50 protein-coding genes, 2 rRNA genes, 4 pseudogenes and 1 riboswitch (2 of these 57 only partly in view) are annotated in these 56,656 nt (G+C 69.2%); of the genes and pseudogenes, 19 read left to right on the top strand and 37 right to left on the bottom strand.

Annotated elements, in window-relative coordinates:
• Positions 1-494, bottom strand: the 5' portion of a protein-coding gene (locus tag OG607_RS41030) for a class I SAM-dependent methyltransferase (RefSeq protein ID WP_405734747.1). The gene continues 175 nt to the left of window position 1, outside the view; 494 of the gene's 669 nt are visible here — the first part of the coding sequence; it begins with the start codon at positions 492-494; its stop codon lies beyond the left edge, outside the window.
• A 293-nt stretch (positions 495-787) separates the two neighbouring features.
• On the opposite strand from OG607_RS41030, the gene OG607_RS41025 reads away from it, so the two are divergent.
• Positions 788-4,312: an eIF2A-related protein gene (locus OG607_RS41025; protein WP_405734745.1), complete on the top strand. Its 3,525-nt coding sequence runs from the start codon at positions 788-790 to the stop codon at positions 4,310-4,312.
• A 209-nt stretch (positions 4,313-4,521) separates the two neighbouring features.
• On the top strand, positions 4,522-4,899 hold the full coding sequence (locus OG607_RS41020; RefSeq protein ID WP_405734743.1) for a hypothetical protein: 378 nt from the start codon (positions 4,522-4,524) through the stop codon (positions 4,897-4,899).
• Between the two features lie 585 nt (positions 4,900-5,484).
• Here OG607_RS41020 and OG607_RS41015 read toward each other — a convergent pair.
• A complete protein-coding gene (locus OG607_RS41015; protein WP_405734741.1) occupies positions 5,485-5,880 on the bottom strand; it encodes a hypothetical protein in 396 nt (131 codons plus the stop codon).
• Entirely contained in the window at positions 5,877-6,662 is a 786-nt protein-coding gene (locus tag OG607_RS41010; protein WP_405734739.1) for a hypothetical protein, read from the bottom strand. Before OG607_RS41010 ends, OG607_RS41015 begins: the two co-directional genes overlap by 4 nt.
• 511 nt (positions 6,663-7,173) lie before the next feature.
• Between OG607_RS41010 and OG607_RS41005 the strand changes: the two genes are divergently transcribed.
• The gene (locus tag OG607_RS41005; protein WP_405734737.1) at positions 7,174-8,043 is read left to right on the top strand and encodes a nuclease; all 870 of its coding nucleotides are present in this window, start codon (positions 7,174-7,176) and stop codon (positions 8,041-8,043) included.
• Between the two features lie 11 nt (positions 8,044-8,054).
• Here OG607_RS41005 and OG607_RS41000 read toward each other — a convergent pair whose 3' ends face one another.
• The 5 genes and pseudogenes from OG607_RS41000 to OG607_RS40980 all read right to left on the bottom strand — a co-directional run bounded on the left by OG607_RS41000 (position 8,055) and on the right by OG607_RS40980 (position 11,906).
• Complete coding sequence (locus OG607_RS41000) at positions 8,055-8,246, bottom strand: hypothetical protein (RefSeq protein ID WP_405734735.1); 192 nt, start codon at positions 8,244-8,246, stop codon at positions 8,055-8,057.
• Between the two features lie 723 nt (positions 8,247-8,969).
• Positions 8,970-9,254 (bottom strand): annotated as a pseudogene (locus tag OG607_RS40995) (transposase); the annotation flags it as partial.
• A gap of 208 nt (positions 9,255-9,462) precedes the next feature.
• A pseudogene (locus OG607_RS40990) lies at positions 9,463-9,958 on the bottom strand (IS5 family transposase); the annotation flags it as partial.
• A gap of 116 nt (positions 9,959-10,074) precedes the next feature.
• On the bottom strand, positions 10,075-10,530 hold the full coding sequence (locus OG607_RS40985; RefSeq protein ID WP_405734733.1) for a hypothetical protein: 456 nt from the start codon (positions 10,528-10,530) through the stop codon (positions 10,075-10,077).
• A gap of 539 nt (positions 10,531-11,069) precedes the next feature.
• The gene (locus tag OG607_RS40980) at positions 11,070-11,906 is read right to left on the bottom strand and encodes a DUF2182 domain-containing protein (RefSeq protein WP_405734731.1); all 837 of its coding nucleotides are present in this window, start codon (positions 11,904-11,906) and stop codon (positions 11,070-11,072) included.
• A gap of 311 nt (positions 11,907-12,217) precedes the next feature.
• Here OG607_RS40980 and OG607_RS40975 point away from each other — a divergent pair, with 311 nt between their 5' ends.
• A complete protein-coding gene (locus OG607_RS40975; RefSeq protein ID WP_405734729.1) occupies positions 12,218-12,880 on the top strand; it encodes a DUF1326 domain-containing protein in 663 nt (220 codons plus the stop codon).
• Positions 12,881-13,014: 134 nt separating this feature from the next.
• Positions 13,015-13,299, top strand: a complete 285-nt coding sequence (locus OG607_RS40970; RefSeq protein WP_405737404.1) for a DUF3040 domain-containing protein — start codon at positions 13,015-13,017, stop codon at positions 13,297-13,299.
• A gap of 32 nt (positions 13,300-13,331) precedes the next feature.
• Here OG607_RS40970 and OG607_RS40965 read toward each other — a convergent pair whose 3' ends face one another.
• Together OG607_RS40965 and OG607_RS40960 are read right to left on the bottom strand one after the other, a co-directional pair.
• On the bottom strand, positions 13,332-13,688 hold the full coding sequence (locus OG607_RS40965; RefSeq protein WP_405734727.1) for a hypothetical protein: 357 nt from the start codon (positions 13,686-13,688) through the stop codon (positions 13,332-13,334).
• A gap of 118 nt (positions 13,689-13,806) precedes the next feature.
• Positions 13,807-14,040, bottom strand: a complete 234-nt coding sequence (locus OG607_RS40960) for an Lrp/AsnC ligand binding domain-containing protein (RefSeq protein ID WP_405737403.1) — start codon at positions 14,038-14,040, stop codon at positions 13,807-13,809.
• Positions 14,041-14,313: 273 nt separating this feature from the next.
• Between OG607_RS40960 and OG607_RS40955 the strand changes: the two genes are divergently transcribed.
• The gene (locus tag OG607_RS40955; protein ID WP_405734725.1) at positions 14,314-14,979 is read left to right on the top strand and encodes a class I SAM-dependent methyltransferase; all 666 of its coding nucleotides are present in this window, start codon (positions 14,314-14,316) and stop codon (positions 14,977-14,979) included.
• A 4-nt stretch (positions 14,980-14,983) separates the two neighbouring features.
• On the opposite strand, the gene OG607_RS40950 is transcribed toward OG607_RS40955, so the two are convergent.
• A complete protein-coding gene (locus OG607_RS40950) occupies positions 14,984-15,526 on the bottom strand; it encodes a hypothetical protein (RefSeq protein WP_405734723.1) in 543 nt (180 codons plus the stop codon).
• 570 nt (positions 15,527-16,096) lie between these two features.
• A complete protein-coding gene (locus OG607_RS40945; protein ID WP_405734721.1) occupies positions 16,097-16,378 on the bottom strand; it encodes a hypothetical protein in 282 nt (93 codons plus the stop codon).
• Positions 16,379-17,672: 1,294 nt separating this feature from the next.
• Between OG607_RS40945 and OG607_RS40940 the strand changes: the two genes are divergently transcribed.
• Both OG607_RS40940 and OG607_RS40935 read left to right on the top strand, forming a co-directional pair.
• Positions 17,673-19,787 (top strand): prolyl oligopeptidase family serine peptidase, encoded by a 2,115-nt coding sequence (locus OG607_RS40940; RefSeq protein WP_405734719.1) that lies wholly within the window; start codon positions 17,673-17,675, stop codon positions 19,785-19,787.
• A 110-nt stretch (positions 19,788-19,897) separates the two neighbouring features.
• Entirely contained in the window at positions 19,898-20,368 is a 471-nt protein-coding gene (locus OG607_RS40935; RefSeq protein WP_405734717.1) for a Rieske (2Fe-2S) protein, read from the top strand.
• Here the strand turns inward: OG607_RS40935 and OG607_RS40930 are convergent.
• Entirely contained in the window at positions 20,340-20,963 is a 624-nt protein-coding gene (locus tag OG607_RS40930; protein ID WP_405734715.1) for an isochorismatase family cysteine hydrolase, read from the bottom strand. The genes OG607_RS40935 and OG607_RS40930 overlap by 29 nt on opposite strands.
• Before the next feature lie 94 nt (positions 20,964-21,057).
• Between OG607_RS40930 and OG607_RS40925 the strand changes: the two genes are divergently transcribed.
• The gene (locus tag OG607_RS40925) at positions 21,058-21,525 is read left to right on the top strand and encodes a pyridoxamine 5'-phosphate oxidase family protein (protein ID WP_405734713.1); all 468 of its coding nucleotides are present in this window, start codon (positions 21,058-21,060) and stop codon (positions 21,523-21,525) included.
• Here the strand turns inward: OG607_RS40925 and OG607_RS40920 are convergent.
• Complete coding sequence (locus OG607_RS40920; protein ID WP_405734711.1) at positions 21,488-22,450, bottom strand: LysR family transcriptional regulator; 963 nt, start codon at positions 22,448-22,450, stop codon at positions 21,488-21,490. The two genes, OG607_RS40925 and OG607_RS40920, sit on opposite strands and share 38 nt — an antisense overlap.
• Positions 22,451-22,524: 74 nt before the next feature.
• Between OG607_RS40920 and OG607_RS40915 the strand changes: the two genes are divergently transcribed.
• The gene (locus OG607_RS40915; RefSeq protein WP_405734709.1) at positions 22,525-23,511 is read left to right on the top strand and encodes a DMT family transporter; all 987 of its coding nucleotides are present in this window, start codon (positions 22,525-22,527) and stop codon (positions 23,509-23,511) included.
• On the opposite strand, the gene OG607_RS40910 is transcribed toward OG607_RS40915, so the two are convergent.
• A complete protein-coding gene (locus OG607_RS40910; protein WP_405734707.1) occupies positions 23,469-24,818 on the bottom strand; it encodes an aminotransferase class I/II-fold pyridoxal phosphate-dependent enzyme in 1,350 nt (449 codons plus the stop codon). The two genes, OG607_RS40915 and OG607_RS40910, sit on opposite strands and share 43 nt — an antisense overlap.
• A 35-nt stretch (positions 24,819-24,853) precedes the next feature.
• Here OG607_RS40910 and OG607_RS40905 point away from each other — a divergent pair, with 35 nt between their 5' ends.
• The gene (locus tag OG607_RS40905) at positions 24,854-25,501 is read left to right on the top strand and encodes a pyridoxamine 5'-phosphate oxidase family protein (protein ID WP_405734705.1); all 648 of its coding nucleotides are present in this window, start codon (positions 24,854-24,856) and stop codon (positions 25,499-25,501) included.
• 14 nt (positions 25,502-25,515) lie between these two features.
• Positions 25,516-25,923 (top strand): annotated as a pseudogene (locus tag OG607_RS40900) (FMN-binding negative transcriptional regulator); the annotation flags it as partial.
• 225 nt (positions 25,924-26,148) lie between these two features.
• Here OG607_RS40900 and OG607_RS40895 read toward each other — a convergent pair.
• The 4 genes from OG607_RS40895 to OG607_RS40880 all read right to left on the bottom strand — a co-directional run bounded on the left by OG607_RS40895 (position 26,149) and on the right by OG607_RS40880 (position 29,643).
• Positions 26,149-27,090: a DMT family transporter gene (locus OG607_RS40895; RefSeq protein ID WP_405734703.1), complete on the bottom strand. Its 942-nt coding sequence runs from the start codon at positions 27,088-27,090 to the stop codon at positions 26,149-26,151.
• A gap of 162 nt (positions 27,091-27,252) precedes the next feature.
• Complete coding sequence (locus OG607_RS40890) at positions 27,253-28,248, bottom strand: EamA family transporter (RefSeq protein ID WP_405734701.1); 996 nt, start codon at positions 28,246-28,248, stop codon at positions 27,253-27,255.
• A 12-nt stretch (positions 28,249-28,260) separates the two neighbouring features.
• Positions 28,261-28,800, bottom strand: a complete 540-nt coding sequence (locus OG607_RS40885) for a Clp protease N-terminal domain-containing protein (protein ID WP_405737401.1) — start codon at positions 28,798-28,800, stop codon at positions 28,261-28,263.
• Positions 28,801-28,941: 141 nt separating this feature from the next.
• On the bottom strand, positions 28,942-29,643 hold the full coding sequence (locus OG607_RS40880) for a pyridoxal 5'-phosphate synthase (protein ID WP_405734699.1): 702 nt from the start codon (positions 29,641-29,643) through the stop codon (positions 28,942-28,944).
• 142 nt (positions 29,644-29,785) lie between these two features.
• On the opposite strand from OG607_RS40880, the gene OG607_RS40875 reads away from it, so the two are divergent.
• A complete protein-coding gene (locus OG607_RS40875) occupies positions 29,786-30,214 on the top strand; it encodes an SRPBCC family protein (protein WP_405734697.1) in 429 nt (142 codons plus the stop codon).
• 85 nt (positions 30,215-30,299) lie between these two features.
• Here the strand turns inward: OG607_RS40875 and OG607_RS40870 are convergent, their stop codons facing one another.
• The 3 genes from OG607_RS40870 to OG607_RS40860 all read right to left on the bottom strand — a co-directional run bounded on the left by OG607_RS40870 (position 30,300) and on the right by OG607_RS40860 (position 33,938).
• Positions 30,300-32,561 (bottom strand): glycoside hydrolase family 3 N-terminal domain-containing protein, encoded by a 2,262-nt coding sequence (locus OG607_RS40870; protein ID WP_405734695.1) that lies wholly within the window; start codon positions 32,559-32,561, stop codon positions 30,300-30,302.
• Between the two features lie 171 nt (positions 32,562-32,732).
• Positions 32,733-33,236, bottom strand: coding sequence for a GNAT family N-acetyltransferase (locus tag OG607_RS40865; protein WP_405734694.1), 504 nt, complete (start codon positions 33,234-33,236; stop codon positions 32,733-32,735).
• Positions 33,237-33,308: 72 nt separating this feature from the next.
• Positions 33,309-33,938, bottom strand: coding sequence for a PadR family transcriptional regulator (locus OG607_RS40860; RefSeq protein WP_405734692.1), 630 nt, complete (start codon positions 33,936-33,938; stop codon positions 33,309-33,311).
• 132 nt (positions 33,939-34,070) lie between these two features.
• Here OG607_RS40860 and OG607_RS40855 point away from each other — a divergent pair.
• A pseudogene (locus tag OG607_RS40855) lies at positions 34,071-34,740 on the top strand (class I SAM-dependent DNA methyltransferase).
• Positions 34,741-34,819: 79 nt separating this feature from the next.
• Positions 34,820-35,623: a PhzF family phenazine biosynthesis protein gene (locus tag OG607_RS40850; protein WP_405734690.1), complete on the top strand. Its 804-nt coding sequence runs from the start codon at positions 34,820-34,822 to the stop codon at positions 35,621-35,623.
• Positions 35,624-35,661: 38 nt separating this feature from the next.
• Here the strand turns inward: OG607_RS40850 and OG607_RS40845 are convergent, their stop codons facing one another.
• Positions 35,662-36,459: a CPBP family intramembrane glutamic endopeptidase gene (locus tag OG607_RS40845; RefSeq protein ID WP_405734688.1), complete on the bottom strand. Its 798-nt coding sequence runs from the start codon at positions 36,457-36,459 to the stop codon at positions 35,662-35,664.
• Positions 36,460-36,591: 132 nt separating this feature from the next.
• Here OG607_RS40845 and OG607_RS40840 point away from each other — a divergent pair, with 132 nt between their 5' ends.
• On the top strand, positions 36,592-38,343 hold the full coding sequence (locus OG607_RS40840) for a VWA domain-containing protein (protein WP_405734686.1): 1,752 nt from the start codon (positions 36,592-36,594) through the stop codon (positions 38,341-38,343).
• A 12-nt stretch (positions 38,344-38,355) separates the two neighbouring features.
• On the opposite strand, the gene OG607_RS40835 is transcribed toward OG607_RS40840, so the two are convergent.
• The gene (locus OG607_RS40835) at positions 38,356-39,846 is read right to left on the bottom strand and encodes a glutamate--cysteine ligase (protein WP_405734684.1); all 1,491 of its coding nucleotides are present in this window, start codon (positions 39,844-39,846) and stop codon (positions 38,356-38,358) included.
• A 545-nt stretch (positions 39,847-40,391) separates the two neighbouring features.
• Between OG607_RS40835 and OG607_RS40830 the strand changes: the two genes are divergently transcribed.
• Both OG607_RS40830 and OG607_RS40825 read left to right on the top strand, forming a co-directional pair.
• Positions 40,392-40,997 (top strand): hypothetical protein, encoded by a 606-nt coding sequence (locus tag OG607_RS40830; RefSeq protein ID WP_405734682.1) that lies wholly within the window; start codon positions 40,392-40,394, stop codon positions 40,995-40,997.
• Between the two features lie 252 nt (positions 40,998-41,249).
• Positions 41,250-41,456, top strand: coding sequence for a DUF5999 family protein (locus OG607_RS40825; protein ID WP_405734681.1), 207 nt, complete (start codon positions 41,250-41,252; stop codon positions 41,454-41,456).
• A gap of 70 nt (positions 41,457-41,526) precedes the next feature.
• On the opposite strand, the gene gcvP is transcribed toward OG607_RS40825, so the two are convergent.
• Positions 41,527-44,412: an aminomethyl-transferring glycine dehydrogenase gene (gcvP, locus tag OG607_RS40820; RefSeq protein ID WP_405734679.1), complete on the bottom strand. Its 2,886-nt coding sequence runs from the start codon at positions 44,410-44,412 to the stop codon at positions 41,527-41,529.
• 175 nt (positions 44,413-44,587) lie between these two features.
• Positions 44,588-44,686: riboswitch (glycine riboswitch) on the bottom strand.
• 101 nt (positions 44,687-44,787) lie between these two features.
• Between gcvP and OG607_RS40815 the strand changes: the two genes are divergently transcribed.
• Complete coding sequence (locus OG607_RS40815) at positions 44,788-45,153, top strand: PRC-barrel domain-containing protein (RefSeq protein WP_405734677.1); 366 nt, start codon at positions 44,788-44,790, stop codon at positions 45,151-45,153.
• Positions 45,154-45,177: 24 nt separating this feature from the next.
• On the opposite strand, the gene OG607_RS40810 is transcribed toward OG607_RS40815, so the two are convergent.
• From OG607_RS40810 to OG607_RS40755, 12 genes are all read right to left on the bottom strand, one after another.
• A complete protein-coding gene (locus OG607_RS40810) occupies positions 45,178-46,500 on the bottom strand; it encodes a DNA polymerase IV (protein WP_405734675.1) in 1,323 nt (440 codons plus the stop codon).
• 77 nt (positions 46,501-46,577) lie between these two features.
• The gene (locus OG607_RS40805; protein WP_405734673.1) at positions 46,578-47,219 is read right to left on the bottom strand and encodes a MerR family transcriptional regulator; all 642 of its coding nucleotides are present in this window, start codon (positions 47,217-47,219) and stop codon (positions 46,578-46,580) included.
• A 206-nt stretch (positions 47,220-47,425) separates the two neighbouring features.
• On the bottom strand, positions 47,426-47,899 hold the full coding sequence (locus OG607_RS40800) for a bifunctional nuclease family protein (protein WP_405734671.1): 474 nt from the start codon (positions 47,897-47,899) through the stop codon (positions 47,426-47,428).
• Between the two features lie 79 nt (positions 47,900-47,978).
• Entirely contained in the window at positions 47,979-48,719 is a 741-nt protein-coding gene (locus OG607_RS40795) for a MerR family transcriptional regulator (RefSeq protein WP_405734669.1), read from the bottom strand.
• Positions 48,720-48,745: 26 nt separating this feature from the next.
• The gene (locus OG607_RS40790; protein ID WP_405737399.1) at positions 48,746-49,567 is read right to left on the bottom strand and encodes an FHA domain-containing protein; all 822 of its coding nucleotides are present in this window, start codon (positions 49,565-49,567) and stop codon (positions 48,746-48,748) included.
• 113 nt (positions 49,568-49,680) lie between these two features.
• Positions 49,681-50,538: a DUF881 domain-containing protein gene (locus OG607_RS40785; protein ID WP_405734667.1), complete on the bottom strand. Its 858-nt coding sequence runs from the start codon at positions 50,536-50,538 to the stop codon at positions 49,681-49,683.
• Positions 50,522-50,854, bottom strand: coding sequence for a small basic family protein (locus tag OG607_RS40780; RefSeq protein WP_127360349.1), 333 nt, complete (start codon positions 50,852-50,854; stop codon positions 50,522-50,524). The genes OG607_RS40785 and OG607_RS40780 overlap by 17 nt, the downstream gene beginning before the upstream one ends.
• Complete coding sequence (locus OG607_RS40775) at positions 50,851-51,789, bottom strand: DUF881 domain-containing protein (protein WP_405734665.1); 939 nt, start codon at positions 51,787-51,789, stop codon at positions 50,851-50,853. The genes OG607_RS40780 and OG607_RS40775 overlap by 4 nt, the downstream gene beginning before the upstream one ends.
• An 80-nt stretch (positions 51,790-51,869) precedes the next feature.
• Entirely contained in the window at positions 51,870-54,365 is a 2,496-nt protein-coding gene (locus OG607_RS40770) for a sugar phosphate nucleotidyltransferase (protein WP_405734663.1), read from the bottom strand.
• Positions 54,366-54,511: 146 nt separating this feature from the next.
• Entirely contained in the window at positions 54,512-55,120 is a 609-nt protein-coding gene (locus tag OG607_RS40765; protein ID WP_405734661.1) for a CDP-alcohol phosphatidyltransferase family protein, read from the bottom strand.
• A gap of 118 nt (positions 55,121-55,238) precedes the next feature.
• Positions 55,239-55,355, bottom strand: a 5S ribosomal RNA gene (gene rrf / locus OG607_RS40760).
• 72 nt (positions 55,356-55,427) lie between these two features.
• Positions 55,428-56,656, bottom strand: a 23S ribosomal RNA gene (locus tag OG607_RS40755) (it continues 1,895 nt past the right edge of the window).

Here is a 56,656-nt window from a genome sequence, read left to right as displayed (position 1 = left end):
TCGCATTGCCGGACCTGGAAGCCCATTGGAAGGGCTGCGGCGAGGTAGGCGCTGAGCGGGCGGTGGTGCTCGGCGAGGAGGGACGGGCGGCCGTCCGGGCCGGGACGGCGGGCCAGGGTCGGCCGGAGGTAGGACACCAGCAGGTGGGCATCCGAGATCACGAGGCTTCCGCCAGGGCGCAGGACACGCGCGAACTCCGCCAGCACTGGGGCCAGATCGGGGACGTGTGTCAGGGCGAGCGCGCACACGACGGTGTCGACCGCGTCGTCGGGAAGCCGGAGCCGGTGCAGGTCGGCCTCGTGGAAGTCGACATCTGGCAGGCGCTTGCGGGCCTGGGCGAGCATTTCCGTGGAGCCGTCGTCGCCGATCACATGGTGGCCGAGTTCATGCAGGTAGGTGGTGTGACGGCCGGTGCCGCAGGCCGCGTCCAGCGCCGTGCCGACGGGCAGGCTGTCCAGGATGCGTCGGACAACGGGCTGCTCAATGTCGATCATCTGGTTGCCAGGGGCGTCAAAGTGCGGCGGCCAGGCTTGGTATACGTCGGCCGCACTGATTGTGCCCGGACTCGCCGTGACCCCCTCGGTATGCGCGAGGGTGGGGGTGTCCAGCAGGTCTTTGTCGCCGATGGCCTACGGCAGAAGAGACCTGCTGGGTCACGCATGTCATGCCCTTGCCGAGATTCGATAAGGATCTAAAGTGCGTGCTCCTCCAGCGAGATTCCGTACGCCCTATGTGCGCCCCCGACGCCTACTGGTCCAGCTGGAGAGAGTTAGGACAAGATTCGACGGTGCGACGCATCAACTTCGACCTCTCCCTACGCATCCTGATATTCTTGCTCGTTACACTTATAGGAGTAATCGCTGGCGTTCTGACCGATAGTATCGATCAATCATCTTGGCTTCGCAGCTTGGCACCCGTCGTAACAATGGTGGCCCTATTCATCACGGCCGTGCTGATGGTCTGGCAGTATCGGGCCGAAATGGCAAACCAAGCGAATCGTCCTAGCTGGAACCCTGGCCGATCCCCGTTTCCAGGGCTTTCATCATTCACCGAAAGCGATGCCAGTGTGTTTTTTGGACGCGACGCGGAAGTTCGCGCCCTATTGGATAAAGTGCGCCCCACGGATGCGCGGGGCATTTTGCGTGTTGTGACGGTAATTGGCCCTTCCGGTGTAGGGAAATCATCACTGGTGCAGGCTGGTCTGATACCCAGCTTGCGAAGCGAGCGAATGAAATGGCGGGTAGCCCCTACGATAGTTCCAGGAGACCACCCGCTTGCGAGTCTGGCGTTGTCATTCGCTGCGGTAAATTCGACGCTCTCCAACACTCCCGCCTTCCCGCAGCGTCTGAGAATAACTCCTAATGCAGAAGGCGCCCGATCGAGACTACTCTTCTTCGTGGACCAAGCGGAGGAACTGTTCACTCTTTGTGATCCGTCGGAGAGGCAAAACTTTTTCGACGTAATCGTGAGGCTGCTACTCGAAAACCCTGAAATCTGGATCCTGTTTGCGGTGCGTTCGGATTTCTTCACCATGTTCCTGCAGAGTGCAGATTCTCACCTGTTCCGCTCCCCCATTGCTGTGGGTGCTCTGGGTGCTGACTCCTTGAGGGAAGTCATCGAACGCCCAGCTGTAGCTGCAGGGATAGAGTTCGATCCCATTGATTTGGTCGCGCAGATTGCTGCCGACACGTCATCCGGAGTCGCTCTGCCGTTGCTTTCATTCACGCTCCAGGAATTATACTTCGCTCGACGCGGGAATAAGGTAACGCGATCCGACTATGAAAGATTGGGGGGAGTGCGCGGTGTTATATCGAGGCAAGCGGACAAAATTTCCACGGAACTGACAGGCCGCAATCCTGAAGCACCAATAATTTCGACCCTATTGAACTTTGTGACGGTGACTGGCGATATGCCAACACGTCGACGGGTAAAGGCATCGGAACTCGGACCCGAGGAACTCGCAGTCGCGCGCGCCTTCCTCGCAGGACGTCTGCTTGTGAGCGACTCGTCGAGTGATGACGCTTACAACGAGAACGTGCTAGAAGTCGCACATGAGGCTCTGTTCGATCAATGGGGTCCATTGCATCAGCAGATCGAAAACCGGATTGAAAACCTCAGGCAGCGAGGCGACCTGGAGAGGTGGAGTCAGGAGTGGGTAAGCTCTGGCTGCAGAGACTCGTACTTGCTTACGGGTGAGCGAACGACTGCCGCTTATCAATGGTTGACCACTGGTGAGCATCCAATTCGCATTTCTCCGGAGGGCCGGAGCTTCATCGACCGGTCGATGCGTGCCGATCAGGCGACGATGCGTCGTCTTTCCGAGAATCTTTCTCGGCAAGCATTGGCAGAATTAGAACGTGATCCGGAACACGCGCTGAGGCTGGCTATTGCGGCCAATGAGGAATGCGCACCGACTTCTTTGGCTTGCCAGGCACTTACTGCGGCAATGTCAAGGGCTAGTGTGAGAAAGCTTCTGATGGGTCACGAGCAAGACGCATGCAGTGTGGCGTGGTCCCCTGATGGCCGGCGTCTTGCGAGCGGGTCATTCGACCGGACGATTCGCATTTGGGACTCAGAAACGGGCGCTGAACTGAAGGTATTGCGCGGGCATCAAGACGGCGTGTGGTCTGTGGCGTGGTCCCCTGATGGCCGGCGTCTTGCGAGCGGGTCATTCGACCGGACGGCTCGCATTTGGGACTCAGAAACGGGCGCTGAACTGAAGGTATTGCGCGGGCATCAAGACGGCGTGCGTGGGATTGCGTGGTCTCCCGACGGAAGCCGTGTGGCAACCGGTTCGTACGATAGTGAAGTCAGAGTTTGGAACGTGCCGGAAGGAGCATTGGTTGTAAGCCTCCAAGGACACTCAGACTGGGTGCGAGCGGTGGCATGGTCGCCCAACGGCCATCTAATAGCGAGCGGGGCATACGATAAAAGTGTGCAGATTTGGGATGCAAATCTTGGTCATTCTCTTGGATCCGTACAGCTACCTGACAGTGTCCATTCAGTTTCTTGGTCCCATGACTCAACTAAGATTGCGGCAGCTCTAGAAGACCACACCGTGAGAATAGTAGACATCGCGTCGGATACCGTTGTCACTACAGTGGATGGGCACGGTGATGTTGTGTATTCAGTGGAATGGTCACCTGATGACAGCCAGTTGGTAACTGGTTCCTTCGACCATACGGTGCGGATTTGGGATGCTACTACTAGCGGAGAAATCATTGCATTTCGAGGGCATCAAGATTGGGTGCGATGTGTGACGTGGTCGCCCGACGGGAAACGCGTAGCTAGCGGATCTTTCGATCGAACCGTAAGGGTTTGGGATATCAGTCCCGGTGACTTCATGGTAACGCTTTACGGCCACAATGGATGGGTCCGTTGTGTCGCATGGTCACCCGAAGGAAGCTACATAGCCAGCGGCTCATTCGATCGTAGTGTGCGGATCTGGGACCCTCTCTCGGGATTATGTATTAAAGTTCTCACTGGTCACAACAACTGGGTGCGCTGTGTCGCATGGTCTTCGGACGGGAGTCATTTGCTGAGCGCTTCAGAGGATCGCAGTGTGCGAATCTGGAATCCGTTAACTGAAGATGAACCGAGGATTCTTTCTGGGCACGAAGACGGTGTTGTGTGCTGTGCGTGGTCTCCGGATGATCGGCGTATTGCCAGTGGGTCCTACGACCGCTTCGTTAAGGTGTGGGACGCGGAGACTGGGAACGAGCTGATGACGCTGTCAGGTCATCACGATGCCATCAGGTCTGTCGCGTGGTCTCCGGATAGTCGGCGTATTGCCAGTGGGTCCTACGACTGTGTCGTCAAGGTGTGGGACGCGGAGACTGGGAACGAGCTGATGACGCTGTCAGGTCATCACGATGCCATCAGGTCTGTCGCGTGGTCTCCGGATGGTCGGCGTATTGCCAGTGGGTCCTACGACTGTGTCGTCAAGGTGTGGGACGCGGAGACTGGGAACGAGCTGATGACGCTGTCAGGTCATCACGATGCCATCAGGTGTGTCGCGTGGTCTCCGGATGGTCGGCGTATTGCCAGTGGAGGACAGGATCACTCAGTCAGGATCTGGGATACTGAGGATGGGTGCGAAGTGATGGCTTTTGGACATGATTCCACTCTGGAGAGCGTGGCCTGGGGTCCGGACTCTAATTGGATTGCTGTCGCCTGTTCGGACGATCACGTCTATCTGTGGAGAGTCGAGTCACGAGAGGTCATCCTCGCCCGTGCCCGGGGTGGCGTATTGGGAAACCTATCGGCCGACGAGCGTATAGGGCTAGGGCTTCCCTCCGTTAGCCCTGAGTGAGTTATCTGGGCCGTTTGGCTTCGGGAGTGGGTTCTGGACCCACTTTCGAGCAACTCTTGGCTCCACTTCGCGATCTCCGTGGGCCTTGATCGGGAATGAGTATTGGCCCCCCACGTGGGGCTGGCATGGTCGGCGGGCAGGGCTTCCAGGGCCGCACATGCGACGCCGGTCACGGACGGTCTGAGATCCGCCGGATCCAGGTCGGCACCGTGAACAAACTGCTGTTCCCCGGAGCCGGCCAGGCGCTCCAGATCAAGCGGCGCCGCACCGACCGCAAGACGGGCAAGACCACCGTCAAAACCGTCTACGCCGTCACCAGCCTGACCGCCGAGCAGGCCACCCCCGCCCAGCCGGCCAAGCTGGTCCGGGACCACTGGAAGGTGGAGGCCCTGCACCACGTCCGCGACACGACTTTCGCAGAGGACGCCTCCCAACTACGGACCGGCAACGCGCCCCGCGCGATGGCGACCTGGCGCAACTTGGCTATCGGTGCCCTCAAGCTGTCCGGCACCACCAACATCGCGGCCAGCCTCCGCCACAACGCCCGTGACCCACGACGCCCACTGGCCCTCCTCGGCCTCGCGTGATCACAAACCGGACGTCATGCGACTACGCCGAAGCCCTGCGATTGAACGGGGCACCCCATCCCAACTACTCCTATCGAGGGAAAAGTGTCAGAGCGCCGGCTTCGGCTTGTTCGGAACAGCGGCTCCGTTACGTCGGCTGGAGGAGAGAATCATGGCCGGGGCAGGAGCGACAGCGGGTGGGGGAAGAGTCATGGCAAGGTGGACGGCCAAGGAGAAAGAAGCCGCCGAGTGGGCGGAGCGGCTGTTCAAAAAGACGTGCGCGCTCGGGCGGGTCGTGCCCGAGCCAGCGACGCCGGAAGCGGTCCATGCAGCCATCGAGCGCTTCGCTGAGCTGCCCACCGAAACAGGTGTGATGCAGGACTTGGCGGTCGGGGCCCGACGCGCAGCGAAAGGGGTATCCACGGATCGTCTGCAGGGGCTATCGGAGGTCGTGCAGAATGCGGAGGACCTCGGAGCGACCGAGGTACGGATCCAGGTACGTGAGGCGACCCTGCTGGTGGCGCACAATGGACCTACCAAAAACGGCACACGGTCTTTTGACCGTTGCTCTTTTCGGGCCGAGCAGGGAGGGGGCTTGGGCGGCTCTCAACTGTCGAGGTCCTGCTGGGCTGCGGTGATGAAGGCGTTCCGGTATTTGGTGTAGTCGGTCGTGGTGCAGTCTGCTGCGGAAATGGCCTTCTCCATGACGTACTTCGTGAGGCCCTCGGTCGGTCCGCGCAGGCTCTGGCTCGCGATGAGCAACACGCGCGACTCCTGGGTGAGCACCTCGACTGATACGGCGTTGACCTTGTCATGATTGAAGGACGACGAGGCGAGCGTAGTGCACACCTGGCCAGCGGCGCGGATGAAGTCGGCATAGGCCGCCCGGCGCTGGTCCTGGATCTCGGCCGAGCGCTGGCGGTCGAGCGTCTCCTGGACTCCCGCATTGGACCAGTAGCCGGCCAGGGCGGCGGCTCCAATGGTGCTGGCCAGGCTGATCACAGCAAGGATGAAGAGGAAGGGGCGGTCTCTCCGTTCCGGCGCCGGCGTGCTGTCGGGCGCGATCGCCGGTGTTGGCGTGGGTGTCGGATGCGTGGGCGATTGTTCTGGAATTGACACGAACATCCCTTCGAGGTCGAGAGAAGCCGTGGCTTTTGGAGCGCGACGTTCCGTGTGTGTTCATGGGTTGCGGGGAGGCTGCGGGGTGCCAGGCGGGCAGGTCGGTGCCGCGCGTTTTCCACGGACAGGGCCCAGAAGCGGAGAGTCAGCGCGGCCAACCCGATGATGAGCGTCATCAGGACCACCTGGTAGACGAGGTCGGTCCCCGGGTAGTTTTTCGTCAGTCCACTGAAGAGCAGGCCCATGCCCGCGTATGCCATCGCCGCCAACGCCGTGTAGTAGGCCAGGCGAATCCACTTCGCGGCGCGTCGATGAAACCGGTAGAGCAGCAGGACGCGGCTCGGTAAGGCGCCGGGCGAATCCGCGTCGAGGTGACTCCTGCCGGCTTCGCTCGCCAGCGTCGCCGCCTGGTCCATACAGCCCCGGGCCGTCGCCTCGGCATCCTGGAGTGTCTGGGCTGTGGTGGGGAGCAACTGCTGGGCCTGCCACCACTCGACAGTGAAAGCGATCTGCCGACTTGCGTCCTCGAAGGCGAGTCGCCGGCTGCCGGTGAGGGAATTGCGGGCCTGTCGATTCTCCAGGAGAACGCTGACCGTTCCGGCGATCGCGGTCACGACGGGTACCAGCAGCGCGACGATGAGAGCAACGATGTTGTTCGAATTCATGATCGGAAACAGCCCCCCAGCTGTCAGACCCGGTGGGATCAGCATGACAGTCGCTGGGACAACGAGATGGTGTTTCGAGCATCTGTCTCACAGGGACTGACTCGCCGCGCAGAGGCAGCCAGCACGTTTGGAGGGCGGCTTGGTCCGATCATCGTCGCGCGCGCCCGTCCGGACTGGCGCGATGAGCCGGCCACCGGGAACGGCGTGCTCCCGCCAACGCCGCACTGGACGTACTTCGGCGAAGCGTCGCGACAGTGGCCATCACCAACCCGGACCACATGGCCGACCTGCACTGAACCTGCGGCTACCCGGCCGTCCTCGGCATCATCGCCATCGCCATCGCCTGCGCAGTGATCCGCCGCGGCTTCCGCTGCAACGGCTGGCTCTGACGTAGGGGATTTACGACCGGCCACGCACCACACCCGCCCGCCGGACAGTTCCCCCGATAGCAAGCGTGCGCATACGGTCGTACCGTCATAACGACGGGTCTCCACCTCCTCTGGGAGTCACCATGCCGATGCTGCTGATCAAGGGCTCGTACCGGGTGAAGGGATCCCAACCCGACGGCGACTCCATCCACTTCACCCCCGACGACCCGGCCCAATGGGAACTCGTCGGCGGAGCCCACCCCGTCAAACGCAACGCGGCCGGCACCGCCCAGCTGCGGCTGGACGCCATCGACGCACTGGAGACGCACTACGCGCGCACCGGCCCGAGGCAGCACCAACCACTGCCCTTCGCCCACGCCTCAGCCGAGGAACTGCTCGACTGGCTCGGCTTCTCCGGCATCCAGCGCAGCTCGAACGAAGCCGTCGCCGCCTCCATCCCGGACGCCGTGCCCGGCTTCGTCCTCACCCGCGGCGCCGACCTCCACGGCCGATGCGTCGCCCTGGCCGGCCGAGGCAGCCCGCCCGGCGCCGGCGGCACCGGCATCCACGTCGACGTGCCCCTGCTGGAGACCACCGCCAACCACCACCTGCTCGCCGCCGGACTGGCCTACCCCACGTACTACCGCAATCTCTTCGCCGACCTGCGTACGGCGCTGACCGCCGCCGTCCACGGGGCGCGGGCGGCAGAGCCTGCCAAGGGGCTGTGGCCGAGCGACGTGACCACGACCGGGGCGAAGATCTTCGGGCTGTCCTCGCTCACCGAAGACGTGGTGATCCTGCCCAAGCTGTTCCGGCGGCTGGTGGACTACCTGCACCTGGGCGATCCCTCGCTGTCCGGGTTCCCCGCCTTCCTGGCCCAGGCCCAGGACCGGTTCTTCATCCTGTCCACCGGCCACTCCACCACCGGACTCGACGCGGTGGTCGAGGTCACCAACGGCCAGACCGTGCGGATGACCCACCCGGCGGAGGACCTGGTCTTCGACGAGGAATGACCCTCACGCCCTCACAGCTTGAGCCGGTACGGCAGCATGCAGACCACGACATCGGTGCGCGCTCGCAGGACGGTGGCCAGGCTGGTGGCGGTACGCCGCCGCAGGAGCGGGATCCGGCCGAGGCCGAGTTCGGCGCCGACCATGACGAGCACGCTCACCTCGGGCCCGTACGCGACCGAGCTGAGCGCGTCCAACAACAGCACGGCAAGCCTCTCCGGGCTGGCCAGGCGGGCCCCGGACCTGCGGGCATCGCGTCGGTGGAGTGTCCACGCCCGCCTTTCGTCAGGGAGGAATTCCACGTCGCAGTACGAGCTAGCGGAGGACTCGGAGCCTTCGGAACGCATCCCAGCCGGACCCTCTTCCCTCCCCATCCGGCCGGACCCCCTGGGCTGTACCGCCCGCTTCTTCCGCACTCCGCTGAGCAGCCGTACGGCCGTCGGCTTCACCACCGAGCAGCAGTTCACCGCCACGAATGTGCCGCCGGGCACCGTCCGGCCAGCCTCGCCCACCAGGGCTTCAATCTCCCCGGTAGACATCGGCACGGCGGATGACACAGCGGCTGTGAGCTATGTCACCTTTGATATGTCCTTGTGACACATTTGCCCACTACGGCGCTGTAGGAAGCAGGACGCTCGGTTCCCCCCGTGCCGGGCGTCCGTGGACGCGGGCGGGACGGCTTCCCCCGGCCATCCCGCCCGCGTTCGGTGACCTTCTCCAACGCCGCGACGAACCGGGGACTATCGGCGGCCTGCCCAGGCGTGAGCACGAACGCCAGCGGGCGGCAGCCCGGTCTGCCGCGAGGTGGACCTTGCTGGTCAGCCCACCGCGCGAGCGACCCAGCGCCGCTGCCTTGAGCCGGGCCCGGCGGCGCCGACGCCGCCGTCGGCGCTCGGCCCGCTCGGACTCCCCGGCCGGCGAGTCGACGGTCACCGGGATGATTTGCCCGGTTTCCGTGGCCCCTTTTCCTGCGCCGCGGCCTCTTCCAGCGCCGCCAGGACCTCCGGTTCCACCACCATCCCGGCCGCGTCGTGATGGGCCCGGGCCACCGTGAAATCCACGCTGACCAGGGACATGTCGGCCTGGCCGCGCCGAGCGGCCTCGGCGATCATCCCGTCTATCAGCGTGGCGAACATGCCGACGTTGCGCCACTGGGTGAAGCGGTCGTAGACCGTCTGCCAGGCCCCGAACTCTTCGGGCATCTCTCGCCATTGGCTGCCAGTGCGGAATCACCAGATGACGCCCTCGAACTGTGCGCGCAGGTGCTGCGGGAAAGGGCCGTACCGTCCGATCGGCAGGAACGGCTCTATCAGTTCCCACTCACCATTGCTCAGTTCACGTCGCGTCACCGGAGCGTTCTACCAGCTCGGCATGACCCTCGGGTCCGAAACAGACCGCCTTGATCACAACTCCAGACAGTCCCTAGCTCTCGCACTCGCTCGGCAAAGCACGCAGTCGCCGCCAGCAGATGAGTGCGCATCCGAGGGTGAGGAATGCTTGATGGATGTCGTCGCGGATCTCCCAGCGGATCCGCAGGCGGCGAAACCAGTGCAGATGGGCGAACGCGCGCTTCACGACCCAGCGTTGGGTGCCCAGGCCGGATCCGTGCTCGGTGCCGCGGTGGGGCGATCAGCGGTTTCACACCGAGGCCCCAGACCAGACGGCGGTACTTGTCGTGGTCGTAGCCACGGTCGCCCACTACCACGTCCGGGCGACGCCGGGGCCGGCCTCGCTTGTCCCGCACAGGCGGTACTGCCTGAAGCAGTGGGATCAGCTGGGTGACGTCGTTGCGGTTGCCGCTGATCAGGGTCGCGGCGAGCGGTATGCCGGTAGAGTCGGTGATTAGGTGATGCTTGCTGCCCGTCCTGTCCCGGTCGACAGAGCGTCGCCCGGTCTTCGAGCCCCCTTTATGTGCCCTCCAATCCTGAAGCTGCCACGAAGCGACAAGTAGCTCAGCGTGACCGCCTTCGGCTCTGCTGTGGCGGCGAGGGATTCCGCGGTGACGTGCTCCAGCCTCTGCGACGCGCATAGGGTCTACACGTAGGGAGGGAGGGCCGCTGCCAGGCGGCGGGCCGCCGCATAGGGCGGCTTCTCCAAGCCGGGGAATTCTGTGTCGAGCCAGGTGAAGTACTTCTGAACCTCGGGGTTATTCAGGATCTGCGGGACGTCCATCTGGAGCATGGTCATGTGGGCAGGTCGGAGCTGACCAGACTCGACGAAGCGTTGGACCATGTCGAGGGTGTGGAGCAGCCGGTCGAGCAGGTCTTCCTCGGGGCTAAGCCTGAAGGTGTCGGGATCGAACGTCCACCTGTTGTAGTCGAGGCGGTAGTAGAAGGCACGGATGGATGGGTCAGAGAGTAACCAAACATTGGTGTCGAAGAGGAACCGCGCCTGCCGCTCACGGCGGTGTAACACCAACTGGTAGCCAGCGAACGCAACGGAGGCGGCGGTCAGGAGCGATCCGGCGATCGTGAGGATGTTGATCAGCATGAAGTGACTCCTATAAATTCCGCTCCGATACTTCCCAAAGAGCCCGCTCCCCACCCCCCCCTGAAACGAGACAGACCACACCTTGCCCCAACCTGTACCGACGGCTATCTGTCACCTGCCCGTAGCTTCGGGAGCGGACGGCCAAGACATTTCATAGGTGGTCGCTCATGAAACACCCGGGGGTCGTACGGCGAGGCCGCCGAGTACGCCTTCAGTAGTGAGGAGGCGCCGGGAGCGGCTCCGAGCCGTGTGTGAGGGACCGGTGGGACGAGGCGGTGCGCGCCAGTGGGGCGCCGCGGCTGCTGGCGACGGTGTTCTCCGCGTCGTCCCTGCTGAGGTGCGTGCCGATTGCCGTATGCGTGGGCACCGTGCTCTCCCTGGTCAATCAGGGGTCGGTCATCGCGTCGGGCGAGCCACAGTCGCGACCTGGCTGCGGGTGCTGGTGAACTACGTGGTGCCGTTCTGCGTGTCCGGCGCGGGCTTCTTCAGCTGCCGGCGGGCAGCCTGGCGAATGCGTGGACCAAGCCGTGGCCGGTGAGTCACATTCCGCCCATGGACGGCATCGAGCCGCTGAGACCAGGGAGCAGCCAGTCCTGGAACGGCGCGAGGACCGCCAGGACGAGGAAGGCGACGCCCACGGCCCGGCTGAGCAGCGGGCCGCGGGGCCACAGTTTCTCCGCGAAGATCACCACGGCCAGCCCGGCCATCGCGGCCACGTTCATCACGCCGAGCGGGATCAGGACGACCATGAGCCCGGCGCAGCAGCCGACGCAGTACGCGCCGTGATGGAGGCCCACCCGTAGGTCGCGGGCCGGTGGGCGGAAGCCCGCGTAGCGCATCAGCTGGCTCATGGGGCTGCGGCAGTGTCGCAGGCAGACGTTCTTGAGCGGACCGAGCTGGTAGAGACCCGCGAGCAGGAAGGCGGTGAAGCCGATCCAGCGTCCGGCGGTCGGATGGTCGTCCACCAGGGCGCCGGTGAAGGCGAGGGCCGCGTAGGCGAGCAGTCCGAAGGCCGTCCACGCAAGCAGATAACCGCCCGCGAATCCAGCGGTACGCGCTGTCCGAGTCCAGCCGGAGGACTGCCGGCCGATTGCGCGCGCCCAGGTGATGGCCACCGGCGCCATGGACGGCAGCATCATGGCCGCCATCATCGTCACCCACAGCAGCAGGAACAGCGGCAGCGCCAACCCCATGGTCCCGGGCTCCACGCCCATGCCGCGGGCCTGCCCGATCGTGAGCACCCATGCCAGAGCCGCGATCACCACGACGAAGGACCAGGCAACCGCCAGATCGCGCCTCGGCAACAGCGCTCCGGCCTCTCCGGTCGGCGGGGCGGACCGGGAAGGCGTAAGGCCGGAGATCCGGGTATGCCGCATCAGCCTTCTCCTGGGGACACATCCATGGGACCACTCCGACGCCCCCGACGCGACCCCGACACCCGCCGGACCGACTCAGGTTCACTCCCCGTGTGAGTCCGGTTCGCCGCGCACGGTGTGCCGTCTGTGTGCGCGCCGCAGCGCCTCGCCGGGCGGCCTGGCCCGCGGGCGGTGGCGGGTGCACGATGGAGAGGGAGAACAGTGCGACCGAGCGCTTCCCGGCGATATTCGCAGGCTTTGCCTCCGCACGAACGGCTTGCCACCCACCGCACGAGACCCGCCCGGCGCGGGGCTCGTGAGGAGGTTCGACGATGACCGGGACAACCGAGACATCAACGACCATTCCGAGGTGGCACGTCGCCGGGGACTGGTTCGACACCTGCAAGTGCAACGTCCCCTGCCCGTGCTCCTTCGCGCAGCCACCCACCTACGGAGACTGCGACGGTGTCCTGGCCTGGCACATCCGCGAGGGCGGCTACGGCGACGTTCCGCTGGACGGTCTCAATGTGCTGATGTTGGGCTCCTTCGTCGGCAATGTGTGGGCCGAGCACTCCGACGCGTACGGCGCCGTCTTCATCGACGAGCGCGCCGACGACGCGCAGCGCGAAGCCCTGCAGATGATCTTCGGCGGTCAGGCGGGCAGCTGGCCCGCCGAGATGGTCTCGATGTTCGACCCCGAGATGCGGGGCATGGATTTCGCCCCCATCGAGATCAAGGTCGACCAGGACCTCGCCTCCTGGAGTGCCAGCATCCCCGGCCGCGTGGAGGCGCGCGCCAAGGCCCTCACCGGCCCCACGACACCGGACGGCGCGCGCGTCCAGACAACCAACCTGCCCGGCTGCGAGACGGGCCCCGGCCAGCTCGCGACCTGGGGCAGGGCGACTGCCGACCGGGCCGACGCGTTCGGATTCCAGTGGAGCCGGGAGGGCCAGTCCAGCAAACACATCACCTTCGACTGGACTGGACCCGAGTAGCTCGGGCCGGCCTGAGCAACGACCTGCGGGCCTGCGCCGCCCTCCCCGGCTTCGTCCTGACGAACCTGCTGGTCAACAGGACCAGTTCGATGCCGGTGCCGTACCACCTCGCATGACGGTGGTGAGTGACCCTGATGCTGTCCGCGCACGAGAGGAAGCAGCTGGAGACGATCGAGGCCGCCCTGCAGGCCGACGATCCGGTCTGGAGCGATCAATTCGTCACCGGTCGTCACCGGCGCTCGCGTGCCCTGCGCGCGGCACTGTGGGGTCCGGTCCTGGCCGTGTGGCCCGCACTGCTGGTTACGGGCATCGTACTCGGCGTCACACCGCTGGTCATCGTCGCCGCGACGGTGCTCGCGCTGAGCCCCGCGGCGGCAGTGTTGCTGATCCTCTACCAGCTGTGCCGCCGGAAGGACTGACAGTGCTGTCCTTGGCGCCCTCCTTGGCCGGGTCAGATTCCTGCGGCGGTGCGTACGGCGTGTGCGGCGGCTTCGGGGTCGGGGTCGGTGACGGCCAGGCGGGTGTAGCGCGAGGGGCGGCGCAGCTCGACGCACAGGACAGGCCCGCGGGCGCGGACGGCCGTGAAGTCCTGTCCGCGAGAGTGCCGCCGGGCGCCGAGGGACAGCACGCCGGGGATCCAGGCGCCCCGGCCGCGTTCGCCGTGCAGGGCGCGCCACCAGTCCGGTTCGACGGCCACCTGGTGGACTGAGGACAGGGGAACGTGCACGTCGCGGTGCCGGGCCGCCGCCTTCTCCCACCACAGCAGGCGGACGATGAGTTCCTCGCCCTTGACCACGAGCCGCGCCATCGCTCCTCCACACCGTGCTCCACTGCTCTCTCAGTGCATCGCGGCGGGGGCCGATCGCGTCGCTCGGCGGGACGCGGGATGTTGACGTTTCCCGTCGGCGTGCGCTCACAGCCGAGCGTCAGAGTTCCACCACCGGACAGGTCAGAGTGCGGTAGACGCCTTCGACCCGCTGGATCCGTGCCACCACCAGGCGGCCCAGGTCATCTATCGTCGGGCTCTCGGCCTGCACGATCACGTCGTACGGGCCGGTCACGGCCTTGGCCCGCAGCACACCCGGGGTCGCCGAGACCGCCCCGGCCACGTGAGCCGCCGTGCCCACTTGGGTCTGGACCAGGACGTAGGCCTCGATCATGACGGACCTCCCCGCCTCGCGGCGCAGCCCCGCCGTGCGAGTCAACGCCATACAGCTGTGACCCACCGTTGAGGCCAGTCTGCGCCGGTACGCACCGCGCCACCAGCCGCGCAGTCGGCGGAGCAGGAAATGCTGTCGGCGAGGCCGCCGTCATGGAAGCCGCGTCATCATGCCGGGCATCGCAACGCGCAGCGGTCGGTGGTGCTGCCGACCGGATCTAGGCTGGGCCCGACGCCTGGTGATGGGCGGCGTGACGGAGTGCGGGAGTTGACGATGGCCGGGAACGGGGAACTGGCGGATGCCCAGCGCCGGCACTGGCAGGAGACCTACCGTGCTCATCCGGGCATGTACGGGGACCAGCCCTCCGAGCCCGCGCTGCACGCGGCCGCGGTGTTTCGGGCGGCCGGGGCTCACGAGGTACTGGAGCTGGGAGCCGGGCACGGCCGGGACGCGCTGTTCTTCGCCCGCTGTGGGTTCACCGCACAGGCCACCGACTTCAGCCCCACCGGGCTGGAACAACTCCGGGACGCCGCTCTCAGGGCTGGGCTGGCCGACCGGGTGAGCACGGCGACGTACGACGTACGGGACGCGCTTCCGCTGGCCGACGACAGCGTCGACGGGGTCTTCGCGCACATGCTGCTGTGCATGGCCCTGTCGACGCGGCAGATCCGCGCCCTGGTCGCAGAGGTCCGGCGGGTGCTGCGGCCCGGCGGGGTCTTCGTCTACACCGTGCGGCACACCGGCGACGCGCACTACGGGACCGGCCTGGCGCACGGCGACGACATCTTCGAGCACGGCGGCTTCGCCGTGCACTTCTTCTCCCGCGACCTGATCGACGCACTCTCCGAGGGCTGGGACCTGACCGAGGTCCACCCGTTCGAGGAGGGCGAGCTGCCCCGCCGCCTGTGGCGCGTCACCCAGACCGTCCGCCCCCGTTGACCGGTCAGGCAAGGTGGTAGAGCAGCGGCATGGCTCCGGTCCGGTTGGCCCGCAGATTGGCCAGGACGTAGCGGTAGAAGCTGGGCTTGGTGAACTGCCGCACCGCGAGCGCCGCCGGGGTCAGGTCCCAACGGGCGTGGTTGACGAACAGGTAGTCGCCCTCGCCGCCCAGGGGCTCCAGCAGCACCGAGTTGTCCAGCCCGGTTTCGGCGGTGAACCAGTCCGCGAGGTGGTCCCACAGCTCGTACGACACCTCCGGGTCCTCGCCCACGAAGTAGTTGAACAGGAACAGGCCCTGGCGGGTGCGGTCCACGTCGCCGATGCACTTGCGGCAGCGCGCGGCCATGGTGTGGACGTCAGGGGAGGCGTCCTCCAGCAGGCCGAGGACGTCCTTGTACGTCGGGCTGCCCCGCACCTCGTCGATGTCGTCGGGCGACTGGGTCTCCACCAGCATCACCACGTCGTACCGTGCCGGGTGCCCGGCCTGCCGGGCGTACCCGACGAGCGGCGGGACCGTGAGCGCCCGGTAGACGCTGGCCTGCTTCACCGCACTCGCGTGATTCAGATCGCCCGCGGCCGCCTTCAGCGTCCCGAGCAGGGCCTGCAGGCCGGGCTGTCGCCAGGTCGTGGGATCCGGCCGCGCGGCGGCTCGCCCGCTGCCGCCAGGTGCAGATACCCGGACGCCGGCGGCTCCACCAGCCTCGGAGGCCGGTACTTCGCGCTCTGATTGACGATCTTGAGGCGCATGGAATCCTCCAGGTGCCCTCCGCGTCGGTCCCTACTTGCTCTGTATGCCCGCGCCTACCCGGCACACCGCGCCTCACGCGGTCACCAGTCCGCCGAGGCGCCGCTGATCTTCCGCAGACGATGAGGGTTCACTTGCTCGGCCAGGTCACCGAAGCTGACGACCCCGACCCCGACAGCGCATCAGGATCCGCGCCCTCGGCAACCGTCCGTATGGTGATGTTACGGTCGGCGACCGCGCTGATCAGGCTGGAGGCGTTCGCGTTGCCGCTTCAGGCAACGTTTGCCCTTTCGACGAAGGTGCGTGGGCGCCAGTCGTGGCATTGCGGTCTCCAGCTGTCGGCACCGGTACACAGCATGGCCCGGTCCCTGTCTACGGGATCAGAGAGTTGTAGAGCTCGACCACCTTCGAGTCGAACGGCGGCGCTCCGAACTCCTGGGCGGCGGGGAGGACCGTCTCTTCCATGAAGTACCGGAGGGCATCTTCGGACTCCCATACGTCGATGACCTGCCAGCCGCCCGCCTCGCCGGGCGCCGCGAAGTGAGCGATGAGCCCGGCCGGCGGTTTCGCAGGGTCCGGGAGCGTCCGGTCGAAAACCGTTTGGTAGAGCTCCTGGGTCCACTCCGCGCCCCGGTTGATCACCAAAATTGCCATCTCAGTCCCTCGGCTCACGTTCGACGACAGCGTGTGCACGACGCTAAGTCCGCGTGCCGGCGACGGCGAGCGGTGGCGAGCGTGTCTGCGCCGTCTGGCGGAATGCCGGTGTCACCGGTGCCGGTCAGTGGCCGAGGTGGAAGGTCAGCCGCGTCGCGGCCGCTCGATCACGCGGTCCTGGTACTCCAGCTGGACGGCGCCATGCGCTGGCGGCCGTGCGGTCCACCCCGCTGTTCCGGGACACCGACCTCCCACCGAACTCCGGGGGACCCGCTCGCCAACCTGGTGCCGCACTCCTGCGCGAGAGCTACTCCTCATCCCGCAAATCAGGCTCAGGCGGCTGATCGTAGGCGCTCAACAGGCCCTCGATGTGCTGGTTGTTGATGGACTGCCGGTCGTACAGGCACTTCGCGTACCGGCTCAGCAAGACCTCGACGCCGTTCCCCGCCCACCGGTCGCCTAAGCGGTACCGGCGGGCCAGGCCCCACAATCCCCCGGGCCGGCCAGGACCAGGTTCCGGCACCGATGCGAGCCTCCCGGCACCCCGCTACGGACGCAACCTCGGCATGGTTGCCACGCTCGCCATCACCGGCACATCTTGGATACCAGACGAGCATTTCGCCGACCGTCTCGCCGCGATGCAGCTGCCTTCAGTGCCGCCTGACCTGTACCCCAGGTCACCTGACGCCCTATCAGAACGTGCGTCAACGTGCGTCACGTGCGTCGAATATGCGTCAAGATATTGCCCGTAACGCCCACACCGCACATAATGCTGACGCACAAAACCGCAGGTCAGGATACCTTTGCCGCAGGATCAAGGATCGCCACGCACTCCACGTGATGCGTCATCGGAAACGGGTTAGGGACCGACTGCCGGGTTACGGATCGCCATTCAGTTGGACCCGAAACAGTCACTCACCGTGCCTGCAGCAGGGCCAGGTTTCGTCTCGCTGCTGCCAGCGAGGAGGGCCCTCCGTGGGGAGAATTTGGGGAGTATCTGCGCCGCTGGGGAGCGCGCGGGGAGAACCGGCTGCGTAACGCCGCACGCCCCTGAAAGACGCTCAAAGACTCATCTGTGCAGGTCAGCTATGGGAGTAGCCGCATCACCGCAGGTCAACGCCACTAGCTGGTCAACTTCACGACATATGTGCCGAGGTCGTCGGCCTCGATGAGGCCCGGCACGGATCCGCCCTCCCGCAAGGGGGTCACATACCGGGTCCCGGTCACTTCAGTGAGCATCGCACCAGATTAATGCGGCTGCGGGGGCCGGTCCGCGCATGCGAGTGTCCCGTACATGGACTTCATGGAGATTCCCCGGCAGCTGGCCCGTACCCGGCGCTTCGGCCTTGGCGCCCCGAGGACCTTCTCGGTCTCGCCCGACGGCGAGCGGGTGCTCTTCCTGCGCACGCGGGGCGGCGAGGACCCGGTCACCTGCCTGTGGCTGTGGCAGGACGGCAATGAACGGCTGCTGGCCGACCCACTCCTCCTGGGCGGGGATTCCGGTCCGCTGCCCGAGGCGGAGCGCATACGCCGCGAGCGGGCCCGGGAGACCGCGGGCGGGGTGGTCGCGTACGCGGCCGACGCGGACGTGCGGCTCGTGGTCTTCGTGCTGGACGCCGGGCTGTGGACGGTCGGCACGGACGGGAGCGCGCCCCGGGCCGTCCCCACGCCCGGGCCCGTGGTCGACCCCCGGCCGGACGGGGCGGGGCGGCGGGTCGCCTACGTCAGCGGGGGCGCCCTGCGGGTCGTGGAGCTGGACGGCGGGCCGGACCGGGCGGTCGTGGAGCCCGACGGCCCCGAGGTGTCGTACGGCCTGCCGGAGCATGTCGCCGCCGAGTCGATGCAGCGGTCGCGCGGCTACTGGTGGGCGCCGGACGGGGAGCGGCTGCTGGTCGCGCGGGTCGACAACTCCCCTGTGCGGCGCTGGTGGATCGCCGACCCGGCGAATCCGGACAGGCCGCCGCAGGAGATCCGCTACCCGGCGGCGGGGACCGCCAACGCCGATGTGTCGCTGCACGTCGTCGGGCTCGACGGCAGCCGTACGGAGGTGGTCTGGGACCGGGTGGCCCTCGAGTACCTGGTCGCGGTGGCCTGGGATGCGCACGGCCCGCTGCTGACCGTACAGAGCCGGGACCAACGCGTCCTGCGCGTGCTGGCCGCGGATCCGGACACCGGCGCGACCACGGTCCTGCACGAGGAGCGGGACCCGCACTGGGTCGAGACCGTGCCCGGACTTCCCCTGCGCACCGCCTCCGGCGCCCTGGTGCGGACATCCGACGCGGACGGCTCGGACACACGGCGGCTGCTGGTCGGCGGAAACGCGGTGACCCCGCCGGGTCTCCAGGTCCGCGAAGTACTGGGCTCGCGGGACGAGTCGGTGCTCTTCACAGCGAGCGAGGAGCCCACGGAGACGCACCTGTGGTCGTACGCGCCCGAAGGGGGCCTCGAACGGATCAGCGAGGAACCCGGCCTGCACTCGGGCGCCGCGGCGGGCGGCACGCTGGTCCACCATGCGCATACCGGGAACGGCCACACCGTATCCGTGCTGCGCAAGGGCGGACCGGTCGGCGCGATCGCCTCGCTGCAGGCCGAGCCGCTGGTCGCACCGCGCATCACGTGGTTCAGCGCGGGTGAGCACGGCGTGCGCTCGGCTCTGCTGCTGCCGTCCTGGTACGAGCCGGGGCAGCGGCTGCCGGTGCTCATGGCCCCGTACAGCGGCCCGGCACAGCAACGCGTGGTTCGCGCACGGCGGTTCTGGTTCAGCGAAGCGCAGTGGTTCGCCGAGTGCGGCTTCGCGGTGGTGATCGCGGACGGGCGGGGGACCCCGGGGCGCGGACCCGCTTGGGAGAAGGCGGTGTACGGCGACCGCTACCGGCTGGTTCTGGACGACCAGGTCACGGCGCTGCACACGGCGGCCGAGCGGTGCCCGGACCTGGACCTGACGCGGGTCGGCTTCCGCGGCTGGTCGTTCAGCGGCAGCCTGGCGGCGATCGCCGTCATGCGCAGGCCGGATGTCTTCCACGCGGCAGTGGCGGGCGCCCCGGCCGCCGATCCGCTGCTGTACGACACTCACTGGACCGAGCGATTCAACGGTCACCCGGACACGGAGCCGGAGAACTACCTGCGGAATTCGCTCGTCGCGGAGGCTTCCTCACTGACCCGGCCGCTGCTGCTGATCCACGGGCTGGCCGACGACAACGTGGTGGCCGCCCACACCCTGCGCCTGTCGGCCGCGCTGCTGGCCGCCGGCCGCCCGCACAGCGTGCTGCCGCTGCCGTCCGCAACCCACATGCCGACCGACGAGACGGTCGTGTCCGCGCTGCTCCGGCACCAGCTCGGCTTTCTCCGCGAGGCGCTCGGTGTGCCGGCCGTACCGGCGCGGCCGGAGACGAATTCCGGGAAATCCTGAACCCGGCGGCGGGGAGATCCGTATGACAGACCAAGGCTGATCGCTACGCCCCGCCGGGCGGCCCTTCCCCCCTCTGCCGCCCGGTCCGACCAAGGCACAGGAAGTGACGCATGACCGAGACGCCCCTCATCTCAGGTTCGCCGAACCGCCGTACCGTCGTGGCGGGGGTGGGTGCGGCCGGACTCGCCGCCGCCCTGGCCGCGTGCGGCGATTCCACTGACACGTCGGGCTCCGGGACGGCACAGACCTCTCCCTCGCAGAGCGGGGCCGCTTCGTCGGCCGCCGCCGGGACCGGCTCGGAGCTTGCCAAGACCAGCGACATCCCGGAAGGCGGCGGCAAGATCTTCGCCGACCAGAAGGTCGTGGTGACCCAGCCGACCGCGGGCGAGTTCAAGGCCTTCTCCGCGGTCTGCACCCACCAGGGCTGCGCGGTGACCTCGGTGTCCGACGGCACGATCAACTGCCCCTGCCACAACAGCAAGTTCAAGATCGCCGACGGCAGCGTCGCCTCCGGGCCCGCGACCCAGCCGCTGGCCGCGGCCAGTATCACCGTCAGCGGCGACTCGGTGACCCTCGCCTGAGCGCACCGAGCACCTCCTCGGCGGTGGTGACCGTCGAGACCAGCGCCAGGGTGTGCCGGACGACGGCCCGCGCGTAGTCGTCCGGCACCCCGGCGATGGCGTCCGCAGGCACCACGGCCTCGTAACCGAGGTTCACCGCGTCGAAGACGGCGTTGGGCACCGCCACATTCGCCGAGACGCCGGTGATGACCAGCGTACGTATCCCGAGATTGCGCAGCAGGGCGTCCGCGCCCGTGCCGGCGAGCGGCGACAGCCCGTGCAGCCTGCGCAGGACGAAGTCGCTGTCGGCGACGGAGATCTCGGGCGCGATCTCGGTGGCCTCGGTGCCCGCGATCTGCTGCACGCGCATGCGTCCGGCGGCCCGGAACAGCCGGGCGTTGTGATTCCCGCCCCGCCCGTCGGGGCGTCGCTCCGCGATGGCGTGCAGCACCGGGACCCCGGCCTCGCGGGCGGCGGCGACCAGAGCGGCGATCCTGTCCAGAGTGCCGGATCCGCGTACGGCGTCGGCCAGTTCGGGAAGTGCGCTGCCGGGGCCGACGACTCCGCGCTGGCATTCGACGGTGAGCAGCGCGGTGACCGCCGGATCGAGCAGCACAGCGGCCCCCCTTGTCCCCCGTACGATGGGCGTCTACGGTGACGACGACCGTATCTGACGCAACGTCAGATCGAAAGGGCGGAGGGGTCGCGGGATGACCGTCACACAGCGGCGGGGACGCCGCATCATGATGACCCCGGACGAGATCGACGCCTTCCTGCGCGAGCGGCGTACCTGCCGGGTGGCCACCGTGTCGAAGGACGGCAGGCCGCATGCCGGGGCGCTGTGGTTCGCCTGGGACGGCACCTCCCTGTGGCTGTACTCGATCACGCGCAGCAAGCGCTGGGCCGACCTGCGCCACGATCCCAGGATCGCGGTCGTCGTGGACGACGGGGAGGAGTACGGCGAACTGCGCGGGGTCGAGCTCTCCGGCAGCGTCGAGTTCGTCGGCGAGGCCCCGCGCACCGGCGAGCCGCATCCCGGGCTCGAAGCGCCCGAGCGGCTGTTCGCCGCGAAGAACTTCGGCCTGGAGGAGATGTTCCACGACGGCCGGCACGCCTGGCTGCGGCTCACCCCGGACGCCGTCACCTCCTGGGACTTCCGCAAGATCCCGCAGAGCTGAGGGACTCAGGGCCTTCCGGGCCGGCGGCAACCGCCTCCCCTGCCCGCCGCAGCGCGTCCACCGCCACCCGGATCGCCGGCCGGCGGTCCGCGTCGGAGCGCCAGACCGCGTAGATGTGCCGCTTCATGGTGTGCCGCACCGGCACCGCCCGTACGCCGTCGGGCAGCGGACCGCGCCCCAGGCGCGGCGTGACGGCCACGCCCAGCCCGGCGGCGACCAGGGCGAGGACGGTGTGGTGCTCTTCCGCGTGGTGCGCGATGCGGGGCTCCACGCCCTTGCCGCGCAGCGTGAAGAGCAGCCATTCCTGGCAGAAGCCGCCGTCCGGCCAGGCGATCCAGTCGTCGTCGGCGAGCTCACCCAGGTCCACCTCGTCGCGGTCGCCCAGGGGATGGCCGGGCGGCAGCACCACGTCGGCGAGATCGTCCAGCAACGGCTCCTTGGCGAGCCCGCCGGGCAGGGACATCGGCTTGTTGTACCAATCGAGGACGACCGCGAGGTCGATGTCCCCGCGCGCCAGCCGGGCCAGTGCGGGCTCCGGCTCCAGCTCCAGGACCATCGCCCGCAGGCTGGGATAGTCCCGCCGCATCGCGATCAGTGCCTGCGGGAACAGGCCGCGCACGGAGGTCGGAAAAGCGCCCATGCGCAGCTCCCCCACCGGCGCCCCCCGGTGCGCCTCCAGGTCCGAGTGGGCGAGCTCGACCAGCGACAGGATGCGCCCGGCGTGCCCGGACAGCAACTTGCCCGCGTCGGTGAGGCGCACGCCGCGTCCGTTCTTGGCGAGCAGCTGCTGCCCGGTCTCGCGCTCCAGCTTGGTCATCTGCTGGGACACGGCGGAGGTGGTCACATGCAGCACGTCGGCCGCCGCGCTCACAGAGCCGTAGGTGGCGATCGCATGGAGGATGCGGAGCCGCTCCAGGTTCAACATGTAAGCGATTCTACGCGATCGCTCTTATCAAATCTCGCTTGTCCTAAGAGGTTCCCGGGGCGAAGGTATACGTCATGAGCGCAACGACCGCACGCCCCGCCGACCTCTCCGCCGACCTCTCCTCCACCGCACCGACCGCGTCCTCGCGCCGCCCCGCCCTGGACTGGCGGATCCGCTGGACCGTACTCGCGCTCATCTGGGGATTCAGCTTCCTCTTCATCAAGATCGGCACCCAGGCCTTCGCCCCGCTCCAGGTCACCCTCGGCCGGATGGTCTTCGGCACGGCGGTGCTCGTCGCCGCGGTCGCCTTCAAGCGGGAGCGGTTCCCGCGCGGGGCACGCACCTGGGGGCATCTGGCAGTGGCCGCGGTCCTGCTCAACACGCTGCCGATGTCGCTCTTCTCGTACTCCGAGCTGACCATCCCCTCCAGCCTCGCCGGGATCTGCAACGCCACGACGCCGCTGTGGAGCATGGCGCTGTCCGTCGTCGCCTTCTCCGAGGACCGGCCGACCCGGCAGCGGGTCGCCGGGGTCGGCATCGGCTTCATCGGCGTACTGACCGTCCTCGGCGCCTGGCAGGGCTTCTCCGGGCAGGACCCGGCCGGCACCGCGATGGCTCTGGCCGCCTCGGCGAGCTACGCCGTCGGCTGGATCTACGTCCGCCGGACGCTGAGCGACAGCGGCAACTCCGCCCTGTCGATGTCCGCTCTCCAGCTGACCCTCGCGACCGTCCAACTGGCCGTCGTCACCCCGCTGTTCACCTCACTGCCCGGCTCCTTCCCCGCCCTCCCGCTGCTCGCGGTCGTGGCGCTGGGCGCGCTGGGCACCGGCTTCGCCTTCCTCCTGCAGTACCGCCTCGTGGCCGAGAAGGGCCCGACCATCGCGACCATGGTCACCTACCTCATCCCGGTCATCGCCACCGCCGCCGGCGTCGCCCTGCTCGGCGAGCATCTGAGCTGGAACGAGCCGGTCGGCGCGCTCGTCGTACTGGCGGGCGCGGCCCTGACCCAGCGCCGGGCTCACCCGAAGCGCCCCGCCCCCGCGCCCGCCCCGTCCCGGTAAGGGCGTACGGCGTCGGCGATGGCGTCCGCCAGTGCGGGCACCTCGCCGACGTCCAGCGGTGAGACGGTGACCCGCACACCGGGCGAGGAGTTCATCCGGAAGCGGGCACCCGGCGCGACGGCCCAGCCGGACTGGAGCAGCCGGGCGACCACGCCGGTCTCGTCGGGCACCGGGATCCACACGTTCATTCCGCTGCGTCCGTGTGCGGGCACGCCCCGCTCCGCCAGCGCCCGCACGAGGCCGTCGCGCCGGGACGCGTAGGCGGCCGCGACCGCCCCGGTGTCCACGGCGCCGGTCCGCCACAGGTGCACCACCACGCCCTGGAGGAGATGGCTGACCCAGCCGGGACCGAGCCGGTGGCGGCCCCGGATGCGGTCCACGGTGACGGGGTCGCCGGTGAGCACCGACAGCCGCAGATCGGGCCCGTACGCCTTGGCGGTGGAGCGTACGAGCATCCAGTGCCGGGTGCTTCCCGCCAGGGGGTGCAGCGGCAGTTCCACGAGGCCGTGGACGTGGTCGTCGTCGATGACCAGTACGTCGGGGTGCCCGGCCAGCACCGCGCGCAGTTCGGCCGCCCGGGCGGCGGAGATCACCGCGCCCGTCGGATTCTGCCCCCGGTCGGTGACCACCAGCGCCCGCGCGCCCTGCCGCAGCGCGCGCTCGACCTCGCCGGGCAGCGGCCCCTCGTCGTCCACCCCGAAGGGCACCGGCCGCAGTCCCAGCGCCGGCACGATGTCGAAGACGCTGCCCCAGCCCGGGTCCTCCACCGCCACCGCGTCGCCGGGACGCAGGTGCGCGGTCAGCGCCCGCTCGATGGCGTCCAGCGAGCCCGAGGTCACGCCGACCGGCCCGTCCGGCACCCCGTCGGCGTCGAACGCCTCCCGGGCCAGCCTGCCCAGTTCCTCGTCCACGGCCCCGCCGCCGTACAGCATTGGGCGCGCGGCGTGCCGGGCCGCCGCGGCGCCGAGCGCCTCGCCCAGCGCGGGCAGCAGTGCGAGATCCGGATTGCCAGTGGCCAGATTCCGTACGCCCGGCGGCACCTCGATCCGGATCTCGTCCCGTGCACTGGTCGCCGGACGGGCCCGGACCCTGCTGCCGCGCCGGCCCGCGGTCTCGATCACCCCCCGGTCGCGCAGTAGCCGGTAGGCCGCGGCGACCGTGTTGGGGTTCACGCCCAGCTCGCCGGCGAGCTCGCGCAGCGGCGGCAGGGCAGTACCGGGCGCCAACGCGCCCTGTGCGATGGCCTGTTCGACGCTGGCGGCAATATCCGCTGCACCACGGCCGACGATCGTATATTCTCCTAGCACAAACATTATTATGCACTAGTTCAAAGGATCGCGCCATGGTCTCCACATACCGAGCCACCGAACGCACCGTCCCGACCCGCAGTGCCGAGCGTGCGTCGTACGACCACGACCTGGTGCACTCGATCCTCGACGAGGCCTACATCTGCCACCTCGGATTCGTCCGCGACGGCGCCCCGGTCGTCCTGCCGACGCTCTACGCCCGGGTGGGCCAGCGGCTCTACGTGCACGGCTCCACCGGATCGCGGCCCCTGCGGGGAGCGAGCCAGGACCAGGGGCTCGCGGTGTGCCTGACCGTCACCCATGTCGACGGCATCGTGCTGGCCCGTTCCGCCTTCCACCACTCCATCAACTACCGCTCGGTGGTCGTGCACGGCACCGCCTTCCAGGTCACCGACCCGGCCGAGCGCGCCGCGGCCCTCGACGCCCTCGTCGACCACATCACCCCCGGCCGCGCCGCCGACTCCCGCCGCGCCAACGCCAAGGAGCTCGCCGCCACCGCCGTCATCAGCCTCGACCTCGACGAGCTCTCCGCCAAGGTGCGCACCGGCGGCCCCAACGACGACCCCGAGGACCTCGCCCTCCCCCACTGGGCCGGCGTCCTCCCCGTCTCCCGTACCTACGGCGCCCCCATCCCCTCCGACGATCTCGACCCCGCCGTTCCCCTGCCCGCCTACCTCGCCTGATCCCGAGGAGCAGCATGCTCATCCACCCCTGGGACGCCGCCCTCGACGACTCCGAGTGGCAGACCTGGCTCGCCTCCCACGACTTCGGCCAGCTCTCGGTCAACGGCCCCGGCGGCGAACCGCCGTTCGTCCAGCCCCTGCACTTCGCGTACGACGCGGAGCGCGGCGACCACGGCGAAGCCGTCACCCACCTGGCCCGCCCCAACCCCATCTGGGCCGCGATATCCGCCTCCCCGCAGGTCACGCTCAGCGTCGTCGACGACTACACCTTCATCCCCGGCCCCTGGCACGCTCCCGAGGACGTCCCGCCCGAACACGGCACCCCCACCAGCTTCTACGCCGCCGTCCAGCTGCGCTGCCTGGTCCACGTCATCGATGATCCCGACGCCAAGGCCGCCCTCCTCCACCGCCAGCTCGCCCACGCGTCGCGGCGACTCGCCGCGCCGGACGCCTGACGCTTCCGCCCCGTTCGCGAACCAGGGGGCTTCGCCCCCTGGACCCCCGAACGCCCTGCGGGCGTGTCCTCAATCGCCGGACGGGCTGAAATCAGCCCGTCCGGCGATTGAGGACCGGGGTCCAGGGGCAGAGCCCCTGGCGGGTCCGGGCAAGTGCCCGGTTTCGGGAAGGGGCGGGGTGGGGGATCCCCCCTACGGCCGGGCGGCCCCGGCCCCGTTGCGCGCCTCCTGGAGGCCCAGCACGGCAACCGCCGCGAGAAGGATGACCGTGCCGAGAACGGTCGCGCCGACAACCCGCTCGCCCAGCACGGCAACCGCCAGAACCGCTGCCGACACCGGCTCGATCAGCGCCACCACAGAGACCGTGGCGGCCCGCACCACCGCCGCCCCCGCGAAGTAGAGCCCGTACGCCAGAGCCGTCGGCACAGCCGCAAGGTACGCGAGCAGGACGGCAGTCCACCCGAGCCCGTGCGCCTGGGGCAGCAGCCCCTCCCCCACTGCGAACGGCAGAACACACACCGCGCAGATCGCGAATGACCACAGCGACATGAGCAAGGGGTCGAAGTCCCCACCCGCACGCCCCGTCCGCCGGGTCACAACGGTGACGCAGGCATAGCCGGCAGCGGAAAGCAGCGCGAGTGCGACACCGACCGGACGGACCGGCCCGTCCGCACCGCCATCACCGCCCAGCACGAGCACCGCGAGCCCGGCCAGCGCGCCGCCGACGGCCGTCAGTCCGCCCCGGCCGAGACGTTCGCCCAGGGTGAGCCGGGCGCCGAGGGCGATGAGTACGGGCCCTGAGCCCAGCGTGACGACGGTGGCCACGGTGAGCCCGGTCGCCGCGACGGCGCAGAAGTACGCGGCCTGGAAGACGGTGAGCCCGAGGCCGGTGACAAGAATCTGCCCCACCGGAGCGGAGGACGCCCGGACGCGACGACGCCCTCGCCCGAGGCGAAGAGCCGCGAACAACAGCAGGGCACCGCCGGCCGAGCGCCAGAAAGTGAGGGCCAGCGGGCCGAGGCCGCTGCCGGCGTACAGCAGCGAGGCGGCCGCGCCCGCGGTCCCCCAGGCGGTGGCGGCGAATGTGACGTAGAGCAGCCCACGTCCGACGGACAGGGCATGGTGATTCGACACGGATGTTCTCCCGCGGAAGACAAGAAAGGGTCACCTGGTCCCGTATGCGGGCAGCGGCAACCGACCCGGGCAGTACCCGGGTTCCGGTCTTGCGTGGGTTCGCCGCCCGCGTCAGGCGGCGGGAGGCGGCAGAACGCCGTAGAGCGAAGGCATGCTCATACCCTATACGCGCTCGCGCGCATCAGCCGGTTCGGCAACCGGCTCAGGGATCGACTCGATGACCGGCTCCGCCGCATGCGCCGAGTCCGGCTTGGCCGTCTGCGCGACAAACGCCCCGGCGAGCACCAGCACACCGCCCACGATCTGCGGCAGCGCAAGGTGTTCACCCAGCAGCACCCATGCGAAGACGGTGCCGACGACCGCCTCCAGGCAGGCCACGACCCCGGCTATCTGCGGCGACAGCCGCCGTACCGCCAGCACGCCGGTCAGATAGGCGACGACGGTCGCGACCAGCACCACCCAGCCGAGCAGGATCCACGCCGGCACGTCCCGCTCGCCCAGGGCGGCCTGCCCGGCGAGGACGGACCAGTTCATGCCCCAGGGGCGGGAGACGAGGGTGAGGGCGACGGCGCCGACCAGCAGGCCGTACGCGATGACGGCGACCGGATCGGGCGCGTCGTCGCCCTGGCTGCCGTGGTCGGCCAGGACGAAGTAACTGACCTGGCAGACCGCCGCGCCGAAGGCGAGGAGCAGGCCGAGGGCGTCGAAGGCCAGCCCGGACCAGATCTCGACGACGGAGGCCATGCCGCCGACCGCGAGGACGACACCGACGGCCGCGGCCCGGGTCACCGGCTTGCGCTGTACGAAGCGCACCCAGCCGAGCAGCAGCGCTGGGCCGAGGAACTCCACGAGGATCGCGACGCCGACCGGGATCCGGGAGATCGCGGCGAAGTACAGGGTCTGCACCCCGGCGACGCTGAGCAGGCCGAAGCCGAGCAGCAGCGCGGGGCGTCGCAGCACCAGCGCACGGTGCCGCCAGGCGACGGGCAGCATGATGAGCGCCGCCCCCGCCACCCGCAGCCACACCACGTGCAGCGGGTCGAGCCCGGCCTCGATCAGCGGCTTGGCCGCGACCCCTGAACCGCCGAACGCGAACGCGGACACGAGGGCGAGCCCGAGACCGGCGTTCCTCCCCTGGGTGACGTGCGAGACATGCATCGGGCCATGATGTCAGCTCGCGACAGTACCGTCACCTCCGTAGCAACTGACATCGCGCGGGCGGGGCGGGCTGGGCGGACGCTGGTCCGGCAGCCCGGCCAGCAGCCGCCGCGGGTCCGTCCCCGTGCGGCGCAGCACTTCCGCCGCCCTGCTCCGCGGATCCGAGGCGAGCGCGGCCAGCAGATCGGTGCCGTTGGGCTGCGCCACGCCCCGGTCCCGAGCCCTCGCGGCGGCGCCGCTGATCGCCGCGGCGGCCGACGGGCTCCACCCGGAGCCGGCCGGCCCCGGGACCGAGACGGTCTCCGGCTCCGGCCCCGGCTCCTCGACCGACCCGCGCCATCGCATGCCGTAGCCGATGCTGCGCTGCACCAGGTATCCCAGAACGCGTACGAGTTGCCGCTCCCCCACCGCCGCCCGCGCCCGGACGTCGTTCTCCAGCAGTGAATGCAGCAGATGCGCGGTGTCGGTCTGCCGGTCCCCGTCCCGGGCCGCGCGCCGGCGCGCGCCGGCGGCCACCGCACTCAGCTCCCCGCCCAGCCGCGCTTCGTCCATGGTCTCGCTGTGCACGGTTCCACCTCATCAGGCGGCGGACCGCAGCACATCGGCACGGGGAGCCATTCCGTCATCCCTCAAAAGACGGGCGCACACGCCCGCCCTCTCCTCCTGAGGGATGACAGCGGCACCAAGCCGCCCCTACGGGAACAGCTGCCCGCGGCTCCAACCGCCGTCAGCCTCCCGCGTATAGCGCAGCCGCCGGTGGAAACCGTCCGTGTCCCCCTGGAAGAACTCGGCCTCGGTGGCGGTCAGTTCGTAAACCGTGTGGCCCTGCGGTACGGCCTCCGGCTCGGCGGCCACCTGGGCGCCGGCCCGCCGCCGCTCCTCCTCGTACTCCTCCGGGCCGGCCAGCGGGGCGCTCATCCGCCCCGTGAAGCCCGCGATCCGGGAGCGCTCGCGGCGCCCCAGGAAATCGCTGCGCGCGGTGTCCGCGTCCAGGGCACGCACCCGCCCGGCCATCCGGATCTGCCGGCCGTGGCGCGGCCAGTACGAGGTCAGCGCCGCCTGCGGATTGGCCGCCAGTTCGCGGCCCTTGCGGCTGCCGGCCTCCGAGGCGAAGACGAAGGCACAGCGCTCCAGGTCGACGCCGCGCAGCATCAGCACCCGCGCCGAGGGGCGGCCGTCGGCGGCCACCGTGCTCAGGGTCATCACATGCGGCTCGGGCACGCCGTCGTCGAGGGCGTACGCAAGCCACTCGGCGAACAGCGGTCCCGGCGCCGGGCCGGCGGCGGCCGGGTCGAACGGCGGCAGGGGTCCGGCCAGTACGGTCGCCGCGCGCATCCGCCGCAGCAGCGAGTCCGCGGTCACGGGGGCGGACCCGGGGGCCTCTCTGTCAGTCACGCCCTGATCCTCACACAGCGCCCGGCGTGCAGCGGTGGCAGCCGCCGCCGAACACAAATCTGACAGTTCATCAGTATTGAATGTTGGGGCTGCGGCACTTACGTTCCGTACCACCCGCCCATATACAAGGAGGAGTGGTCGCATGGCCGAGGTCTCCGCACAGGCTCGCATCGCGGCTCCGGCCGAGAAGGTCTGGGCCAAGCTCACCGACTTCAGCTCGCACACCGAGTGGAGCACCACCCACACCGGCTACCCGAAGGGCGGCCCGGAACCCCTGGCGGCCGGGGCCACCTACCAGGAGAACATGAAGCTCATGGGCTTCCCCGCCGAGGTCAGCTGGACGGTGGAAACCCTCGACTCGGGGCGGCAGTTCGGCATCACGGGCAAGGGTCCGATGGCCGTCGACCTGCGCACCCAGTACACCCTCACTCCGGACGGCGACGCCACCGAGCTCCGTATCGACGGCTCCTTCAACGGCGCGGCCGTGGCCCTCATGGCCGGCAAGCTCAAAGACTCGGCCACCGCCGCGCTGAACGAGTCGCTGCGCAAGCTGGCGGCGCTCGTCGAATAGGACGGGTCGGGACTGGCAGGAGACGGCGTACGAGCGTACGAGGCATGCGAGGGGCCGCACCGGGCGGCCCCTCGCAGCACACGCCCTACCGGACCGTCACCGCCACCGACTTCTCCCCCGCCGTGAAGGTGTACGCGCCCCGCTCCACCGCCTGCTTCCCCGAGCCGTCGATGTCGCCCGGCGTCACCGCGAGCACGGCGGGCGGCACGCGCAGGCGTACCGTCCGCGTCTCCCCCGCCTTCAGCGCGACCTTGGTGAAGGCCACCAGCTTGCGGTCCGGCGCCAGCACATCGCTGGCCGGCCGCGACACATAGACGGGCACCACCAGATCGCCGTCCCTGGTGCCGGTGTTGGAAACCGTCACGCGCAGGCCGACCGTGCCGCCGGTGCCCACCGCCGCCTTGTCCGCGGCGATCGCGTCGAAGCCGTACGTCGTGTACGACAGCCCGGCGCCGAAGGCGTAGAGCGCGTCGTACGAGGACTCCGGCCCGCCGTTCGTGCCCGGCAGCTGCTGGTAGTACAGCGGCTCGTTGCCCAGGTCCTTCGGCCAGGAAACCGGCAGGCGGCCGCTGGGATTCGCCGTGCCGAACAGCACGTCGGCCACCGCGTGGCCGCCCTCGGTGCCCGGCAGCCACGACATCAGCAGCGCGTCCGTACCGGCGGCGTCGCCCAGCACCAGCGGCCGGCCCGCGACGACGACCGTGACGACGGGCCTGCCGGTGGCCTTGAGCGCCTTGACCAGCGCCTGCTGCCCGGCCGACAGCTCGGGCCTCGGGCTGTCCGCCGAGCCCTCGGCGGCTGCCTTCTCGCCGACCACGACGACCGTCACATCCGCGTCCGCCGCCTGCGCGACCGCCTCGTCGTCCGTCGTGGCACGCACCACCCGGGTGCCCGCCGGAGCGGCCTCCCGGATTCCGGCCAGGACGGTCGTGCCGGGCAGGGCCACGCCGTCCGGCACGCCCTGCCAGCCGATGGTCCAGCCGCCCGCCTGGTCGTTGATGTCGTCGGCGTACGAGCCCGCGACCACGATCTTCTTCGCGGACGCGGCAATGGGCAGCGTGTTTCCCTCGTTGCGCAGCAGCACCTGCGACTCGGTGGCCGCCTTGCGCGCAAGCGCGGCGTCGGCGCCGAGCACGGCCGCGTCGGCCTTGGACGCGTCGACGTACGGGTGCTCGAAGAGCCCGAGCCCGAACTTCAGCGCCAGGATCCGGCTCACCGACTGGTCGATGCGCGCGACGGACACCAGCCCCCGGTCGACGGCCGCCTTCAGCCCCTCGCTCCACGCCGTGGCGTAGTACGGCTCCATGGCCATGTCCAGGCCCGCGTTCACCGCGAGCGCGATCGCCTCCGGGTAGTCGCCGGCGATCCGGTAGCGGGTCTGCAGGGCCCGCACGTCCTCCCAGTCGCTGACCGTGACGCCCTTGAAGCCCCACTGCTCGCGCAGCACCTTGGTGAGCAGGTACTTCGACGAGGTCGCCGGAATGCCGTTGACCGCCCCGGAGTTGACCATCACGGTGTCCGCACCGGCCTGGACCGCCTGCTTGTACGACGGCAGGAGGGTGTCCTGCAGATAGCGCAGGGAGACATCGGCCGGCACCCGGTCATGGCCGTTGGACGGCTCGGAGTAGCCGCCGAAGTGCTTGACGGTGGCCGCCACCTGCTTGGCCCCGTCCGCGCTCTCGATGCCGTTGACACTCGCGGCCGCCAGCGTGCCGGCGAGCAGCGGGTCCTCGGCGTACGTCTCGTAGTAGCGGCCCCAGCGCTGGTCGCGCGCGAGGTCGGCGACCGGCGCGAAGTTCCAGTCGATGCCGGTCGCGGCGACGGACCGGGCGGTGGAGGCGCCCGCGGCCTTGACGGTGGCGGGGTCCCAGGTCGCGCCCAGGCCGATCTGGTGCGGGAAGACGGTCGCGCCGAGCACGTTGTTGTGCCCGTGCACGGCGTCCACGCCGTAGAGGACGGGGATGTGCAGGCGCGACTTGTCGACCGCGTACTTCTGCACGGCGTTGACCATGGCCGCCCAGTCCCCCGGGGTGTTCGCGGCGGGCCCCATGCCGCCGCCGGACAGGACGGATCCGGCCGCGTTGTCCACGAGCACGGTCTTCAGGCACGCCTGGTTGAGCGCGCCCCCGCTCCATTCGCAGTCGCCCTGCACGCGCGCGACGGCGATCTGGTCCATCTGCCCGATCTTCTCAGCGAGCGTCATCCGCTTCAGCAGGTCCTTCACCCGCAGTTCCACGGAGGCCCCGGCCCGGGTGTAGAGCGGTCCGTCCGCCCGGGCCGGAACGGTGGCGACCGCGGCGACACAGGCCGCCGCGGTCGCGAGGGTGGCGATTCTTCGTAAGCGCAAGCGCGATGAGCTCTCAGGCATCGTTGGCGTCTTAGGCATCGCAGGCATCCCGTCCTGTCCTGTCCCGACTCGAGCGTTTTCGGCTCCTACCGCCCGAAAGCTTTGTCGTTGCCATGACATATCGTCAAGGTATGGGACACGTCATGCGCATGTGTGGCCGTTAACAGCCCCTCACGCCCCGGCGGCGGGCGCCGCGTAGGTGTGCATCAGCGCCGTCCGCCCGTCCGCCGTCGTCCAGTCGGACTCCGCGGTGCCGACGCGGCGCCAGCCACGGCGCTCGTAGAACGCGATCGCGGCCCTGCCACCGTCCTCGACCTCCAGCACGAGCCTCAGCCCGCGCGCCACCGCCGACGCTCGCGCCGCGTCGAGCAGCGCTCCGGCCACGCCCCGCCGACGGGCTTGCGAGGTGACGAACAGCCGTGCCACCGACGCCGACTGACCGGCTGCCGCACACGTGATCGCCACATGCCCGAACACCTCAGGACCGGCCACCGCCACCCAGGCCTCGAGCAGCCCGTCCGGGGTGAGCCAGCGTCCCGGATCGGCGGGCCAGTTCACCGGGTAGGCGTCGGTGCGGTGCACGGCGGAAAGCGCCTCGACACAGGCGGGCATGTCGTCGTCGCGGCGGGGCCGGACCCGCACCTCCGTCATCGCATCAGTCATCACATCAGCCATCGCAGGATCGTCGCACGACACGGCGGGGCGGCCGGGGAAAGATCCCCGGCCGCCCCGCCGTCCGTGCGGGCTCTACTCGGCGTCCTCGTCGGCGAGGATCAGGTAGAGCTTCTTGCGGGCCTCGTTGACCACCGCGAGAGCCTTGTCGCGCTGCTCCGGCGTGCCGGTGGCCCACACCTGGCGGAAGGCGTCGACAAGACCGCCACCCGCCTTGCGGATCTCGTGCAGGCTGTCCCAGTCGACGCCGCGCCCTGCCTCTTCCCACGGGGCCTCGGGCCCCGCTTCGGCCTCGGTGCGGCCGGCGTCGGTGAGGGTGAAGAGCTTCTTGCCCCCCTCGGTCACGCTGCTGATCAGTCCTTCGTCCTCGAGCAGCTGCAGCGTCGGGTAGACCGAGCCGGGGCTCGGCTTCCACGCGCCGCCGCTGCGCTCGGCGATCTCCTGGATGATCTCGTAGCCGTGCCGCGGCTGGTCCTTCAGCAGAGCCAGGATCGACGCGCGCACGTCGCCGCGCCGCGCCCTCCCCCGGTGTCCACCCCTTCCGCCGCGCCCTGGCCCCCAGCCGGGACCCGGTCCGGGTCCCCAGGGGCCGCCGCCACCGAAGGGCGGTCCGAACGGGCCGAAGGCCGCCCGGCGCTCGTCGCGTCCGCCGCGGCCGTGGTGGCCGGGCCCGCGCTGTCCGTGTCCTTCTCCTTGGAATCGCATGATGATGTTCCTTTCACGGTTTGATCGATCGCGATGCCTCAACGATATATCGCTAACTATCGGATGACAAGCCCCCTCCGACACGGAAACAGGTTCTTCCGGCTGTCGGTGCCCTCCCCTGGAGTCGCCCGCGTGACTGAGCCCTCCTACCTCGCCGCGGTCCGGGAGTCGTACGACACCGTCGCCGCCGACTACGCACAACTCGTCAAGCCCCCGGCGGAGTTGGATCCGTTGTCACGCGCGATGCCGGCCGCGTTCGCCGAATCCGTGCGGGCGGCCGGCCTCGGGCCGGTCGCAGACCTGGGATGCGGGCCCGGCAACGTCACGGCGCATCTGGCAGACCTGGGGGTGCCCGTATCCGGCATCGACCTGTCCCCCAAGATGATCGAGCTGGCCCGCCGGGCCTACCCGGGTCTGAACTTCACCGTGGGCTCGATGACCGCTCCGGCGATCCGGGACAACGCGCTCGGCGGCATCCTGGCCTACCACTCCACCCACCACACACCGCCGGAACTGCTGCCCGTCGTGTTCGCCGAATTCCATCGCACGCTCGCGCCCGGCGGCCTCCTGATGCTGGCCGGCCCCCGTGGGCGACGACGAGCACCTGCGTCCGACGCAGGCGTACGGCGGCCATCCGGTGTCCTACGAGTCCCACCTGCTGCCGGCGGATCGGATCGCCGGGCTGCTGGACCGGGCCGGACTGGTGATCACCTCGCGGCTGGTGCAGGAGCCGGCCGAAGGAAAGAAGAGGACGATCGCCACCTTCCTGGCCCGGAAACCCGAACGCCCGTTGACGTCATAGCCGACCGACAGGACACTTCCGGGCCACCGCCTCAAAAGTGGCTCTGGTCCGCGCATGCGTCCTGCCTAGGCTCACAGGCATGCGCATCCGAATCGTCGACGCCTTCACCGACCGGCCCTTCGCGGGCAACCCCGCCGGAGTCCTCGTCCTGGACTCGCCCCGCTTCCCCGACGACCGCTGGCTCCAGCAGGTCGCCGCCGAGGTTAACCACGCCGAGACCGCGTTCCTGGCGCCGCTGCCGGACGACCCGGACGCCGACTGGGCGCTGCGCTGGTTCGCCCCGACGACCGAGGTCAGGCTCTGCGGCCACGCCACCCTCGCCGCCGCGCACATCGTGGGCGCCCCGGCACGTTTCCGTACGCTGCACAGCGGCGTCCTCACCGCGGCGGCGGTCGCGGGCGGCGCCATCACCCTGGACTTCCCGACGGCCCCGCTCACCCGGACCGCCGTCCCCGCGGACATCGCCCCGGCCATCGGCGCCGAGCCGCTCTCCGTGCACGGGACCGGCGAGAACGTCGGTGACCTGCTGGTCGAGGTGGCCGACGAGGAGACCGTACGGGCCCTGGAGCCGGACATGGCGGCGGTCGCCGGGCTCGCCTCCCGGCGCGGCCTGATCGTGACGGCCCCCGCCGAGGACCCCGCACGCGGCTACGACTTCGTGTCCCGCTGCTTCTTCCCCAACCAGGGCATTCCCGAGGACCCGGTCACCGGCAGCGCCCACACCGCCCTCGCGCCCTTCTGGTCGGCCCGCCTCGGCCGCGAGGACCTCACCGGGCTCCAGGCCTCGGCCCGCACAGGACTCGTGCGCACCGCGCTGCGCGGTGACCGCGTGCTGCTCACCGGCACAGCGGTCACCGTGATCGACGGCGAGCTGCACGCGTAGCGCGTACGCCCGAAGCGCCACGCCCCACGCCCCACGCCCTACGCCGTCGGCAGCCAGCCGACCTTGCCCGCGAGCAGCGCGTACCCCACGAAGGCCACGATGTCGATCAGCGAGTGGGCCGCCACCAGCGGCCCCACCCGCCCCCAGCGCCGGTAGAGCAGGACGAAGGCCACGCCCATCGCCATGTTGCCGAGCAGCCCGCCGATGCCCTGGTACAGGTGGTACGAGCCGCGCAGCACCGCGCTCGCGGCCAGCGCGGCGGCCGGCGTCCAGCCCAGCTGGCCGAGCCGGCGCAGCAGGTAGCCGACGACGATCACTTCCTCGAGGACGGCGTTCTGCACGGCCGAGAGGATCAGCACGGGGAGTTTCCACCACACGTCGGGCAGCGACTCCGGCACGACGGTCAGGTTCGCGCCCGCCGCGCGTACCGCCAGGTAGAACGCCAGCCCGGTGCCGCCGATCGCCGCCGCGACACACACCCCGAGGCCCAGGTCCCGGCGCGGCCTGCGCAGGTCGAATCCGATGGCCCGCAGGCCGCTGCCCTCCCGGGTCAGCAGATGCGCGACCAGCGCGACCGGGACCAGCGCGGAGGCGATGCCGAAGAGCTGCCAGGCGAGATCGAGCCAGGGCCGGCCGGGTGCCTGCGAGGAGACGAGGGTGGCGGCCTGGTTCTTGAGCGCTCCGGGTCTGGTGATCGAACCAACAAAACTGATCAGCGCGGCGAGCGCGCTCGCGCCGAGCGACAGGGCGAGCACCAGCAGCGTCTCGCTGCGCAGGGTGCGGGGTTCGAGCGGAGCACCGGTCCCGACTGACTCTCCGTGCACATAAACCTCCATTTTCGCCATCCTGCCTCATGCCGGATCCCGCACCACTAAGGTCTCGAAAAAACGTACGAAGAACGCGGAAATCGCGCATGCCTTCCTGGGGGAAGCACCATGGGACGTCACCGAGTCCCCGTTGATTCGACCATGACCGACGCGCCCGGTTCACGCCGGGCCCGCCGCCGCACGGTCGGGATCGCCGCCATGCTCGTACTGGCCATGGGCGCCGGGACGTTCGCCGCCGTGCGCAGCGGCCTTCTCCCCTTCGGCGGCACGTGCCGCGACGGCACCGTACGGCTTCGGGTCGTCGCGGCGCCGGACATCGCGCCCACCCTGACGCTGCTGGCCGCCCGGGCCCGCCGCGACGCCGTCAAGTCGGACGGCCAGTGCCTCGATGTGAAGGTCACCGCTCGGGCCGCCTCCGAGGTCTCCGCGTCGCTGGGGGCCGGCAGCTCCGACAGCTCGGACTTCGAGGTGTGGATCCCCGATTCCGGCGCCTGGATCGGCCTCGCCGACGCCGGCCAGGAAAGTACGCAGGTCACAGACATCGGCAACATCGCCTCGTCCCCGGTCGTGATGGGCGCGCTGCAGGCGCAGGCGAAGCGGCTCGGCTGGCCGAAAAAGACCTATACCTGGGCCGGGCTCACCGCGTCCGCCGCGGAGGCGAACCTGCGGCTCGGCGCCGCGGACCCGGCCCGCAGCGCCACCGGACTGCTCGCGCTCGCCATGGTGAACGCCTCCATCGCCAGGGAGGGCGGGGACACCGACACCCGTACCGCCACCGTCGCCAAGCTACTGGCCCAGCACACCGCGCCCGCCGACGAGGCGGTCATGGCGACGCTGCCGGGCGACTCCACGAAGGGCGAGGCGGACAACCCGCAGCGCGTCCAGGCGCTCCTCCTGTCCGAGCAGGCCGCGTACGAGCACAACACCACCGACGGCAACGCGCCGGACCTCGACCTCTTCTACCCCAAGGACGGCACCACGGTCCTGGACTACCCGTACACCCTGGTCGACCCGGACGGCGCGAGCACGGAGGTCGAGCGGGGCGCCACGCGTTTCCTGGCACTGCTCCAGAGCTCGGGCGGCATGCGGCAGCTGGCCGCGCACGGGTTCCGTCCCCCGGAGGGCGACCCGGTGGCCACGGTGCTGGCCAAGGCCGGCGGCCGGACGCCGCAGCCGGTGGACGAACGGGCCGCCGACCTGCCCGCGACGGCGGATCTGAGGCGGGTGCGCACGCTCTGGCGGATCACCGTGCAGAACGCCCGGCTGATCACCGTCGTGGACGCCTCCTTCTCCATGGCCCAGACCGTGCCCGGCTCCGGCGGCCAGTCGCGGATGGAGGTCACCAAGGCCTCACTGCTGCAGGCCCTGTCGCAGTTCACCGAGGACGACGAGATCGGCCTGTACGAGTTCGCCGCCAAGCTCGACGGCAGCCGCGACTACAAGGAGCTGGTCCCCGCCGGCCGGCTCGGCGACAGCACACCGAAGGGCGCCACCCAGCGTTCCCGGCTGACCTCGGCCTTCGGCTCCCTCCAGCCGGTGCCGGACGGGGCGACCGGCCTGTACGACTCGGCGCTGGCGATCTATCAGAACGCCCTCAAGTCCTACGAGGCGAACGAGTTCAACGCGGTCGTCATCCTCACCGACGGCGCCAACCAGGACCCCGGAAGCATCTCACTGGGCGCCCTCACCGCCGAGCTCAAGAAGCTCGCCGACCCCCAGCGCCCCGTCCCGCTGATCGCCATCGCCATCGGCCCCGACGCCGACAAGGCCGCGTGCGACCGCATCGCGAAGGCCACGGGCGGCGCCGCCTACCGGGTCAACGACCCCGCCGAGATCCACGCCGTGCTCCTCAAGGCCGTGGTGGCCGCCGCCTCCGGAGCGACCGCGTCCTGAGGGCCCGCACCGCTAATCGGGCCACTCGTGGACCGGGACACCGGAGTGCATCAACTCGCAGTAGCGCAGGGTCATCGCGGCCAGTGCCCGCTGCCGGTCCGGGCCGCGCCCCAACTCGCGGTGGAAGGCGTCCCGCTGCCAGCGCGCCCCGTTGGTACGGCGGCTGCAGCGCCCCTCGATGATGCCCAGGTAGTGGTCCCGGTCCACCGGGTCGATGCCCCAGGCGTCGAGCCCGGCGGCGGCCAGCGGCAGCAGTTCGTCGCGCACCAGGTCGACGGCGGCGACCTCGGCGAGGGAACCGCCCCGGGCGCCCTTGGGCCAGCGCAGCACGGCGTCGATGCCGTCGCGGCACGCGGTGTCGAAGTTCGCCTCGGCGACGGCGAACGGCAGCCGGCCCCAGACCGGGCGCTGCGCCTCGGCCAGGGCCCGTACCAGGCCGTAGTAGAAGGCCGCGTTGGCGATCACGTCGGCCACCGTGGGCCCGGCGGGCATCACCCGGTTCTCGACGCGCAGATGCGGCACGCCGTCCACGACCGCGTAGACGGGCCGGTTCCAGCGGTAGACGGTGCCGTTGTGCAGCGTGAGCTCCTTCAGGCTCGGCACCCCGCCCTCGTCGAGCACCCGCAGCGGATCCTCGTCCTCGCAGATCGGCAGCAGGGACGGGAAGTACCGTACGTTCTCCTCGAACAGGTCGTACGGGCCGTTGATCCAGCGCTCGCCGAACCAGGTGATCGGGCGTACGCCCTGTACCCGCAGCTCTTCCGGGCGGGTGTCGGTGGCCTGCAGGAACAGCGGTATCCGGGTCTCGCTCCACAGCTCGCGGCCGAACAGGAACGGGGAGTTGGCCCCCATCGCGATCTGCGGCGCGACGGCGACCTGCGCGGCGTTCCACACCGCCGCGAAGCGGGCCGGGGTGACCTGCAGGTGCATCTGCATCGAGGTGCAGGCGGCCTCGGGGGCGATGGAGGCCGAGGTGGTGGTGAGCCGCTCGACGCCGGCGATGTCGAGGCTGATGTCCTCGCCCCGGGCGGCGAGTATGCGGTCGTTGAGCATCATGTAGCGGTCGGCGCGGGAGAGGTTGGCGGACACCATGTCCTGGGCGCCCAGCGTCGGCAGGATGCCGACCATGACGATATGCGCGCCGACCTCGCGGGATTTGCGATCGGCATATCCCAATCCAATACGCAGCTCCTCGGCCAGCCGGTCCAGGACCCGGCCCCCGAGCCGGTGCGGAGCGATATTGACTTCAATATTGAACTGTGCCAGCTCGGTCTGAAAATCGCGGCTCGCGATGCGCTCCAGCACCTCCTCGTTCATCATGCGCGGCAGCCCATCGGAATCCGTGAGATTCAGCTCGATCTCCAGACCCATGAGATTACGCGGGCGGTCGAACCGCTTCTCTTCCAGGAGCCGCTCCAGCCCCATGAGGCACTGCCGCAGCTTCCGGCGGTAGCGCAGGCGGTCGGACAGGTCGAACCCTGTGGCCACGACCTTTTCCCCCATGAGGCGTCCCTCCTCGAATGGTCGGTGATCGGATGATGCCCATCCTTAAGATCGATAACGCCCCGCGCGGGCCCCGCAGCCGCTATGCTGACTCAGGGTGTTACGCGGGCACATTCCGTTGGCAACACGCGACGGCCGTGCGGTGGCCCCGGCTCGTGAAAAACACCGACGAGAATCAGCCATCCGCAGTAGCCCGGGAAGCCCTGATGAGGCGTGGGCAATACACCGTAAATGCGGAGTAATTAGCTGGCGAGGACGGCGGAATAGCCCCTTGCCCGTAATCCCGAAGACGGCTAGACGAAACACTGCGCGAACACACTTCGTATAAACTCCGCTCACAAGGCAGAGACTCCGCGACCCGCCGGAAGCGCCCCGCAGGCGTCCGGCCGTGGGAAGGGATCCGCATGCCACAGCCGATTCCGCGCGCCCCCGCCCCCACTGGCACTCAGTGCCGGGTCCGCTGCCCCCTGCCCTGGTCGCAACGCTGACAGTGCCGTCCGCACCCGCCGAGCACCATCGTGTCTCCCGATGAGAGGCCGCCCACCATGCCGCTGCAGGTCCCACCAGCCCCCGCTCCCGCTCTGCGGAGCGTCCTTGCCGCTCTGAGCTCACCCACCGCCGTCCGTGAGGCCCGCACGCCGTCGCTGCGCTCCTCCGCCGGACCGCTCGTAGCCGAGCACCCGCTGCCCGTCCATGTCCTGGAGCCCCCGAGCCCGGCGGCCGGAGCGGTCGCCGGGCGGGGACTGCCAGGTGCCCGGCTCACCGGCTGGCGCTTCCACATCCGGGCGGGCGAGAGGGTCGCCGCGGCGGGCGAGACGGTCCGCACCGCGGACGGCTGGACCTTCTCGCACTTCTGCGAGGGCCCGTATCTGATGTCCACCGAGCGCGCGCTGCGGCAGGCCGACGCCCTCGCGGCCGCCTACCAGCCGCATCTGCTGTCGGTGCCGGGGCTGTACATGCTGACCCTGTGGCTGCACAGCGACGCCACGGCCGACGCTGCCTCCGCGCAGCCCGCCGCGGCCGACCTGCTGATTCCACTGGCCCCGGCGCCACCCGGCATCGCCGCGCACCGCATGCACCGCCTGTCGGACCTGGTCCCGGTCCTCACCCACCGGCTGGCCCCAGCCCCGCTGCTGGGGACACTCGCCTGACGGGACCCTCAGGGCGGCAAAGCGGACACCCTCGTGACCTTACGGTCACGGGGGTGTTGCTTTGTGCGAGCAACCGCCCGCTCGGGTGAATGCGTCCCCAACTAACAAGAAAAGCTCACACGAAATGCCTGCGGAATCACGTGACTAGAGCAACACTGGACCCGACCGACTTGAAACGGGGGCGCGGTCATGACCCAGGTACCTACCCCATCCGGCCGTACGTCACACCTACAGCAGCGAAAGACGCCGTCAATGTGCCAGCACCAGACCCAGTGCCCGTCCGCCGACAGCCCCGACCGGGACGCCGCCCAGGTAGTGGCCCACCACCCGGAGCAGGGCTGGAGCCTGCTGTGCAACGGCGTCCTGCTCTTCGAGGACACCGGCGAACTCCTGCCCAACGGGCAGATCATCGCACCGCACCGGCCGCTGGGGATCGAGCTCATCGTGACGGCCGCCTGACACCGCCCGACGTGACACCGGGCAGGCCCCGCCCCAACTGAGCGGCGGGGCCTGCCCGTACGCCTGTGCCCTACGCGTCGTACTCGTCCAACGGCGGGCACGAGCACACCAGGTTGCGGTCGCCGTAGGCCCCGTCGATCCGCCGCACCGGCGGCCAGTACTTGTCCGCCGCCGAGACCCCGGCCGGGAACGCCGCCTCGTCACGGGTGTACGCGTGCGCCCAGTCACCGCCCAACACCGCCGCCGTGTGCGGGGCGTTGCGCAGCGGGTTGTCATCCGCCGGCCACTCGCCCGAGCCGACCCGCTCGATCTCCGCGCGGATCGCGATCATCGCCTCGCAGAAGCGGTCCAGCTCCGCCAGGTCCTCGCTTTCCGTCGGCTCGATCATCAGCGTCCCGGCCACCGGGAACGACATCGTCGGCGCGTGGAAGCCGTAGTCGATCAGGCGCTTGGCGACATCGTCGACCGTCACGCCCGTCTCCTTGGTCAGCGGCCGCAGGTCGATGATGCACTCGTGCGCCACCAGCCCGCCCGGCCCCGTGTACAGCACCGGGTAGTGCGGCTCGAGGCGCTTGGCCACGTAGTTGGCGCCCAGCACCGCCACCTGCGTCGCGGCCTTCAGCCCCTCCGCGCCCATGAGCCGTACGTACGCCCAGGAGATCGGCAGAATGCCCGCCGAGCCCCACGGCGCCGCCGAGACCGGGCCGACACCGGTCGCCGGGCCGGCCTCGGGCTGCAGCGGGTGGTTGGGCAGATACGGGGCCAGGTGGGCGCGGACCGCGACCGGGCCGACACCGGGGCCGCCGCCGCCGTGCGGGATGCAGAAGGTCTTGTGCAGGTTCAGGTGCGACACGTCGCCGCCGAAGTGGCCCGGCTTGGCAAGCCCCACCAGGGCGTTGAGGTTCGCGCCGTCCACGTAGACCTGGCCGCCGGCGTCGTGCACGGCCGCGCAGATGTCACCGATGTGCTCCTCGAACACGCCGTGCGTGGACGGGTAGGTGACCATGAGCACGGCCAGTTCGTCCGCGTACTGTTCGATCTTGGCGTGCAGGTCGGCGATCTCGACCTCGCCGTCGTCGCTGGTCTTCACGACCACGACCTTCATGCCGGCCATCACCGCGCTCGCGGCGTTGGTGCCGTGCGCGGAGGACGGGATGAGGCAGACGGTGCGCTGCGTGTCACCGTTGGCCCGGTGGTACGCGCGGACCGCGAGCAGGCCCGCGAGCTCGCCCTGGGAACCGGCGTTGGGCTGGAGGCTGACCTTGTCGTAGCCGGTGACCTCCGCGAGCTGGTCCTCCAGCTGACGGATGAGGGTCAGATAGCCCTGCGCCTGCTCGGCCGGCGCGAAGGGGTGCAGCGCGCCGAACTCGGGCCAGGTGACCGGCTCCATCTCGGTCGTGGCGTTGAGCTTCATCGTGCACGAGCCGAGCGGGATCATGCCCCGGTCCAGCGCGTAGTCACGGTCGGCGAGGCGGCGCAGGTAGCGCAGCATCGCGGTCTCGGAGCGGTGCTGCGCGAAGACCGGGTGCGTGAGGTAGTCGTCGGTGCGCAGCAGAGCGCCGGGGACGGCGTCCTCGGTGGCCGCGTCCAGTTCCTCGACCTCGCCCGCGACACCGAACGCGCCCCAGACCGCGGCCAGCTGCTCACGGCCCGTGGTCTCGTCGCAGGCGATGCCGACCAGGTCGGCGTCCGTCTGCCGCAGGTTGACCCCGGCCGTGCGGGCGGCGGCCACCACCTCGGCGGCCCGGCCCGGCACGCGGGCGGTGACCGTGTCGAAGAAGGTGTCCGTGGTGACCTCCACGCCGCCCGCGCGCAAGCCCGCGGCGAGGATCGCGGCGTAGCGGTGGGTGCGCCGAGCGATGCCCTTCAGCCCGTCCGGGCCGTGGTAGACCGCGTACATCCCTGCCATGACGGCGAGCAGCACCTGCGCGGTGCAGATGTTGCTGGTGGCCTTCTCGCGGCGGATGTGCTGTTCGCGGGTCTGCAGGGCCAGCCGGTACGCCTTGTTGCCGTCCGCGTCGACCGACACGCCGACCAGGCGGCCGGGCAGGCTGCGGGCGAACTGCGCGCGCACCGCCATGTATCCGGCGTGCGGTCCGCCGAAGCCCATCGGGACGCCGAAGCGCTGGGTGGTGCCCACCGCGATGTCCGCGCCCAGCTCGCCGGGCGAGGCCAGCAGGGTCAGCGCCAGCAGGTCGGCGGAGACCGTGACGATCGCGCCGAGACCGTGGGCCTGCTCGATCAGCGGCTTCAGGTCGCGTACGGCGCCGGAGGCGCCCGGGTACTGCAGCAGGACACCGAAGACACCGCGCTCGGCGATCTCCGCCGGGATCCCGGCGGAGAGGTCGGCCACGACCACCTCGACGCCGGTCGGTTCGGCGCGGGTCCGGATCACCGCCGTGGTCTGCGGGAAGGTGTCGGCGTCGACCAGGAACACGCCGTCCTTGACCTTGCCCACCCGGCGGGCCAGCGCCATCGCCTCGGCGGCGGCCGTGCTCTCGTCCAGCAGGGACGCGCCGGAGGTCGGCAGCCCGGTGAGGTCGGCGACCACCGTCTGGAAGTTCAGCAGCGCCTCCAGGCGGCCCTGCGAGATCTCCGGCTGGTAGGGCGTGTACGCCGTGTACCAGGCCGGGTTCTCCATGACGTTGCGCAGGATCACCGGCGGCGTGAAGGTGCCGTAGTAGCCGAGGCCGATCATCGGGTGCAGCACCTGGTTGCGGTCCGCGAGCGAGCGCAGCTCGGCCAGTACGTCGGCCTCGGTGCGGGCGGCCGGCAGCCTCAGTGCCTCGGCGCTCTTGATGGCGTCCGGCACCGCGGCGGCGGTCAGCTCGTCCAGCGAGCCGTAGCCGACCTGGGCCAGCATCTTCGCCTGCGCGGGCGCGTCGGGGCCGATGTGGCGGTCGGCGAAGGGAATGCCGCGCTCCAGCTCGGAGAGCGGGATTCGGTTGGCGGTCATCTGCGGAGGCCTCCTGGTCTGACGCGCTGGTCTGACTCCATTGGGCCTCCCCCTCTGTCATCTGAACCTGAGAGCTTCACCGTCCCGCGTTGAATCCACGGAACGGCTTTCACCGTCGGTGAGGCAGCACCCGGGGCGACGCTGCCCTCGGACCCTTCCTGCTTTCCAGAGTGACCTCACCCGTGCGGTACGGATGCCTGAGAGATTCCGGGGAGGATTTGCTCCTTCGGCGCCCGGCTGACCTGCGCTACCGGGACTCTCCCGCATGGGGTCTGCGGCCGCTGCCAGCCTACCAGCGCGACTCCTGACGCCGACATGTGACAGAAGGTGTCTTTCATGACTAAATAGGAACAATCACGATCAGTTGGAGGAACCGTGCAGACCGGTATCGATCCGCGCAGCCTCATCGGCCGCAGGGCCTTCGACATCAACGGAGTCAAGATCGGCACCGTCGACGAGGTCTACCTCGACGACGCCACCGGCGAGCCCGAATGGGCCGCCGTCCGCACAGGGCTCTTCAGCCGTGACGCCTTCGTCCCCCTGGAGCCCAGCGCCTTCGTCGAGGACCACCTGGTCGTCCCCTTCGACAAGGCCCTCATCAAGGACGCCCCCGACTTCGGCGTCGGCCGCCACCTCTCCCCCGAGCAGGAGCTCCAGCTCTACCACCACTACGGCCTGGAACTCCCGCCCGCGGGCCCCCGGCCCGACCACGACTTCGGCAAACTGGCGACCGAGGACTGACCTCTCCCCGACGGCAGCCGGCACCTACACCAGCGGCAACGGATCCGACGGCTCCAGCTCCGGATCCTCCACCGCGAAGGTCCGTACCCGCCCCGGCACCAACGACGACGGTTCCTCGAACCGCACCGTCACCCGCCCCACCCCGCTCCCCTGCACCCACCCGGCCCCGTACTCCGTATGCCGCACGTCCTGGCCGGGCATCCAGCGCCGCGCGGGAGCGACCGGCTCCTCCTCCGCCACCACCGGCTCGGCGCCGTCGACCGGCTCGTCCGTGAGGACGGAACCCGCCGCCTGCGCGAACAGATCCTCCTGGGTGAAGTCCGCGAGCCCCGCCACGCCCACGCCCAGCAGCCGGACCCCACCCGTCGTGTCGACGGCCTCGATCAGCCGGCCCGCCGTCTCCCGCACCACCGCCGGGTCGTCCGTCGGCCCCGGCAGCGTCTCGGACCGCGTCAGCGTGCTGAAGTCGTACCGACGGACCTTGATCACCACCGTCCGCCCGGACCGCCCCGCGCCCCGCAGCCGTTTCACGCACCGGTCGGCCAGCCGGTCGAGCTCGGTCCGCACCCGGACCCGGTCCGTCAGGTCCACGTCGAAGGTGTCCTCGACCGAGATCGACTTGCTCTCCCTCTCCGCGACCACCGGCCGGTCGTCCAGCCCCGACGCCATCGCATGGAGCGACGCGCCGTGTGCCTTGCCCAGCAGCCGTACGAGCTCTGCCTCCCCCATGTGCCGCACCTCCACGATCGTGCCGATCCCGGCCCGCCGCAGGTGCTCGGCCGTGGCCGGACCGACGCCCGGCAGCGTGCGCACCGGCATGGGATCGAGCAGCTCGCGCTCGGTGCCGGGCTCTACCACGACCAGCCCGTCCGGTTTGGCCTGCTCCGAGGCGATCTTGGCGATGAGCTTCGACGCCGCGAGCCCCACCGATGCCGTGAGCCCCGTGGCCGCCCTGATGTCCGCCCGCAGCTTCTCCCCGACGCCCCGCGGATCGTCCCCGATGCCGCCCGCCTCCAGGTCGACGAAGGCCTCGTCCAGGCTCAGCGGCTCCACCAGCGGGGACAGCTCCCCCAGCAGCCCCATCACCACATCGCTGACCTGCCGGTAGAGCCCGAAGCGCGGGATCAGGTACGCGGCGTTCGGGCACAGGCGCCGCGCATGCGCCATGGCCATCGCCGAGTGCACCCCGTGCACACGGGCCTCGTAGGAGGCCGTGGCGACCACCCCGCGCGGGCCGAGGCCGCCGACGACCACCGGCTTCCCCCGCAGGCTCGGCTTGGACGCCTGCTCGACGGCAGCGAAGAACGCGTCCATGTCGAGGTGCAGGATCGTCGGCGCGCTTCTCACACCACCGATGCTGCCCTATGCCACCGACAATCGCCGTACACCAGTACGGTACGGGGCATGTCGCGCCATCCCGCGGGCTATCCCGCGCGGTTGCGCCGCCTCGCCAGCTCATCGGCGGGATTGTGCCCGGCCAGGGTCTCGCCGGTGTCGACCCGCTCGCCGTGCAGCTGGGCGAGCGTGCTCTCCACATCGCGCCAGACCACACCGACAGCGATCCCGAAGATCCCCTGCCCGCCCTGGAGCAGCGAGACCACCTCGTCGGGGGACGAGCACTCGTACACCGTGGCGCCGTCGCTCATCAGCGTCATCCGGGCCAGCTCGGCGGGCCCGCAGGAGCGCAGGTGCTGGACGGCGTTGCGGATGTTCTGCAGGGACACACCCGTGTCGAGCAGCCGCTTTACGATCTTGAGGACGACCACGTCCCGGAAGCTGTACAGCCGCTGCGTGCCCGATCCGTACGCGGGCCGGATGCTCGGCTCGACGAGCCCGGTTCGGGCCCAGTAATCCAGTTGGCGGTAGGTGATGCCGGTGGCCGCGCAGGCCGTGGGCCCGCGGTAGCCGATGGTCTCGGAAGTCCCGGAGGTCTCGGAGGCGGCCTCAGGGGCGTGCGCGGAGGGCTCACCGCCGCCCCCGCCCGCCGCCATGGCGGAGTGCCGGGCCAGGGCCCCACGCAGCGGATACGGGCCGCCCGCGGCCATTCCGTCGCCGGTGCTGATCACGCCGACCTCCGTCCCTTCTCGTCCCTGCGGGCACGTGCACGTGCCATCGGGACTTTCCTTCTCGACGGTAGGCAGTCACTCCGGGTGCGTCAACGATCGCCACGCTCGGCACGCCGAGTGATATCCACCCCAAGAGTGGTTTCGCGTGTCCACAGGAGGGGTAAGGCTGGCTGAATGGCCGCAAGCCGGACAGCGGCGGCGAGATTTTACTGGCTGCTGCTGCCGAAGTCCTCGGGCGAGATCTGGTCGAGGAACTCGCGGAACTTCTCGACCTCGTCCTCCTGCTCGTCCGGGATGGCGATCCCCGCGTCGTCCAGCACGCCGTCACTCCCGTAGATCGGCGTACCGGTGCGCAGCGCCAGCGCTATGGCGTCGGAGGGACGGGCGCTGACCTCGACACCGCTGGCGAACACCAGCTCGGCGTAGAAGACTCCCTCGCGCAGATCCGTGATGCGGACCTCGGCCAGAGTCTGGCCGACGGCCTCCAGCACATCCTTGAACAGATCATGGGTAAGCGGCCGCGCAGGCGTCATTCCCTGCTGCGCGAAAGCGATGGCAGTGGCCTCACCGGGCCCGATCCAGATGGGCAGGTAACGGTCGCCCCCCACCTCGCGCAGGAGCACGATTGGCTGATTGGAGGGCATTTCGACCCGGACACCCACGACATCGAGCTCGTTCACACAGCAACCCTAGGACTTGCCCGGCCGGTTTGGGTAGTCGGGGAGGAACCCACCGGTTCCGGCGGGGCCCTCGGAGGCGTCAGAAAAGCCGCACGCGCACCGCCGACTGGACCAGTGCCGCGTGCAGCCGCACCGACAGCGCGGCCAGTTCCCGGGCGGTGCTCTCGGCGTGCGCCCTGGTCTGCGGGTTGCGATGACGGCGCAAGGGGGCGACCACCTGTTCGACCAGCCCGGCCTCGCGCTCCGCCGCGGCCTTGACGGCCCGCAGATGGCGCGGCTCCAGACCGAAGCGGCCGAGGTCGGCGACGATTTTGGCGATGTTCACCGATTCGGCGTCATAGTCGCCGTCCGGGCCCGCTTCCACCAGTCCGTACGACTCCCACTGCGCCAGCTCCTCCTCGTCCGCCCCGGTGGCCGCGATGAGCTCCGTCCGGCCGATCCGCAGCCCGGGCGCCTCCGGCTCCGCGGGGCCGTCCAGGAGGTCACGGGCCGGCTGGTCGGCAGGCGCGGGCAGTGGAATCGGTTCGCCCCGGTCCAGGGCGTCCAGGTGCTCGCGGATGACCTTCAGCGGGAGGTAATGGTCGCGCTGCATGCGCAGGACGTGTCCGAGCCGCTCGACATCCCGGACCGCGAATTTCCGGTACCCGGAAGGGGTCCGCTGCGGCTCCACCAGGCCCTCCGCCTCCAGGAAACGGATCTTGGAGATGGTGACCTCGGGGAATTCGTCACGCAGCTGGTTGAGCACCGCCCCGATGCTCAGCAGCCTGCCGTCCGCTGCGGCGGTGCCGTTCCCGGCACCGCCCGACGGTGTACGCAGCATGGACCTTCCCTAGCGGCTCAGGTGGGTCAGATACCCCGCTGGCTCGCGTAGAAGACCAGCCGGTACTTGCCGATCTGTACCTCGTCGCCATTGGCCAGCGGCACCGAGTCGATCCGCTCCCGGTTGACGTACGTGCCGTTCAGGCTGCCGACATCGGCGACCGTGAAGCCGCCGTCCGGCTCGCGCCGGAAGTCCACATGCCGCCGCGAGACGGTCACGTCGTCCAGGAAGATGTCGCTCTCCGGGTGACGGCCGGCCGTGGTCAGCTCTCCGTCCAGCAGGAAGCGGCTGCCCGAGTTCGGACCGCGCCGGACGATCAGCAGCGCCGAGCCCGGTGGGAGCGCGTCCACCGCGGCTTGCGCCTCGGCGGACAGCGACGGGATCACGGTCTGGCCGGTGACCTCCGCCTCGTACGCCTCAAGGCCGGAAATGGAGATCGTCGACGTGGTCTCCGACGCCCTCTCGTACGGGGCTCCCCCGCGCAGCGGCGCGCCGCAATTGGAGCAGAAGCGGCTCGCCTCGGCATTGCGGTTCCCGCACCTCGTACAGACCGGCAAGGACCCTCCACCCGCACTTGAGGTTGATGGTGACTCGAAACCTATGCGCCCGGACGCGGCAGGGTCAACAGAAGCCACGCCAGGACCACCCGAAATGTCTCCGCCGGGTCCGGCGGGCTCATTGCGGAACAGCGGGCGTTCGTCGCCCGTACCGTCCTCCTGCGCATGCCGCGGAGCACGGTGACGCGCTGTGGCGGCCTCACGCTCCTGCCGTGCGCTCTTTCCGAACAACTTTCCGAACAACTTCACGGGCGATTCCCCTTGAACGAAACAGACCCGCCCGTGGGGCAGGACGAACCCTCAGTCACGGCCAACAACACAGTTTCCCTCACACACCACCCGCAACGGGCGGCGACCCCCCGCTTTCTCATGCCCTCCCCCGGGTGCGCCCACTCGTCCAGCTCTCACTGGGATGACGACTGAGCGTAGTCAGGCGCCTTCGACGGTCGCAAGGCATCCACAACGATCTTCTGCGAGCGTGCCACATCCGCCGTGGCCTGCTCCTTCTCCAAAGTCTGCACCACTCCGCCGGGGATGTTCAGCGCCGGCTCCAGGTCCTGTGGATTACCGATGACTTTGAAGCGGTACGGCTGCGAGATCTTCTTCCCGTCGATCTCCACCGAGCTGCCGCTCTGCGTGAAGTACGTGTCGGCGACCACCCGCTCATCATTGATCTGGATGGCCTCCGCACCCGCCGCCCGCAGCTCCTGGAGCGTGTCCAGCAGCGTGTCGGACTCCACGGTGCCCTTCGGGTCGCTGATCGTCAGCGTGATCCCCGGACCCTGCGCGGCGACGGTACCGGCCAGCACAGCCAGCTGCTGGGCCTTCTGCTCGGTCTGCCTGCGGGCCTCCTCGGCCTGGTCCGAGCTGTTCTCCAGCTCCGTCCGCTGGTTCTCCAGGCCCCGCTTCTCGTCCTCCAGCCGCTGCGTACGGTTGTCCAGCTCGTCCAGGATCCGCACCAGGTCCTCCTGGCGCGCCCCGCGCAGCGCGCTGCTGTCGCTGGTGGAGCGGACCTGGATGGCCAGGCCCAGACCGAGCACGAAGAGCAGCAGCGCCACGATCAGCTGCGCCCGGGACGCCCGAGGGGGCCACAGACCGGCCTTCAGCCGCTGCCGGCCGGTTGAAGCCGCTGGGGCCGGGGCCGGCGGCAGGGCCAGTGGCTCGTTGCCCTTGTCATCGCGGCCCCCGTCATCGCGGCCCTTGTCATCGCGGCCCTTGTCATCGCTGTCATCGCTCATCGTGCCGTCACGCCCGGAAGACATGGCGGCGGATGGCCGCCGCGTTGGAGAAGATCCGGATGCCGAGGACGACCACCACGCCGGTGGACAGCTGTGAGCCGACCCCGAGCTTGTCGCCCAGGAAGACGATCAGCGCCGCGACCACGACGTTGGAGAGGAAGGACACGACGAAGACCTTGTCGTCGAAGATCCCGTCGAGCATCGCCCGCAGTCCGCCGAACACGGCGTCCAGCGCCGCGACCACGGCGATCGGGAGATAAGGCTCGACCACCGTAGGTACCACCGGGCGGACCACAAGGCCCACCACGACTCCTACGACGAGGCCCAGTACGGCGATCAATTCGTGCCCTTCCCTGTTTCGGCTGCGCTCTGCCCGGCGCTCGGGACCGGGCTCGCGGATCGGACGATCAGACTCGGGGCCGCCGGCAGTTCTAGCCTGCTCTCGGCCGAGATGCTCGCCCGGATCCCGTAGTTCTCCTCCAGGACGTGCAGATACTGCCCGTCGTCGCTGTCCTGGAACGCGGTGCTCAGCCGCCGCCCGTCCCCGATCGCCAGCACCGTGTACGGCGGCGCCAGCGGTTTGTTGTCGACCAGTATGGCGTCACCCGCGGCGCGGATCGCCGACAGGGCCGTCAGCCGCTGGCCGTTGACGGAGATCGCCTCGGCGCCCGAGGACCACAGCCCGTTCACGACCCGCTGCATGTCACGGTCCCGGACGCGTCCGGTGTCCGAGAAGTCGCTGCTGGTACGCGGATTGCTGCCGCCGCCCGAAGTGGCTTCCTTCGCATCGTCCACCACCAGCTTGACGCCGGGACCGGTCACCGCGGTTGCGCCCGCCAGCAGCGAAACCCGCTCGGCACCCGGGACGCCCTGGTCCTTCAGCGCCTCACGCTGCCGCGCGCCCACGTCGTCGCGCAGCTTGTCCACGCTCTTCTGCAGCCCGTCCGCCGCGGCGGTCTCCGACTCGATGCGGTCGATCAGCTTCTGCCGTTCCTTGGCCAGCGTCGGCGCCGCCACCTGCGCCTGCGCGCCGCCCAGCGTGACCACCACGGCGGCCAGCACGAGGCCCACGGCCAGGGTCAGCTTCCCGCGCGGCGTACGCGGCATGCGCGAGGTCCCGGTCTCGCCGCGGCGGCCCGCCGCCTCCGCGTAACCGTCGTCGAGGCTGTGCTCCATGACGTTGGTCAGCAGTGACATGGAGGCATCAGGACGCCGCAGCGGGGCCTTGCGGCTCGCGCTGCTCCGATCGGGGTGCTCCTGCGGCATGACGCACATCGTCGCACGTCGGCGGCGCCACACTCGAACGGCCCCCTCCCGGCGCGCCGTTGCGCGTCGGGAGGGGGCCGTCCCTTCGGTCAGCGGCCGGCGCTGTCCACGATCGCCGACCATTCGTCCAGCAACGCCTGCGCCGAGGCGTCGTCCGGCCCCTCGGCCCACAGATGCGTCACCGCCTCCGCCGGGTCCGGCAGCACCATCACCCAGCGGCCGTCGGCCTCCACGACCCGTACGCCGTCCGTGGTGTCCACCGACCGGTCGCCGGCCTCCTCGACCACCCGGCGCATCACCAGGCCCTTGACGGCCCACGGCGTCGCCAGGTCCCGCTTGAGGACATGGGCGTCCGGGATCCGCGCGTCGATCTGGCTGAGCGTGAGCTGCGTACGCGCCACCAGGCCGATCAGCCGTACGAAGGCCGCCGAACCGTCGAACACGCTGCTGAACTCGGGGACGATGAAGCCGCCCTTGCCGTCACCGCCGAAGATCGTCGACTCGGACCTGCCGACCCGGGTCAGATCGTCCGGCGACGTGGTCGTCCACTCCACCTGAGTGCCGTGGTACGCCGCCACCTGCTCGGCGATCCGCGTCGTGGTCACCGGCAGCGCCACCCGCCCGCTGCGGCGCTCGGCCGCCACCAGGTCCAGCAGCACCAGCAGCGCCCGGTCGTCCTCGATGATCCGGCCCCGCTCGTCCACCAGCGACAACCGCTCGCCGACCGGGTCGAACCGCACCCCGAAGGCCGCCCGCGACGACGACACGATCTCACCGAGCCGCACCAGCCCGGCCCGGCGGCTGTCGGCCGTCTCCGTGGGCCGGGACTCGTCCAGCCCGGGATTGATCGTCAGCGCGTCCACCCCGAGCCGGCCCAGCAGGCTGGGCAGCACCAGGCCCGCGCTGCCGTTCGCCGCGTCCACGACCACCTTCATACCGGAATCCGCGATCCCGGAGGTGTCCACAGCCCTCAGCAGCGCCCCGGTGTACGAGTCGAACACGCTCGCCGGGAAGTGCAGATCACCGATCTCCCCGGGGAACGCCCGCCGGTACTCCTGGCGCGCGTACACCCGGTCGAGCTTGCGCTGGCCGTTCGCCGACAGATCCGCGCCACGCTCGTCGAAGAACATGATGTCGACCGAGTCCGGCGTCCCCGGCGTCGTACGGATCATGATGCCGCCGGCGCTGCCGCGCGCGGTCTGCTGGCGTGCCACCGGCATCGGCACGTTCTCCAGGTCGCGGACGTCGATGGCGCTGGTCTGCAGCGCCGAGATGACCGCCCGCTTCAGCGCCCGCGCGCCCCGGGAATGGTCGCGGGCCGTGGTCACGGTCGCGCCCTTCTTCAGGGTCGTCGCGTACGCGCCCGCGAGGCGCACGGCGAGCTCGGGCGTGATCTCGACGTTGATGATCCCGGACACACCACGGGCACCGAACAGATGTGCCTGCCCCCGGGACTCCCAGATGACGGACGTATTGACGAAGGCGCCCGCCTCGATGGTCTTGAACGGATACACCCGGACATTGCCCGCGATGATCGACTCCTCGCCGATCAGGCACTCGTCACCGATGACCGCTCCGTCGTCGATCCGGGCCGCCCGCATGACATCGGTGTTCTTTCCGATGACGCAGCCGCGCAGATTGGTCTGCTGCCCGACATAGACGTTGTCGTGCACGACGGCCTTGTGGAGAAAAGCCCCGGTTTTGACGACGACATTCGACCCGATGACCGAGTGCTCGCGGATCTCGGCGCCGGCCTCGACCTTGGCGTAGTCCCCGATGAACAGCGGGCCGCGCAGTATCGCGTCGGGGTGCACCTCCGCGCCCTCCGCCACCCACACGCCGGGCGAGATCTCGAAGCCCTCGATATCGACGTCGACCTTGCCCTCCAGGACGTCCGCCTGGGCCTTGAGATAGCTCTCGTGGGTGCCCACGTCCTCCCAGTAGCCCTCCGCGATGAAGCCGTAGATCGGCTTCCCTTCCTTCATGAGCTGCGGGAACACATCGCCCGACCAGTCCACCGGCACATCCGGCTCGACGTAGTCGAATACCTCGGGCTCCATGACGTAGATGCCCGTGTTGACGGTGTCGGAGAACACCTGGCCCCAGGTCGGCTTCTCCAGGAAGCGTTCGACCTTGCCGTGCTCGTCCACGATGGTGATACCGAATTCCAGCGGATTCGGTACCCGGGTCAGGCAGACCGTGACCAGGCCGCCCTTCTCCTTGTGGAAATTGATCAGCTCAGTGAGGTCGAAGTCGGTCAGCGCATCGCCGGAGATCACCAGGAACGAGTCGTCCTTGAGTGCCTCCTCGGCGTTCTTGACGCTTCCCGCTGTTCCCAGCGGCTTCTCCTCATTCGCGTAGGTGAGATCCATGCCGAGCTCCTCGCCATCGCCAAAGTAGTTCTTGACGAGAGAGGCGAGGAACTGCACAGTCACCACGGTCTCGGTGAGACCATGGCGCTTGAGCAGAGTCAGCACGTGCTGCATGATCGGCTGGTTCACCACCGGCAGCAACGGCTTGGGCATGCTTGAGGTCATCGGGCGGAGGCGGGTGCCTTCGCCTCCGGCCATCACGACGGCCTTCATGTCGGAAGCGTCCTCCTCGAAGAGACGACTGTCTTGCCGACCTCACCCGTCAACGTCCACCCGGACCATCGTCTGTCGCTTGGACCGCTGGGCTCGCTGCGGGCACCTCGGTCGGCCGGTCCCAGGACTACCGGGGGCGCACAGGCTCAATCAGCCATGGCATCCGCCCTGACGAGCCGGCGAACCTGGACCACATAGAGGATCCCTGCCCACCAGTACAGAGTTGTACCCCATCCTGCGAATGCCCATCCGAAAATAGCAGCGAGCGTACTGAGCCACCCGTTGCCGTCACTCAGAAGGAGCAGCGGAAACGCGTACATGAGGTTGAAGGTCGCAGCCTTCCCCATGAAGTTGACCTGCGGCGGACCATAGCCATGCCTGCGCAGGACCAGGATCATCACCCCCAGCACGGCCTCACGGGCCAGCAGCAGCCCCGTGATCCACCAGGGCAGAATCTCCCGCCACGTGAGGCCCACAAGCGTCGACAGGATGTAGAGGCGATCCGCCGCCGGGTCCAGGATTCGCCCCAGACTGCTGACCTGATTCCACCGGCGCGCGAGCTTGCCGTCCAGGTAGTCACTGATACCGCTCAGCATCAGTACGAGCAGTGCCCATCCGTCAGCCTTCGACTGCCCGAACTCCGGGCGCAGGATCAGCCACAGAAACACCGGCACGCCGACGAGACGCGCCATGCTCAGGATGTTGGGGATCGTCATGATCCGATCCGTCTGCACCCGTGTCTCCTGGACCTCCACCGGGGCCCCTCCTGTGTGTGTACCTGCGGATTCTGTCGATGCCACCTGGACCCTACCCCAGGCAGCAAAAAGGCCTTGCCCCGGATCCAGGATCCGGGGCAAGGCCCTATGAAGAATTGTTCGGCGGCGTCCTACTCTCCCACAGGGTCCCCCCTGCAGTACCATCGGCGCTGAAAGGCTTAGCTTCCGGGTTCGGAATGTAACCGGGCGTTTCCCTAACGCAATGACCACCGAAACACTATGAAGACAACTGAACCGGAACAACACAGTTCGTTACTTCAGAACTACACAGTGGACGCGAGCAACTGAGGACAAGCCCTCGGCCTATTAGTACCGGTCAGCTCCACCCCTTACAGGGCTTCCACATCCGGCCTATCAACCCAGTCGTCTACTGGGAGCCTTAACCCCTCAAAGGGGGTGGGAATACTCATCTCGAAGCAGGCTTCCCGCTTAGATGCTTTCAGCGGTTATCCCTCCCGAACGTAGCCAACCAGCCATGCCCTTGGCAGGACAACTGGCACACCAGAGGTTCGTCCGTCCCGGTCCTCTCGTACTAGGGACAGCCCTTCTCAATATTCCTACGCGCACAGCGGATAGGGACCGAACTGTCTCACGACGTTCTAAACCCAGCTCGCGTACCGCTTTAATGGGCGAACAGCCCAACCCTTGGGACCGACTCCAGCCCCAGGATGCGACGAGCCGACATCGAGGTGCCAAACCATCCCGTCGATATGGACTCTTGGGGAAGATCAGCCTGTTATCCCCGGGGTACCTTTTATCCGTTGAGCGACGGCGCTTCCACAAGCCACCGCCGGATCACTAGTCCCGACTTTCGTCCCTGCTCGACCCGTCAGTCTCACAGTCAAGCTCCCTTGTGCACTTACACTCAACACCTGATTGCCAACCAGGCTGAGGGAACCTTTGGGCGCCTCCGTTACTCTTTAGGAGGCAACCGCCCCAGTTAAACTACCCACCAGACACTGTCCCTGATCCGGATCACGGACCGAGGTTAGACATCCAGCACGACCAGAGTGGTATTTCAACGACGACTCCACCACGGCTGGCGCCATAGCTTCACAGTCTCCCACCTATCCTACACAAGCCGAACCGAACACCAATATCAAGCTATAGTAAAGGTCCCGGGGTCTTTCCGTCCTGCTGCGCGAAACGAGCATCTTTACTCGTAGTGCAATTTCACCGGGCCTATGGTTGAGACAGTCGAGAAGTCGTTACGCCATTCGTGCAGGTCGGAACTTACCCGACAAGGAATTTCGCTACCTTAGGATGGTTATAGTTACCACCGCCGTTTACTGGCGCTTAAGTTCTCAGCTTCGCCACACCGAAATGTGACTAACCGGTCCCCTTAACGTTCCAGCACCGGGCAGGCGTCAGTCCGTATACATCGCCTTACGGCTTCGCACGGACCTGTGTTTTTAGTAAACAGTCGCTTCTCGCTGGTCTCTGCGGCCACCCCCAGCTCAAGCAGCAAGTGCTATCACCAGTGATGGCCCCCTTCTCCCGAAGTTACGGGGGCAT

Source organism: Streptomyces sp. NBC_01537 (assembly GCF_045040445.1).
In the GTDB taxonomy this organism is placed as follows: domain Bacteria; phylum Actinomycetota; class Actinomycetes; order Streptomycetales; family Streptomycetaceae; genus Actinacidiphila.
The sequence above is the reverse complement of the archived record's forward strand: the minus strand, read 5'-3'. Positions and strand labels throughout refer to the sequence as shown.

Bases quoted from the DNA above. Each gene is read 5' to 3' on its own strand.
- OG607_RS41010 (WP_405734739.1), bottom strand. From the start codon at position 6,662: ATGAATTCGAACAACATCGTTGCTCTCATCGTCGCGCTGCTGGTACCC.
- OG607_RS41005 (WP_405734737.1), top strand. From the start codon at position 7,174: ATGCCGATGCTGCTGATCAAGGGCTCGTACCGGGTGAAGGGATCCCAA.
- OG607_RS40985 (WP_405734733.1), bottom strand. From the start codon at position 10,530: ATGCTGATCAACATCCTCACGATCGCCGGATCGCTCCTGACCGCCGCC.
- OG607_RS40980 (WP_405734731.1), bottom strand. From the start codon at position 11,906: ATGCGGCATACCCGGATCTCCGGCCTTACGCCTTCCCGGTCCGCCCCG.
- OG607_RS40975 (WP_405734729.1), top strand. From the start codon at position 12,218: ATGACCGGGACAACCGAGACATCAACGACCATTCCGAGGTGGCACGTC.
- OG607_RS40970 (WP_405737404.1), top strand. From the start codon at position 13,015: ATGCTGTCCGCGCACGAGAGGAAGCAGCTGGAGACGATCGAGGCCGCC.
- OG607_RS40965 (WP_405734727.1), bottom strand. From the start codon at position 13,688: ATGGCGCGGCTCGTGGTCAAGGGCGAGGAACTCATCGTCCGCCTGCTG.
- OG607_RS40960 (WP_405737403.1), bottom strand. From the start codon at position 14,040: ATGATCGAGGCCTACGTCCTGGTCCAGACCCAAGTGGGCACGGCGGCT.
- OG607_RS40955 (WP_405734725.1), top strand. From the start codon at position 14,314: ATGGCCGGGAACGGGGAACTGGCGGATGCCCAGCGCCGGCACTGGCAG.
- OG607_RS40945 (WP_405734721.1), bottom strand. From the start codon at position 16,378: ATGGCAATTTTGGTGATCAACCGGGGCGCGGAGTGGACCCAGGAGCTC.
- OG607_RS40940 (WP_405734719.1), top strand. From the start codon at position 17,673: ATGGACTTCATGGAGATTCCCCGGCAGCTGGCCCGTACCCGGCGCTTC.
- OG607_RS40935 (WP_405734717.1), top strand. From the start codon at position 19,898: ATGACCGAGACGCCCCTCATCTCAGGTTCGCCGAACCGCCGTACCGTC.
- OG607_RS40925 (WP_405734713.1), top strand. From the start codon at position 21,058: ATGACCGTCACACAGCGGCGGGGACGCCGCATCATGATGACCCCGGAC.
- OG607_RS40920 (WP_405734711.1), bottom strand. From the start codon at position 22,450: ATGTTGAACCTGGAGCGGCTCCGCATCCTCCATGCGATCGCCACCTAC.
- OG607_RS40915 (WP_405734709.1), top strand. From the start codon at position 22,525: ATGAGCGCAACGACCGCACGCCCCGCCGACCTCTCCGCCGACCTCTCC.
- OG607_RS40905 (WP_405734705.1), top strand. From the start codon at position 24,854: ATGGTCTCCACATACCGAGCCACCGAACGCACCGTCCCGACCCGCAGT.
- OG607_RS40890 (WP_405734701.1), bottom strand. From the start codon at position 28,248: ATGCATGTCTCGCACGTCACCCAGGGGAGGAACGCCGGTCTCGGGCTC.
- OG607_RS40885 (WP_405737401.1), bottom strand. From the start codon at position 28,800: ATGGACGAAGCGCGGCTGGGCGGGGAGCTGAGTGCGGTGGCCGCCGGC.
- OG607_RS40875 (WP_405734697.1), top strand. From the start codon at position 29,786: ATGGCCGAGGTCTCCGCACAGGCTCGCATCGCGGCTCCGGCCGAGAAG.
- OG607_RS40865 (WP_405734694.1), bottom strand. From the start codon at position 33,236: ATGGCTGATGTGATGACTGATGCGATGACGGAGGTGCGGGTCCGGCCC.
- OG607_RS40860 (WP_405734692.1), bottom strand. From the start codon at position 33,938: ATGCGATTCCAAGGAGAAGGACACGGACAGCGCGGGCCCGGCCACCAC.
- OG607_RS40850 (WP_405734690.1), top strand. From the start codon at position 34,820: ATGCGCATCCGAATCGTCGACGCCTTCACCGACCGGCCCTTCGCGGGC.
- OG607_RS40845 (WP_405734688.1), bottom strand. From the start codon at position 36,459: ATGGAGGTTTATGTGCACGGAGAGTCAGTCGGGACCGGTGCTCCGCTC.
- OG607_RS40840 (WP_405734686.1), top strand. From the start codon at position 36,592: ATGACCGACGCGCCCGGTTCACGCCGGGCCCGCCGCCGCACGGTCGGG.
- OG607_RS40835 (WP_405734684.1), bottom strand. From the start codon at position 39,846: ATGGGGGAAAAGGTCGTGGCCACAGGGTTCGACCTGTCCGACCGCCTG.
- OG607_RS40830 (WP_405734682.1), top strand. From the start codon at position 40,392: ATGCCGCTGCAGGTCCCACCAGCCCCCGCTCCCGCTCTGCGGAGCGTC.
- OG607_RS40825 (WP_405734681.1), top strand. From the start codon at position 41,250: ATGTGCCAGCACCAGACCCAGTGCCCGTCCGCCGACAGCCCCGACCGG.
- gcvP (WP_405734679.1), bottom strand. From the start codon at position 44,412: ATGACCGCCAACCGAATCCCGCTCTCCGAGCTGGAGCGCGGCATTCCC.
- OG607_RS40795 (WP_405734669.1), bottom strand. From the start codon at position 48,719: ATGCTGCGTACACCGTCGGGCGGTGCCGGGAACGGCACCGCCGCAGCG.
- OG607_RS40785 (WP_405734667.1), bottom strand. From the start codon at position 50,538: ATGTCTTCCGGGCGTGACGGCACGATGAGCGATGACAGCGATGACAAG.
- OG607_RS40775 (WP_405734665.1), bottom strand. From the start codon at position 51,789: ATGTGCGTCATGCCGCAGGAGCACCCCGATCGGAGCAGCGCGAGCCGC.
- OG607_RS40770 (WP_405734663.1), bottom strand. From the start codon at position 54,365: ATGAAGGCCGTCGTGATGGCCGGAGGCGAAGGCACCCGCCTCCGCCCG.